At 65.1% G+C, this 56,651-nt stretch carries 52 protein-coding genes (1 of these 52 only partly in view); 26 read left to right on the top strand and 26 right to left on the bottom strand.

Going from position 1 to position 56,651, the window contains the following annotated elements; translation table 11 throughout:
• A protein-coding gene (locus AAG591_RS07265) for a hypothetical protein (RefSeq protein ID WP_342530438.1) crosses the window boundary here: on the top strand, positions 1-884 show its 3' portion. Its footprint begins 322 nt before the window's first position; 884 of the gene's 1,206 nt are visible here — the last part of the coding sequence; its start codon lies off the left edge, out of view; the stop codon is at positions 882-884.
• Here AAG591_RS07265 and AAG591_RS07260 read toward each other — a convergent pair.
• Positions 881-3,109, bottom strand: a complete 2,229-nt coding sequence (locus tag AAG591_RS07260) for a DUF305 domain-containing protein (protein WP_342530436.1) — start codon at positions 3,107-3,109, stop codon at positions 881-883. The genes AAG591_RS07265 and AAG591_RS07260 overlap by 4 nt on opposite strands.
• Before the next feature lie 127 nt (positions 3,110-3,236).
• Between AAG591_RS07260 and AAG591_RS07255 the strand changes: the two genes are divergently transcribed.
• Together AAG591_RS07255 and AAG591_RS07250 are read left to right on the top strand one after the other, a co-directional pair.
• Positions 3,237-3,644 carry a baeRF12 domain-containing protein gene (locus AAG591_RS07255; RefSeq protein WP_342530435.1) on the top strand — a complete coding sequence of 136 codons (408 nt, stop codon included), beginning with the start codon at positions 3,237-3,239 and terminating at the stop codon, positions 3,642-3,644.
• Between the two features lie 146 nt (positions 3,645-3,790).
• Positions 3,791-4,831, top strand: a complete 1,041-nt coding sequence (locus AAG591_RS07250) for a serine hydrolase (protein ID WP_342530434.1) — start codon at positions 3,791-3,793, stop codon at positions 4,829-4,831.
• 80 nt (positions 4,832-4,911) lie between these two features.
• Here AAG591_RS07250 and AAG591_RS07245 read toward each other — a convergent pair whose 3' ends face one another.
• Positions 4,912-5,184, bottom strand: a complete 273-nt coding sequence (locus AAG591_RS07245) for a hypothetical protein (RefSeq protein ID WP_342530432.1) — start codon at positions 5,182-5,184, stop codon at positions 4,912-4,914.
• A 212-nt stretch (positions 5,185-5,396) separates the two neighbouring features.
• On the opposite strand from AAG591_RS07245, the gene polA reads away from it, so the two are divergent.
• The 3 genes from polA to AAG591_RS07230 are packed head-to-tail and all read left to right on the top strand — an operon-like array spanning position 5,397 to position 10,751.
• Positions 5,397-8,249: a DNA polymerase I gene (polA, locus tag AAG591_RS07240; RefSeq protein ID WP_342530430.1), complete on the top strand. Its 2,853-nt coding sequence runs from the start codon at positions 5,397-5,399 to the stop codon at positions 8,247-8,249.
• Positions 8,246-9,604 carry a sensor histidine kinase gene (locus tag AAG591_RS07235; RefSeq protein WP_342530428.1) on the top strand — a complete coding sequence of 453 codons (1,359 nt, stop codon included), beginning with the start codon at positions 8,246-8,248 and terminating at the stop codon, positions 9,602-9,604. The genes polA and AAG591_RS07235 overlap by 4 nt, the downstream gene beginning before the upstream one ends.
• 34 nt (positions 9,605-9,638) lie before the next feature.
• Positions 9,639-10,751, top strand: a complete 1,113-nt coding sequence (locus tag AAG591_RS07230; RefSeq protein WP_342530427.1) for a mechanosensitive ion channel family protein — start codon at positions 9,639-9,641, stop codon at positions 10,749-10,751.
• 40 nt (positions 10,752-10,791) lie between these two features.
• Here the strand turns inward: AAG591_RS07230 and AAG591_RS07225 are convergent, their stop codons facing one another.
• Complete coding sequence (locus AAG591_RS07225) at positions 10,792-13,101, bottom strand: CDC48 family AAA ATPase (protein ID WP_342530426.1); 2,310 nt, start codon at positions 13,099-13,101, stop codon at positions 10,792-10,794.
• A 419-nt stretch (positions 13,102-13,520) separates the two neighbouring features.
• On the opposite strand from AAG591_RS07225, the gene AAG591_RS07220 reads away from it, so the two are divergent.
• The 6 genes from AAG591_RS07220 to AAG591_RS07195 are packed head-to-tail and all read left to right on the top strand — an operon-like array spanning position 13,521 to position 18,968.
• Positions 13,521-14,234 carry a CoA transferase subunit A gene (locus AAG591_RS07220; RefSeq protein WP_342530424.1) on the top strand — a complete coding sequence of 238 codons (714 nt, stop codon included), beginning with the start codon at positions 13,521-13,523 and terminating at the stop codon, positions 14,232-14,234.
• 2 nt (positions 14,235-14,236) lie between these two features.
• Positions 14,237-15,151, top strand: coding sequence for a 5'-nucleotidase, lipoprotein e(P4) family (locus tag AAG591_RS07215; RefSeq protein WP_342530423.1), 915 nt, complete (start codon positions 14,237-14,239; stop codon positions 15,149-15,151).
• Between the two features lie 58 nt (positions 15,152-15,209).
• Positions 15,210-16,232 (top strand): hypothetical protein, encoded by a 1,023-nt coding sequence (locus tag AAG591_RS07210; RefSeq protein WP_342530421.1) that lies wholly within the window; start codon positions 15,210-15,212, stop codon positions 16,230-16,232.
• 3 nt (positions 16,233-16,235) lie between these two features.
• Positions 16,236-16,901, top strand: coding sequence for a 3-oxoacid CoA-transferase subunit B (locus AAG591_RS07205; protein WP_342530420.1), 666 nt, complete (start codon positions 16,236-16,238; stop codon positions 16,899-16,901).
• Positions 16,898-17,779: an alpha/beta hydrolase gene (locus tag AAG591_RS07200; RefSeq protein ID WP_342530419.1), complete on the top strand. Its 882-nt coding sequence runs from the start codon at positions 16,898-16,900 to the stop codon at positions 17,777-17,779. Before AAG591_RS07205 ends, AAG591_RS07200 begins: the two co-directional genes overlap by 4 nt.
• Positions 17,780-17,825: 46 nt before the next feature.
• Positions 17,826-18,968, top strand: coding sequence for a CaiB/BaiF CoA transferase family protein (locus AAG591_RS07195; protein WP_342530418.1), 1,143 nt, complete (start codon positions 17,826-17,828; stop codon positions 18,966-18,968).
• On the opposite strand, the gene AAG591_RS07190 is transcribed toward AAG591_RS07195, so the two are convergent.
• The 7 genes from AAG591_RS07190 to hisS all read right to left on the bottom strand — a co-directional run bounded on the left by AAG591_RS07190 (position 18,965) and on the right by hisS (position 27,583).
• Positions 18,965-20,176 carry a DUF418 domain-containing protein gene (locus tag AAG591_RS07190; protein WP_342530417.1) on the bottom strand — a complete coding sequence of 404 codons (1,212 nt, stop codon included), beginning with the start codon at positions 20,174-20,176 and terminating at the stop codon, positions 18,965-18,967. The genes AAG591_RS07195 and AAG591_RS07190 overlap by 4 nt on opposite strands.
• A gap of 53 nt (positions 20,177-20,229) precedes the next feature.
• The gene (gene metK / locus AAG591_RS07185) at positions 20,230-21,450 is read right to left on the bottom strand and encodes a methionine adenosyltransferase (protein WP_342530416.1); all 1,221 of its coding nucleotides are present in this window, start codon (positions 21,448-21,450) and stop codon (positions 20,230-20,232) included.
• Between the two features lie 49 nt (positions 21,451-21,499).
• Positions 21,500-23,092, bottom strand: a complete 1,593-nt coding sequence (lnt, locus tag AAG591_RS07180) for an apolipoprotein N-acyltransferase (RefSeq protein ID WP_425341642.1) — start codon at positions 23,090-23,092, stop codon at positions 21,500-21,502.
• 78 nt (positions 23,093-23,170) lie between these two features.
• Positions 23,171-23,866, bottom strand: a complete 696-nt coding sequence (locus AAG591_RS07175) for a DUF4167 domain-containing protein (RefSeq protein ID WP_342530413.1) — start codon at positions 23,864-23,866, stop codon at positions 23,171-23,173.
• A 229-nt stretch (positions 23,867-24,095) separates the two neighbouring features.
• Complete coding sequence (prmC, locus tag AAG591_RS07170) at positions 24,096-24,950, bottom strand: peptide chain release factor N(5)-glutamine methyltransferase (protein WP_342530411.1); 855 nt, start codon at positions 24,948-24,950, stop codon at positions 24,096-24,098.
• The gene (gene prfA / locus AAG591_RS07165) at positions 24,943-26,010 is read right to left on the bottom strand and encodes a peptide chain release factor 1 (RefSeq protein ID WP_342530410.1); all 1,068 of its coding nucleotides are present in this window, start codon (positions 26,008-26,010) and stop codon (positions 24,943-24,945) included. The genes prmC and prfA overlap by 8 nt, the downstream gene beginning before the upstream one ends.
• Before the next feature lie 334 nt (positions 26,011-26,344).
• Entirely contained in the window at positions 26,345-27,583 is a 1,239-nt protein-coding gene (gene hisS, locus AAG591_RS07160) for a histidine--tRNA ligase (protein ID WP_342530409.1), read from the bottom strand.
• An 89-nt stretch (positions 27,584-27,672) separates the two neighbouring features.
• On the opposite strand from hisS, the gene AAG591_RS07155 reads away from it, so the two are divergent.
• The 3 genes from AAG591_RS07155 to ppa are packed head-to-tail and all read left to right on the top strand — an operon-like array spanning position 27,673 to position 30,947.
• Positions 27,673-29,625 (top strand): M61 family metallopeptidase, encoded by a 1,953-nt coding sequence (locus tag AAG591_RS07155; RefSeq protein ID WP_342530407.1) that lies wholly within the window; start codon positions 27,673-27,675, stop codon positions 29,623-29,625.
• Positions 29,626-29,651: 26 nt separating this feature from the next.
• The gene (locus AAG591_RS07150; protein ID WP_342530406.1) at positions 29,652-30,371 is read left to right on the top strand and encodes a DUF1345 domain-containing protein; all 720 of its coding nucleotides are present in this window, start codon (positions 29,652-29,654) and stop codon (positions 30,369-30,371) included.
• Between the two features lie 45 nt (positions 30,372-30,416).
• Positions 30,417-30,947: an inorganic diphosphatase gene (gene ppa, locus AAG591_RS07145; protein WP_342530405.1), complete on the top strand. Its 531-nt coding sequence runs from the start codon at positions 30,417-30,419 to the stop codon at positions 30,945-30,947.
• A gap of 165 nt (positions 30,948-31,112) precedes the next feature.
• On the opposite strand, the gene AAG591_RS07140 is transcribed toward ppa, so the two are convergent.
• A complete protein-coding gene (locus AAG591_RS07140) occupies positions 31,113-32,504 on the bottom strand; it encodes a mechanosensitive ion channel domain-containing protein (protein ID WP_342531227.1) in 1,392 nt (463 codons plus the stop codon).
• Between the two features lie 78 nt (positions 32,505-32,582).
• On the bottom strand, positions 32,583-32,945 hold the full coding sequence (locus AAG591_RS07135) for a hypothetical protein (RefSeq protein ID WP_342530404.1): 363 nt from the start codon (positions 32,943-32,945) through the stop codon (positions 32,583-32,585).
• A gap of 145 nt (positions 32,946-33,090) precedes the next feature.
• Between AAG591_RS07135 and lptB the strand changes: the two genes are divergently transcribed.
• Both lptB and rpoN read left to right on the top strand, forming a co-directional pair.
• A complete protein-coding gene (gene lptB / locus AAG591_RS07130) occupies positions 33,091-33,888 on the top strand; it encodes an LPS export ABC transporter ATP-binding protein (protein ID WP_342530403.1) in 798 nt (265 codons plus the stop codon).
• A 240-nt stretch (positions 33,889-34,128) separates the two neighbouring features.
• Entirely contained in the window at positions 34,129-35,613 is a 1,485-nt protein-coding gene (rpoN, locus tag AAG591_RS07125; RefSeq protein WP_342530402.1) for an RNA polymerase factor sigma-54, read from the top strand.
• 3 nt (positions 35,614-35,616) lie between these two features.
• Here the strand turns inward: rpoN and AAG591_RS07120 are convergent, their stop codons facing one another.
• From AAG591_RS07120 to AAG591_RS07110, 3 genes are all read right to left on the bottom strand, one after another.
• The gene (locus AAG591_RS07120) at positions 35,617-36,153 is read right to left on the bottom strand and encodes a prephenate dehydratase domain-containing protein (RefSeq protein WP_342530401.1); all 537 of its coding nucleotides are present in this window, start codon (positions 36,151-36,153) and stop codon (positions 35,617-35,619) included.
• A gap of 26 nt (positions 36,154-36,179) precedes the next feature.
• The gene (locus AAG591_RS07115) at positions 36,180-36,902 is read right to left on the bottom strand and encodes a chorismate mutase (protein WP_342530399.1); all 723 of its coding nucleotides are present in this window, start codon (positions 36,900-36,902) and stop codon (positions 36,180-36,182) included.
• A 126-nt stretch (positions 36,903-37,028) separates the two neighbouring features.
• Positions 37,029-37,250, bottom strand: coding sequence for a hypothetical protein (locus AAG591_RS07110; RefSeq protein ID WP_342530398.1), 222 nt, complete (start codon positions 37,248-37,250; stop codon positions 37,029-37,031).
• A 213-nt stretch (positions 37,251-37,463) separates the two neighbouring features.
• On the opposite strand from AAG591_RS07110, the gene ctrA reads away from it, so the two are divergent.
• Both ctrA and AAG591_RS07100 read left to right on the top strand, forming a co-directional pair.
• Positions 37,464-38,159, top strand: coding sequence for a response regulator transcription factor CtrA (gene ctrA / locus AAG591_RS07105; protein WP_342530396.1), 696 nt, complete (start codon positions 37,464-37,466; stop codon positions 38,157-38,159).
• 139 nt (positions 38,160-38,298) lie between these two features.
• Positions 38,299-40,095: an SLC13 family permease gene (locus AAG591_RS07100; protein ID WP_342530395.1), complete on the top strand. Its 1,797-nt coding sequence runs from the start codon at positions 38,299-38,301 to the stop codon at positions 40,093-40,095.
• Between the two features lie 33 nt (positions 40,096-40,128).
• Here the strand turns inward: AAG591_RS07100 and AAG591_RS07095 are convergent, their stop codons facing one another.
• Positions 40,129-40,632: a hypothetical protein gene (locus tag AAG591_RS07095; protein ID WP_342530394.1), complete on the bottom strand. Its 504-nt coding sequence runs from the start codon at positions 40,630-40,632 to the stop codon at positions 40,129-40,131.
• 137 nt (positions 40,633-40,769) lie between these two features.
• On the opposite strand from AAG591_RS07095, the gene trmB reads away from it, so the two are divergent.
• The 3 genes from trmB to AAG591_RS07080 all read left to right on the top strand — a co-directional run bounded on the left by trmB (position 40,770) and on the right by AAG591_RS07080 (position 43,611).
• Positions 40,770-41,483 (top strand): tRNA (guanine(46)-N(7))-methyltransferase TrmB, encoded by a 714-nt coding sequence (gene trmB, locus AAG591_RS07090; RefSeq protein WP_342530393.1) that lies wholly within the window; start codon positions 40,770-40,772, stop codon positions 41,481-41,483.
• 64 nt (positions 41,484-41,547) lie between these two features.
• Entirely contained in the window at positions 41,548-42,915 is a 1,368-nt protein-coding gene (locus AAG591_RS07085) for an NAD-dependent succinate-semialdehyde dehydrogenase (protein WP_342530392.1), read from the top strand.
• A gap of 12 nt (positions 42,916-42,927) precedes the next feature.
• Positions 42,928-43,611 carry an SDR family NAD(P)-dependent oxidoreductase gene (locus AAG591_RS07080; RefSeq protein ID WP_342530391.1) on the top strand — a complete coding sequence of 228 codons (684 nt, stop codon included), beginning with the start codon at positions 42,928-42,930 and terminating at the stop codon, positions 43,609-43,611.
• Positions 43,612-43,633: 22 nt separating this feature from the next.
• Here AAG591_RS07080 and AAG591_RS07075 read toward each other — a convergent pair whose 3' ends face one another.
• Positions 43,634-45,895 (bottom strand): NADP-dependent malic enzyme, encoded by a 2,262-nt coding sequence (locus tag AAG591_RS07075; RefSeq protein ID WP_342530389.1) that lies wholly within the window; start codon positions 45,893-45,895, stop codon positions 43,634-43,636.
• A 184-nt stretch (positions 45,896-46,079) separates the two neighbouring features.
• On the opposite strand from AAG591_RS07075, the gene mutS reads away from it, so the two are divergent.
• The gene (gene mutS / locus AAG591_RS07070) at positions 46,080-48,734 is read left to right on the top strand and encodes a DNA mismatch repair protein MutS (protein ID WP_342531226.1); all 2,655 of its coding nucleotides are present in this window, start codon (positions 46,080-46,082) and stop codon (positions 48,732-48,734) included.
• 48 nt (positions 48,735-48,782) lie between these two features.
• Positions 48,783-49,181: a YidH family protein gene (locus AAG591_RS07065; RefSeq protein ID WP_342530388.1), complete on the top strand. Its 399-nt coding sequence runs from the start codon at positions 48,783-48,785 to the stop codon at positions 49,179-49,181.
• A 15-nt stretch (positions 49,182-49,196) separates the two neighbouring features.
• Here the strand turns inward: AAG591_RS07065 and AAG591_RS07060 are convergent, their stop codons facing one another.
• The 5 genes from AAG591_RS07060 to gluQRS form a co-directional block, all read right to left on the bottom strand.
• Positions 49,197-49,553 carry a hypothetical protein gene (locus tag AAG591_RS07060; RefSeq protein WP_342530387.1) on the bottom strand — a complete coding sequence of 119 codons (357 nt, stop codon included), beginning with the start codon at positions 49,551-49,553 and terminating at the stop codon, positions 49,197-49,199.
• 154 nt (positions 49,554-49,707) lie between these two features.
• Positions 49,708-50,577 carry a 3-hydroxyacyl-CoA dehydrogenase NAD-binding domain-containing protein gene (locus AAG591_RS07055; RefSeq protein WP_342530386.1) on the bottom strand — a complete coding sequence of 290 codons (870 nt, stop codon included), beginning with the start codon at positions 50,575-50,577 and terminating at the stop codon, positions 49,708-49,710.
• Positions 50,578-50,640: 63 nt separating this feature from the next.
• Entirely contained in the window at positions 50,641-51,216 is a 576-nt protein-coding gene (locus tag AAG591_RS07050; protein ID WP_342530385.1) for a cob(I)yrinic acid a,c-diamide adenosyltransferase, read from the bottom strand.
• Positions 51,217-51,236: 20 nt separating this feature from the next.
• Positions 51,237-51,467 (bottom strand): hypothetical protein, encoded by a 231-nt coding sequence (locus AAG591_RS07045; RefSeq protein ID WP_342530384.1) that lies wholly within the window; start codon positions 51,465-51,467, stop codon positions 51,237-51,239.
• A gap of 3 nt (positions 51,468-51,470) precedes the next feature.
• Positions 51,471-52,307, bottom strand: a complete 837-nt coding sequence (gene gluQRS / locus AAG591_RS07040; protein ID WP_342530383.1) for a tRNA glutamyl-Q(34) synthetase GluQRS — start codon at positions 52,305-52,307, stop codon at positions 51,471-51,473.
• Between the two features lie 127 nt (positions 52,308-52,434).
• On the opposite strand from gluQRS, the gene AAG591_RS07035 reads away from it, so the two are divergent.
• Together AAG591_RS07035 and AAG591_RS07030 are read left to right on the top strand one after the other, a co-directional pair.
• Positions 52,435-53,043: an HNH endonuclease gene (locus AAG591_RS07035; RefSeq protein ID WP_342530381.1), complete on the top strand. Its 609-nt coding sequence runs from the start codon at positions 52,435-52,437 to the stop codon at positions 53,041-53,043.
• Between the two features lie 50 nt (positions 53,044-53,093).
• On the top strand, positions 53,094-53,384 hold the full coding sequence (locus AAG591_RS07030) for a hypothetical protein (protein WP_342530380.1): 291 nt from the start codon (positions 53,094-53,096) through the stop codon (positions 53,382-53,384).
• On the opposite strand, the gene kynU is transcribed toward AAG591_RS07030, so the two are convergent.
• From kynU to AAG591_RS07010, 4 genes are read right to left on the bottom strand one after another with little or no spacing between them, the layout of a single operon-like run.
• A complete protein-coding gene (gene kynU / locus AAG591_RS07025; protein ID WP_342530379.1) occupies positions 53,381-54,745 on the bottom strand; it encodes a kynureninase in 1,365 nt (454 codons plus the stop codon). The two genes, AAG591_RS07030 and kynU, sit on opposite strands and share 4 nt — an antisense overlap.
• A complete protein-coding gene (gene kynB, locus AAG591_RS07020; protein WP_342530378.1) occupies positions 54,738-55,379 on the bottom strand; it encodes an arylformamidase in 642 nt (213 codons plus the stop codon). Before kynB ends, kynU begins: the two co-directional genes overlap by 8 nt.
• The gene (locus AAG591_RS07015) at positions 55,376-56,182 is read right to left on the bottom strand and encodes a tryptophan 2,3-dioxygenase (protein WP_342530377.1); all 807 of its coding nucleotides are present in this window, start codon (positions 56,180-56,182) and stop codon (positions 55,376-55,378) included. Before AAG591_RS07015 ends, kynB begins: the two co-directional genes overlap by 4 nt.
• A gap of 41 nt (positions 56,183-56,223) precedes the next feature.
• Positions 56,224-56,640, bottom strand: a complete 417-nt coding sequence (locus AAG591_RS07010; protein ID WP_342530376.1) for a DUF4112 domain-containing protein — start codon at positions 56,638-56,640, stop codon at positions 56,224-56,226.
• Positions 56,641-56,651: the final 11 nt, after the last annotated feature.

The raw sequence follows: 56,651 nt of genomic DNA, 5'->3' as shown, positions 1-56,651 counted from the left end.
CCTGGGCAAGGGCTGCTGCCCTTCCGGCTCAATCGCTGCTCCGGATGCAAACGCCCGTCGACGCATTTCTGGAGTTTCGCGCAGGCCCCCCGCCCGATGGGTTCGTGTTTCACATGTCGCGCTGCGGATCGACGCTCGTCGCGCAGATGCTTGCCGAACTGGACGAGGTGACAGTCGTCTCCGAGGCACCGGTGTCCGATACCGTCCTTCGGCTTCACCGTTCCGGCCGGCTGACAGCGGAGCATTTGCGCGGTGCGGCCGCGGCGCTGACGCGCTTTCGCCATCCCGATGCGCGCCGGGCGGTCTTCAAGCTCGATGCCTGGCATACGCCATGCTGGCGGACGCTCGCTTCCGTTTTTCCCGAAACCCCGGCAATTTTCCTCCATCGCGATCCGATCGAGGTGCTGGTTTCGCAGGAGCGCCGTCCCGGAATGCACGTCACGCCGGGGCAATTGCCGCTATCCTTGTACGGCTTCACCGGCGGGGATGGAATTGCGGGCGCGGATCATGCCGCCTGGGCGATAGCGCAAATCGTCAATGCCGGGCTCGAGGCGGTTGTCCGCGGGTTTGCGGAGCCGGTCGACTTTGCCGAACTGCCCGACGCCATCTTGGAGAAAATCCTGCCGCATTTCGGGATTGCGACCGATGATGCCGCTCGCGAACGGCTGGTCGAGGCAGGCCTGCGATATTCGAAAGATCCGTCGCGCACTTATCTGCCCGATGCGCAAGCGAAGCGCGCCTCTGCCTCGCCCGAGCTGCGCGCCCGGGTCGAAGCCTTCGGGCTCGACCGGATGCACGCCCGCCTTGTCGAAACGCGGAACCGCCCGCACGGGTCTCTGGCGCAGCAGAAGACATCCGTGCGTGTCGGCTTCCGGTTCGATTAGCCTCCCTTGCGGCTGGCTTCGGCGGCAGCAACCAGGTCGGCCGGCCAAGTCACCTGCGTCTGGGTCTGCGGGTTCAGCACGTCGCCGGGATACTGCGCCGCCTCGGCCGCTGCGATTTCCTCTGCGGTGAGAAACTCACTCGGCTCGAGCGCGAAGACGTCGAGCCCGCGGGTGATCTCGGTCGCGTAGATGCGGCCGTCGTACCAGTAGGCCGACCAGTAGCCGCCGGTGACGAGCTGGTCCTCATCGACCGGCCCTCGATCAAAATAGGCAATTTCGAACGGATTTGCGGGGTCGGTGAAGTCGATCACGCTGATCCCGCCCTGATACCATGCCTGCACGAAGATATCGCGCCCCGGCACGGGGATGATCGAGCCGTTATGCGCGACGCAGTTTTCCTTGTCGCTCTGCGGCGCGGGCAGCTTGTACAGGCTTTCGAAGTTCAGCTGGCCGTCCTTGAGCGAATAGAACGCGTCGGCGCCCCAGTTGCGCGGATCGCCCGCCTGGCAGCGCGGCCGCCCGCCACCGCCCCATTCGTCGGTGAACACGACCTGGGTGCCGTCGTTGTTGAACGTTGCCGAATGCCAGTAGGCGAAGCCCTTATCGGTCACATCGTCGATCCGGACCGGTTTGAACGGGTCGGAAATGTCGAGAATGATGCCGTTGCCCGAACACGCCCCCGCCGCGATGTTTTTCGACGGGAACACGGTGATGTCGTGGCACTGGTTGGTGACGTTCGTCTCCTGCGTGCCGTCGCCATGGTTGCCGCCGCGCCAGAGCCCGGCGATCTGGCCGTCCTTGGCGAAGATGCGCGGCGAATCGACGATCCGTGCCCTTGCGGGTTCAGCCACGGGGATCTCGATCACGTCGATGCTGAACAGCGCCGTCTCGTCGCCCGCCGTGTCGAAGCAGCCCGCCAGCTCGGCGTCGTCACGCACGTAGCTGGTGCCCGAATTGTAGACGACGATGCGGGAATCGTCGGCCGAGACGACCGAGTGGGTGTGGCTGCCCCTACAGGTCTGGACCTGTCCGACCTGACGCGGCCTGGTAATGTCGGAAATGTCGAAAATGCGAAGACCGCGGAAGCGATCCTCGCTCACCCGGCCCTGTACGCCCTGCAGCCCGCAATCCTTGCGTGCGCGGCTGTCCTGCACGCTCATCAGCAACAGATCGCCGACGATCGAGACGTCGCCCTGCCCGCCCGGGCAGACGACCGAGCTGATCAGGCTCGGCACGCCGTCCGCACCCAGCCGATAGGCGTTGAAGCCATGGTAGTTACCCGTCACCAGCATATCGCCGGAGAACGCCATGTCGGTATTCGCGAAGCTAAGCAGCGAGCCGCGCTGGCCGAACCGGTCCTTGCTTTCCTCGTCATCCTCGTCGCGCGGATCGGGCTTGGTTGCCGCGACCAGTTCGGCTTCCTCGCCCTCTTCCTTTTCATCGACGATGCGTGGCTGCAGCTGCGCCGGGTTTGCCGGATCGAAGAAGCCGGTCGGCTTGGGCATCGCCGTAACGAGGCGCAGGTTGGAAATAGCCTCGCCCGCGTCGCGGAAGCCCGCCGCCAGGCCCGCTCGCGGATCGTCGGAGATGCGAGCCGCGACCGCATTCATGCGATCGATTTCGCCCTGCTGTTCGTTTTTCACGTCGTTGACGAATTCGAACATGACCGGGTCGTAGGCGGTGCCCGGCTGCTGGAGCAGTTCGTCGACCATGTCGACCGCGCCCTTGTGATGGCGGGTCATCAGCTCGAGGAAGAATGCATCGAACTCGTTACCCTTGAGCGTGGCGAGTCGCTTCATCTGCGCAGGCGTGGCCATCCCCATCGCAGCCATATGTTCGGCATGGCTCATCCCGGGCATGTGCGGCATGTCTTGGGACTGTCCGCGCGACGAAAGCCATTCGCGCATGAACTTCATCTCGTCTGCCTGCGAGGCCGCGATGCGCCCGGCGATCTTGAGCATGTCCGAATTGCTGGTGCGCCCTTCGACCAGCTCGGTCAGCTCCAGTGCCTGCGCATGGTGCGGGATCATCATCTGCATGAACATCACGTCGGCGGGCGAGAAGGCCGTGTCTGCCAGCTTCGTCGCATCCTCCGCCTTGAGCGTGCGACTCTCGGCACCCGGCGCGCCGGGCTGCACGATGGGTGCCTGCTGCGCGAGGGCAGGGGTGGCGATCGCCGTAGCCAGACTGAGCAGGCTGGCAGCGGTCAGAGTGCGGATGATCATTGAGTAGTCTCCCCTAGGTTGGGGCGGAGCCTAGCGCTTTTTCCCGAGAGCGAAAGCCCGCTTTTTGGTGCAGTGCGTGCAACAATTCGCGGTCTCGCGGGTTGGTGTGGCAAAGGAGAGAAAGCCTATGAAACTACCGCACAATGCCCACGTCGCCGTCGTCGATGGCAACCGCTTCATGCTGCTGCAGAACACCGGCCAGCCGTTCGAGCCGAGCCTGAAGATGGTCGAGGAACCATCGCTGGACCCGAGCAACTTCAGCGCGGGCGTGCGCCATCAGGACGATGCCGGTCAGCGGACCGGGGCAACCGATCTCAACGAACTCGCGCACGCTGCGGCGGCGACCGAATGGCTCAACGCGAAGACGGTCGCTGGCGATCTCGAAAGCGTGATGGTGGTGGCCGATCCCAAGACTCTGGGCGAGATGCGGCGCCATTATCATGGCACGCTGGAAAGCGCGCTGGTCGGCGAGATCGACAAGGCGATGACCGGCGAACCTCTCGAAAAGATTGCCAAAGTCATCGCACAAAGCTGATCGAACTCGCGGCGGGTCCCTCAACCCGCCGCAGGTTTTGCAAGGTCGGTCGTGCCAATCTCACGCACACCCCGATTTGGTCTTGAGCCTTTGTTAAGCGCAGGCATTAATGCTGCGAACACGAGAGACGGGCTATGGACGGGGTCATGCTTAAGAAACTTGGGTCACGATTCGCAATTGCACTGGCAGCCACCGCATTGCCGCTCGCTCCTGCGTTCGCACAGGATCTCCAGGGCGGCTCGCTCGAGGCACAGTTCGACACCATGCTCGGCACCGAGGTGCGGGCCCCGCAGACTTTCGAAGCGGTTTACGACACGCCGTTCGAACGTCAGCTCGCGTCGCTTGCAGATGGTTCGAACGGCCGCATCGGCGTTTACGCGATCGATCTGAACACCGGGGAGGAAATCGGTGTCCTCGAAGATCAACGCTTTCCGATGGCGAGCACGAGCAAGGTGGCGATCGCGGCGACCTTCCTCGCCGGTGTCGATCAGGGCCGCTGGAGCTTGTCGAGCGAGTTCGAACTGCCCGGTCGTGGCACCTACATTTCCGCTGGCGAACATCTCAACCTGATGATTACGCGCAGCTGCAACGATTGCACCGATGCACTGCTCAATGCCGTCGGCGGACCGCAGGCGGTGAACAAATGGATGCGCCAGACGGCGGGCATCTACGATTTCGAACTGACCCGCAATATCGCCTCGCTGGTGCGCAACGACGGGCGAATCGATCCCGCTTCGCAGATCGCCTTCGAAGACAGCGCAACGCCGCGTGCGATGGGCAAACTGCTCGCCGGGATTTACCAGGGCCAGTGGCTGACACCCTATTCGCGGCGAGTCCTGCTCGAGGCCATGGGTGGCACCGTGACCGGCAAACGGCGGATGTCCTCGGCTCTCCCGATGAGCGCGAACCTCGCGCATAAGACCGGCACGCTCAGCCGCACCGCCAGCGATATCGGCATTTTCCAGACCCCCGACGGGCACATGGTCGCCGCAGCGATTTACGTGACCGGGCAGAGCGTTTCGATGGAAGTCGAAAACGGCAGCCGGGCTGAAAAGCTGGAAGCCCGCCGCCTGCGGGACGAGCGGATCGCGTCGATCACCAGCGCGCTTTACAGCGGATTTGGCCGGCGCCCCGTGGTCGACGGACGGGTATGGGCATCGGCCGAGTACAACGTCGGCGGTCAGTAAGCCTTAAACTCTTTCGCTGGATGCAAAAAAGGGCGGCGCCGCGAGGCACCGCCCTTCTTGTTTCCCGAGGGAAGCGCGCCTTAGTCGGCTGCGGCTTCGGCCTTGGTTTCGTCCTGCATTTCAGCTTCAGCAGCGTTGGTCGCGTCTTCAGCGTCAGCAGCGGTGTCTTCGACGGCTTCGCCGGTGGCGTCAGCAGCGTTTTCCATGCTGTCGCCCATCGCGTCGACATTGGCTTCGGTATCGGCTGCGGCGCTGTCAGCGGTTTCAGCTGCGGCGTCTTCAGTCTTTTCCGAGCAAGCGGCGAGGCCGAGAGCCGAAACGGCGATGGCCGAAGCCAGAACGATCTTGCGCATAATGTTATTCCCTTTCAAATGTGGCCCAGCCGCGATTGAGGCGCGGCGGGGACGAAACCCCCGTCCCACGGCGGCTTCTGTTTCGTAGATAGTGGCAGGAATGTGGCAACGCAAGCCCCAATTGTGTCACGCGACACTTTTTTGCCTTTTTTGCGCCCCGATCTTCCGACGAAGCAGGCTGACGCGCCGATTGCCCGCTGCTAGCAGGGGCCATGTCCGATAAGCAGCACCTCTATCTGGTCGATGGGTCCGCCTACATCTTCCGCGCCTATCACCGTCTCCCGCCGCTCACCAATCCGGAAGGCACGCCTGTGGGCGCGGTCTATGGATACACCACGATGCTGTGGAAGCTGGCCGAGGATCTGGACAAGGCCGACGGCCCGACGCACCTCGCGGTCGTGCTAGACAAATCGAGCCAGAGTTTTCGCAACGAGATTTACGACCAGTACAAGGCGAATCGCCCCGATCCGCCCGAGGATCTGGTGCCGCAATTCCCGCTGATCCGCGATGCGACGCGCGCGTTCAGCCTGCCGCTGATCGAAGAACCCGATGTCGAGGCAGACGACATGATCGCCTCCTATGCGCGCGCGGCCGCTTCGCAAGGATGGGATGTCACCATCGTATCTTCCGACAAAGACCTGATGCAGTTGATCGGCACCAGCGAGCAGGGCGGCACGATCGACATGCTCGACACGATGAAGAGCGCACGAATCGGCCCCGCGGAGGTCGAGGAGAAATTCGGCGTCGGTCCCGAACTGGTGGGCGATGTGCTCGCGCTGATGGGCGATTCGGTCGACAACATCCCCGGCATTTTCGGTGTCGGGCCCAAGACCGCGACCAAGCTGATCCAGGATCACGGATCGCTCACCGCCGCGCTCGACGCAGCGCCGGAGATGAAGAAGAGCAAGCTCAAGGAACGCCTGCTCGAACATCGCGCCGATGCCGAACTCAGCCGCATCCTGGTGACCCTGAAGGAAGATTGCGAACTGCCGATCGCGATCGAAGACATGAAGCTCGGCAAGATTCCGCCCGAGCCGCTCGTCGCCTTTCTCACCGGACATGGCTTCACCAGCCTGCTCCGCCGCATCGACAACGGCGGGAGCGCGCCCGGCCCAACCACACAGCTGCATCCCGCCAAACCGCAAAACAAGGGCGAGGCGCACGCGCCCAAGGGCAATCGCCAGCCGCCGCCAGAAATGCCCGAAGTGGACCGCAAGGCCTATGAGTGCGTCCAGACCGTCGATCGCCTCGAGGCATGGATCGATCGGGCGTTCGCCGCTCGGCTGGTGGCGGTCGATACCGAGACCAGCGATCTCGACTGCATGCTCTGCGATCTCGTCGGGGTCAGCCTGGCGACCGGGCCGAACGAGGCCTGCTATATCCCGCTCGGCCATGGCAGCGACGATATGTTTGCCGAGAAGCCCACGCAGATCCCGCTCGACGTGGCGCTGGCGAAGCTCAAGCCGCTGCTCGAAAGCGACGCGGTCCTCAAGGTCGGGCAGAACATCAAGTACGACCTCAACGTGCTCGCCCGGCACGATATTCACGTCGCGCCGATCGACGACACGATGATTGTCAGCTTCGCGCTCGATGCCGGCCGTTCGCAGGACGGTATCGGCGGCGGGCACGGGATGGACGAGCTGGCGCAGCGCCACCTCGGCCACACCTGCCTGACCTTCAAGGAGGTGTGCGGCACGGGAAAGAAGGCGATCTCCTTCGGCGAAGTCCCGCTCGACCGCGCGACCGAATATGCCGCCGAGGATGCCGACGTCACCTGGCGGCTGCACGCACACCTGAAACCGCGCCTGGCCATCGAAGGCGGTACGCGGGTTTACGAGCGGGTCGACCGTCCGCTGATCCCTGTAGTCGCCGATATGGAGCGGCACGGCATCCACGTCGACCGCGCGAGGCTCGCCGGCCTGTCGGAAAGATTCGCCAGCGAAATCACCCGGCTCGAAGGTGAGATTCACGAGATAGCCGGCCAGGAATTCGCCGTCGGCAGCCCCAAACAGCTGGGCGAAATCCTGTTCGACAAGATGGGCTACAAAGGGGGCAAGAAGGGCAAGAGCGGACAATACTCGACCGACCAGTCGGTGCTGGAGAAGCTCGACGCCAGCGGCGCGCCGATCGCCACCAAGGTGCTCGAATGGCGCCAGCTCGCCAAGCTCAAGTCGACCTATACCGACGCGCTGCAACAGGCGATCAACCCGCGCACCAACCGGGTGCATACCAGCTACAGCCTGGTCGGCGCGCAGACCGGGCGGCTCTCGAGCACCGATCCCAACTTGCAGAACATCCCGATCCGCACAGAGATCGGCCGCGAGATCCGGCAGGCCTTCGTCGCCGAGCCGGGCAACGTCCTGCTGGCCGCCGACTATTCGCAGATCGAGCTGCGGCTCGCCGCACACATGGCCGATGTCGATCCCTTGCGCGACGCCTTCGCGGCAGGCGAAGATATCCACGCGCGCACCGCGATGGAGATGTTCGGCGAAGTCGATCGCGACACGCGCGGCCGCGCCAAGACGATCAACTTCGCGATCCTCTACGGCATATCGCGCTGGGGGCTCGCGGGGCGCCTTGGGATCGAGGCAGACGAGGCGCAGGCGCTGATCGACACCTATTTCGCCCGCTTCCCCGGCATCCAGCGCTACATCGTAAGCACGCTCGAAAGCGTGCGAGAGCGCGGCTATTCCGAAACCCTGTTTGGTCGCAAAACCTGGTTTCCGCGGATCAATTCCAAGAACCAGGCCGAACGGCAGGGGAGCGAGCGGGCGGCAATCAACGCGCCGATCCAGGGCACCAGTGCGGACATCATCAAGCGCGCGATGGCGCGGATGGCACCGGCGCTGGAGCAGGCGGACCTCAAGCCCGGCCAGCCAGACGGCGTGCGCATGCTGCTGCAGGTACACGATGAACTGGTGTTCGAACTGCCCGAAGACCTGGCGGAACGCGCCAAGCCGGTGATCGAACGGACCATGGCGGAAGCTGCGCAACCCGCTGTCTCGCTATCGGTGCCGCTGGGTATCGATATCGGCACGGGGAGAAGCTGGGACGACGCGCATTGACGCCTTCGCCAGACCCCATCCCGCGCCCCGCCCCGTTTCGCGTATTCATCCGCCGGTGGTTCAACTGGCTGGTGCTCGGCGCGATGGCGGGCGCGATCCTCGGCTCGATCGCGCTGCTGCTGTCGACCGGTGCCGCCGAACGCGCCGAACGTGCGCAGGTCCAGCGTGCCGACGACGTGCTGCTGTTTCTCGACCAGATCGAGCGTTCGGCATTGTCTGCGGAAAGCGCCCAGCGCGGTTATTTCATCACGCTCGACCCGCGTTACATCGAACCGTACCAACAATCCCGCACACAGGTTTCCGACGCGCTGGCCAACCTCGACCGCGCGCTGGGCGATGATGCGAGCAAGGCGCAGCGTCGGCATTACGATTCGGTGATGGCTGCACTCGATGACAAGTTCAGCGAGCTCGACGAGACGATCGGGATGGTCGACCAGGGCAGGATACTCGACGCCCGGCGGCGCATTCTGGAAGGTGCCGGCTATAATGCGATGCAGCGGCTGACGGCGGCAATCAACCGGCTGAGCGACATCGAGAACCAGTTGCAGGCCGAACAGAGCGTGCGCGCGCGCGCCGCAGAAGGCCGCATTCTACCGGTGCTCGGCCTGCTGCTGTTGCTGCTCATCGGCGCGATCGTGCTGGGTGCGATCCTGGTGGCACGTGCCGCCCAGGCGGAGACCGAGGCGGCGCAGGCACGCGAACTGGAGATCGCGCGCGATCGTGCGAGCCTGCTCGCGCAGGAGCTCAACCACCGGGTCAAGAACCTGTTCGCGATGGTCCTGGCGATCGTCCAGATGAGCGCGCGCGAGGCAAGCGAGGTCGCCGAGTACAAGGAGCGGATCGTCTCGCGCATCCACGCGCTGCTCACCGCGCACGAAGTGACACAGGGCACGGGCACCGCAGCGGACCGTCTCTCGCGCAAGGGCGGCGCATCGGTGCGCGCGCTGGTGGAAGGGACGGTCGAGCCGCATGTCTCCAATAGCAAGCGACTGCTGATCGACGGCGAGGACCAGATCATCGACCGCATGCAGGTAACGCCGCTGGGGCTGGTCCTGCACGAGTTGACCACCAACGCAGTGAAGTACGGCTGCTGGCGGGATGCCGGTCTGCTGACGGTGCGCTGGCGCAGCAACGGCGACCTGCTGCGGCTCGAATGGGAGGAGGAAGCCGATACGACGGGCGCGACCGTCGCCGAAGACGATACACCTCGCTCGGGCTCGCAGGGCGGCTTCGGCAGCACGCTGATGATCGGTGCCGGCAGGCAGCTTGGGGGCGAGGTCGAACGCACCTTCGGGCCGCGCGGCGTAACGGTGAGCATTGCTTTCCCCCCTCGGCCCAAGGGCAGCGCAGGTTGAACCTGCGCGGCGCGCGCCGTACCTGCTCGATACGATGACCCTCCTGTCTCTCAACGATTTACCGGCTCCACGCGATTGGCCGTCGACCATTGGTCTGGACGTGCCGCTCGACGACTTGCTTATCACTGCCGCGATCCTGGGTATCGCGGTGGCGGTGGCAGTATTGCTGCACCGGCTCGCCTTCGGCCTTCTCAGGCGCGCGAACGCGCACGGCCATTTGGGTTATGGCGAACCGGTGTTCGATGCGGTGCGCGGCCCCTCGCGCTGGCTGGCGGTGGCGATCGCCATTTCGGCGGTGGCCGAGCGATGGCCGCTGATTCAGCCGGGGTGGGAGGCGATTTCGGATTTCCTCGCCCCGCTCATTCTCGGCTGGCTCGCGCTTGGCTTCGTGCGCGGACTTTCCTCTGCGCACGAGCGGCGCATGGAGATGCTGCTCGAACCGATGCAGATGCGCAGCCGCAAGACGCGGATCGAGATTTTCCGGCGCACGGCATCCAGCCTGATCATCGTCATCACGATTGCGCTCGTCCTGCTGGGCATTCCCGGCGTCCGGCAGGTTGGCGTAACGCTGATGGCGTCGGCGGGGCTCGCCGCGCTGGCCATCGGCGCTGCCGCCCAGCCCGCTCTCAAATCGCTGATTGCCGGAATCCAGATGGCATTGACCGAGCCGATCCGCATCGGCGACATGGTCAAGATAGACGGGACCGTGGGACGGATCGAACAGATCCGCATGACTTTCGTGATGATCCGCGTGTGGGACGAGCGGGTGCTGGTCGTGCCGACGGGCAAGTTCTTCGAAGAAAGCTTCGAAAACTGGTCGCGCGCGGGTGACCGGCTGACCGGCGTGGTGATGCTCAATCTCGATCCGATCGCCGATGTCGAGGCGATCCGGCACGCATTTCTCGAATACGTGCAGGCGCACGAGCTGTGGGACGAACGCGATGCGAAGGCACTGGTGGTCGATGCCTACCCGGAAAGCATCGCGCTGCGCCTGTCGATGACGGCCGGAGATATCGGCGAAGCGTGGGACCTGCGCTGCGCGGTGCGCGAATACATGCTGCAATGGCTGCGCGAGAACCAGCCGGAGGCGCTGATCCGGCACCGGCTTGAAGTCGAAGCCGCGAACGAACGCGGCACCGAAGCTTAGGCCCGACCGTTCGAGAGCGTTCGGCCGGGCCTGGTGACTGCTAGTCCCCGTGCTTCGATTCGCGGGTCGATTCGACCATGCCTTCGCTGATGAAGCCGATCGGCATCGGTTCCGCCGCGCGTTTCTTCAGCTCGCCGCGCATCTTCTTGTACTCGGCCTCCATCTTCGGGGTGACCGAGGCGCGGCTGTCCTTCAGCGCCTCGGTAAAGTCGGCCATGGTGACCTCCTTCACGTCGGCACCGGCACGGCGCAGCGCGACGAGGCCTGCCCGGCGGACGACGTCTTCCAGATCGGCGCCGGTGAAGCGCTCGGTCTTTTCGGCAATACCCGCCAGGCTGACATCGTCCGCGAGCGGCATATTCGCGACATGAATGCCAAGGATCTGCTCGCGCCCCTTGGCATCGGGCGTGCCGACATAGACCAGCTCGTCGAAACGGCCGGGCCGTAGCAGCGCGGGATCGACCAGCGTGGGGCGATTGGTTGCGCCGATCACCACCACCGACTGGAGTTCTTCCAGCCCGTCCATTTCGGCGAGGATGGTATTGACCACGCGCCCGCTCACCTGCGGCTCCCCGAGCGCATTGCCGCGCGCGGGCACCAGCGAGTCGATCTCGTCGATGAACAGCACACACGGTGAAACGGCACGCGCCCGGCGGAACATCTTGGCGATCTGCTGTTCGCTTTCGCCGTACCATTTGGAAAGAAGGTCAGAGCTCTTCATCGAAATGAAGTTGGCATCCGCTTCCTTGGCAACCGCCTTGGCGAGCAGCGTCTTGCCCGTGCCTGGAGGACCATAGAGCAGGAAGCCCTTGGCCGCACGGATGCCCAGCCGATGGAACGCCTCTCTATTCTTGATCGGCAGCTCGATCCCTTCCTTCAGCTTGTCGATCGCGTCGTCGATGCCGCCGAGATCGCTCCAGCCGACATCGGGCACCTGCACCATGACCTCGCGCATCGCGGAAGGCTGAACGCGCTTGAGCGCGGACAGGAAGTCGTCGCGTCCGACGTGTAGGTTTTCCAGCACTTCGGGCGGGATCGTCTGCGCGTCGAGATCGATCTGCGGCATGATCCGGCGCACCGCGTCGATCGCCGCCTCGCGCGCGAGCGCGGCAATATCCGCGCCGACGAAGCCGTGCGTGACCTTGGCCAGCTCCTTCAGGTCGACCCCTTCGCCAAGCGGCATGCCGCGGGTGTGGATGGCCAGGATCTCTCGCCGGCCGTTTTCGTCGGGCACGCCGATCACGATTTCGCGGTCGAATCGGCCCGGCCGGCGCAGCGCCTCGTCGATCGCGTCGGGGCGATTGGTGGCGGCGATGACCACGATGTTGGTCCGCGATTCGAGCCCGTCCATCAGCGTCAACAGCTGGGCGACAAGCCGCTTCTCTGCCTCGCCCGGTACGCTGTCGCGCTTCGGCGCAATCGAATCGATCTCGTCGATGAAGATGATCGCGGGCGCGGCCTGGCTGGCGCTTTCGAACACCTCGCGCAGGCGCTTTTCCGATTCGCCGTAACCCGAACCCATGATCTCGGGCCCGTTGATAGCGAAGAATTCGGCGTCGCTCTCATTGGCCACCGCCTGCGCCAGCCGCGTCTTGCCGGTTCCGGGCGGGCCGTGCAGCAACACGCCCTTGGGCGGATCGACGCCCAGCCGCGTAAACAGTTCGGGATAGCGCAGCGGCAGCTCCACCATTTCGCGCAGCTGCTGGATGGTCTCCGAAATCCCGCCGACATCGTCGTAGTTGACGACCGAGCGCCCCGCTTTGGGCTCTTCGAAATCCGGCCGCAGCTCGATCTCGGTGTTCTCGTCGATATGGACGATGCCCTTGGGGCTGGTGCTGATGACGCGCAGGCGGATCTGCGTGAGCGCATAGGCGGGCGCGTTGAACATGCGCTGCACTTCGGGCGGCATGTTCTGTACCGGCTGCTGGCCGGTGGTCGCCACCAGATCGCCCGCGGTGATCGGCTTTCTGAAGAAATTTCGCTTGAGCGCCTGTGTCGGCCCCTGAAGGCGCATTTCGCGGCTGGCCGGGGCGAAGACGACCCGCGTAGCCGGGCGTGACTGCGCCACTTCGATGGTCACATGCTCGCCCGATCCGACTTCGGCATTGGCGCGCTGGAGGCCGTCGAGCCGGACGACCGACAGCGCCTGATCTTCGTCGTAGGCCGCCATCGCGATGGCGGCGGTCGCCCGTTTGCCGGAGAGCTGGACGACATCGCCCTCGGTCACGCCGAGCGCCTGCATCGCGCTGCGTGGCAGGCGGGCGAGTCCGCGTCCGCTTTCTTCCTGTCGGGCGGCGGCCACCTGCAGGCGGACGGTCTTTTCCTCGGTCGCGGCTTCGCTGTCGGCCATGTGCTAAATTCTCTCCGGGACATTCGCGTAAAAGAGTTGGCGGCCTAAATAGGTCGCGTCTCGGATTATGGAATGGTCGAGCGCCACCAAGGGTCCGGAAGAGGACCGGGGCGACGATTCTTGCAGGCAAGAAAAAACCCGGCTGGCGAACCAGCCGGGTGTGAAGTTTGGGAGAGGATGCCTAAAAGGCCTCATTGTTGTGCCGCAACATCGATTCGTTCGCAAGTGCGAAAAGAACATTGTGGGTTGCGATTTTTGCAACTCGCAGATTTGTTCCGATTTTGGCCAATGATATCGCTATCATATCCAAGCCCTTTGTGCTGCAGCGCACAATGGATTGGCGGTAGCAGGCGGATGACAATCGCCCCGTAAATCCCTAAACCGGCGCCGATATTCCCTTTTCGACCCGCCGGAGGCCCATGCAGAAACTCTTTCCCGATGCCGCAGCCGCGCTCGAGGGCGTGCTCAGGAACGACATGCTGATCGCGAGCGGGGGGTTCGGCCTGTGCGGCATCCCAGAAAGGCTGCTCGATGCGATTCGCGACAGTGGCGTCACCGGACTCACCTTTGCCAGCAACAACGCCGGGATCGACAACGAAGGGATCGGCAAGCTTCTGCGCACCCGGCAGGTGAAGAAGATGATCAGCAGCTATGTCGGCGAAAACAAGGAATTCGAACGGCAATTCCTCGCCGGCGAGCTCGAAGTCGAATTCTGCCCCCAGGGCACGCTCGCCGAGCGGATGCGCGCCGGCGGTGCGGGCATCCCTGGCTTCTACACCAAGACCGGCGTCGGCACGCAGGTCGCCGAAGGCAAGGAGGTCAAGCAGTTCGACGCGGGCGAAGGCCCGCAGGACTACATCCTCGAACAAGGCATCTTCGCCGACCTCTCGATCGTGAAGGCGTGGAAGGCGGACGAGACGGGCAATGTCGTGTTCCGCAAGACCGCGCGCAATTTCAACGTGCCCGCCGCGACCTGCGGCAAGGTGTGCGTGGTCGAGGTGGAAGAGATCGTGCCTGCAGGTTCGCTCGACCCCGATTGCATCCACCTGCCCGGCGTGTTCGTCCAGCGGATGATCGTGGGCGCCCCCTACGACAAGAAGATCGAGTTCCGCACCGTGCGCGAGGCTGCGTAGACATGCGGATTGCGGGCCCTCTCGCGGTTGGCACTGCAGCGCTTGCCCTCGCAGGGTGCGCCACGCCGGGTGCGCAGATCGAACAGCGGGTGGAGGTGGCAACGCCCGCCGATCCGCTCGACCAGCCAGCACCCGATTCGATGCGCTGGCTTTACGGGTCGGGCGAAGCAGCGGCGGCCTCTATCCAGGCGTACCGCATGCTCGTCGATTATGCGCTGGAGGCCGCCTCCGCGTGGCCCGAAGAATCGGCACCGATGGGGCTACCCGGTGCCGTTGGCGGCGTGGGGACCGCAAGCTGCCGCGATAGCGACGGATCGGCCAAGCCGCCCGCAGTGGTGTTTGATGCCGACGAGACGCTGATCCTGAACCTCGGGTACGAATACTGGGACGCCAGCACTCCCGGCGGATACGATCCGAAGGTATGGAGCGCGTGGGAGCGCGACGGTGCGGCCCATGTCGCCCCGGTGCCCGGGGCAGTGACCGCGCTCAAGCGGCTGCGCGAGGCCGGGATTACGCCGGTGTTCAACACCAATCGCCTCGCGGAAAATGCCCAGGGCACCGTCGCTGCGCTCTCCGCCGCCGGTCTCGGCGATGCGGTCCACGGCGAGACGCTGTTCCTCAAGGGCGACGACGCGACGGGATCGCGCAAGGATGCCCGCCGCGAAACCATCGCCGCGCGCTATTGCGTGCTTGCGCTGGCAGGCGACAATCTCGGCGACTTCGCCGATGTCTTCAACGACGGCGACCGATCCCCGCAGGCACGGCGCGATCTGGCGGGGCGCGGCACCTTCGCGCAGATGTGGGGCAACGGGTGGTTCGTCCTGCCCAACCCCGTCTACGGCGCCTCGATAAAGGGCAATGTGGGCGAAGTCTTCCTGCCGAACGCGCGGTGGAACCCGCCGGAAGAGGCCGAATAGATACTCGACGTCGAAGGAATGCACGGTACGCTGTGAGCGGAAACGGGGAGGTGCGGAGATGAAACGAGCTTTGGCCCTGCTGGCATTGACCGCGCTCGCCCCCGGAATGGGCGGATGCGTTGCCGCAATCCCGATCGCTTCCGCCGCGCTGATGGGCGAGAGTGCATTGTCGGGCAATCGAGCGAAAGACGAGGCTCCGGTTCCCGCGCTTGCTGCGCCGCCGGCCGACATCGCGAATGCAACTCCCACTGTCGCGCCCGAACCAGTCCCATCCAAGCCGGTCGAAGCCAAGCCGGTCGAAGCCAGGTCGAGCGACGCCAGGCCAGCCCAGCTGGTCGAGACGCCGAAGATCGAACCGGCAGCCGGACAAGGTGCGGCGGAACTGCCCGCAACCGTCCCGTCTGCAGCAACTCAGCCGGCGATGGTTTCCACCGATGCCTCCCCGACAGGGCCGACACCAAGCCTTGCATCGGAGACGGCCGCGCAGATCGGTCCGACCGCCGCCGAAACCGTGCCCGACCCGGTTTACGATGGGCTGTTCGCCACGGTCACTCGGATTGCCCAACGCCTGCCAAGCTCGCGAGAGAAGCGCTATTCGGCCATTCTGGGCGATGCAGGCAGCCTCAGGCCCGATCGAACGGAGTGCCGCACCGGCAAGACGGCGGTGCTCGTCGATCTCGATCCGGCGAACGGACTTGCGCCGCTGGTGCAGGACGCCACCGCCAGCGCCAGGCTCAACCGCATCCTCGACGGCTTGCGCGCGCAGGACGTGGCGATCCTGTGGCTGAGCGGGCGTCGGGCGGAAGATGCGGTAGAATTGCGCCAGGCCCTGACACACAGCGGGCTGGACCCGACGCGCGTCGATCCGCTTTATCTCGTGCGTTTCATCAACGAGTCCAAGTCGACCCGTCGTGCCGATGCAGCGCAAGATTTCTGCGTAGTTGCCGTAATGGGCGACGCATGGCAGGATTTCGATCCACTTTTCACGGATGCCGAGGAACCTACCGCCACTGCCGCATTCAGTGCGCTGATCGGAGACGCCTGGTTCCTCGCCCCTCCCCCCCTCGATCCCAAAGGTTGAACAATGGCAGACAACACCAAAGGCTGGACGCGCGACGAAATGGCTGCGCGCGCCGCACGTGAGCTGGAAGACGGCTACTACGTCAATCTCGGCATCGGCATTCCAACGCTGGTCGCCAACCACATCCCCGAAGGGATGCACGTGACATTGCAAAGCGAGAACGGGATGCTCGGCATCGGGCCGTTCCCACTCGAAGGCGAGGAAGACGCAGACCTGATCAACGCGGGCAAGCAGACCATCAGCGAACTCGAACACAGCGCCTATTTCGACAGCGCCACCAGCTTCGGCATGATCCGCGGCGGGCATATCGACCTGACCGTGCTCGGCGCGATGGAAGTTGCGGAAAACGGCGACATCGCCAACTGGATGATCCCCGGCAAGATGATCAAGGGCATGGGCGGCGCGATGGATCTGGTCGCGGGCGTGAAGAAGATCATCGTGGTGATGGACCACACCAGCAAGCACGGCGACCCGAAGTTCATTCCCGAATGCTCGCTGCCGCTGACCGGGACCAACGTGGTCGACATGATCATTACCAATCTCGGGGTGTTCCAGCGGCCCGATCATGACAGTGCCTTCCGCCTGATCGAACTCGCGCCGGGCGTTACCGAGGAGACAATCGCCAACAGCACCAGCGCGAATTACGAGGTCGCGCTCGCGACCGCATGAAGAAGCGGGTGGCTGCCTCTATCGCGATCGCGCTCCTGCTGGTGTTCGCCGGCTTTATCGCCTTCACATCGCCGCCCAAGCTTCTGTCGGTCGTCGATGGCCTTGCCGGAGGCGGTTCGGGCACACAGCGTGCGGGGACCGGCGTCGCGTTCGGCAAGCATGGTCAGACGCTCGACGTATGGAGACCTGCCGAGCATTCGGACAGGCCGCGCCCGGTAATCGTGTTCTTTCACGGGGGAGGCTGGGTGAAGGGCGATCGCGACGCATACGCATTTGTCGGCCGCGCCTTTGCCAGCCGCGGCTACACCGTCGTGATACCGGACTATCGCAAGGTGCCCGACGTCCGCTTCCCCGCTTTCATCGAGGATGGAGCCGAGGCTGTCCGCTGGACGCGCGAGAACATCGCGCAATTCGGCGGCGATCCCGATCGGATCGCTCTTGCAGGCCATTCCGCCGGAGCGCACACCGCCGTCACCCTGGCGCTCGATCCTCGCTGGCTGACCGCAGCGGGTGTGGAACCCGGCGCGGTCAAGGCGGTCATAGGGCTGTCCGGCCCGTACGACTTCTATCCCTTCGACAAGAAGCGTTCGATCGACGCGATGTCGCAATGGCCCGAGCCGCGCGACACGCAGCCGATCGCCCTCGCGCACGCAGACGCACCGCCGATGCTGCTGGTCACTTCGAGCAAGGATACCGTGGTTCGCCCGTATAATACGGAGAATCTGACGGCAAAGCTGCGCGAACTGGGCGCACCCGTCGAGTCAGAGAACTACGAAGGTCTCAGGCACGAGGAAGTGGTTATGGCGCTCTCCAAAGCGTTTCGGGGCAAGGCACCGGTGCTCGATCGCAGCGTGACCTTCCTGAAGCGGGCGATGTGATCCTCCCCGCTTGACCTGCGGGCAGAGGTGCCGCAGCGACGCTGCCATGTGGTTCGATAAACCTCGCAATCCGGCTGCGCCCCTCGCGGGGCTCAAGGTGCTCGAACTTGCCCGCATCCTCGCAGGGCCGTGGGCCGGGCAGACACTCGCCGATCTGGGCGCGGATGTCATCAAGGTCGAGGCGCCCGAGGGCGACGGCACCCGACTGTGGGGGCCGCCCTTCGTGGAACGTGACGATGGCGCGCGCGAGGCGGCCTATTACCACGGCTGCAACCGCGGGAAGCGGAGCATCACTGCCGATTTCAGGAACGCAGACGATCTGGCGAAGGTGCGCAATCTATCGGCGCAGGCCGACGTGGTCATCGAAAATTTCCTGCCCGGTAAGCTCACGAAGTTCGGGCTCGATTATGCCAGCCTGTCGCAGGACAATCCCGGCCTCGTCTATTGCTCGATCAGCGGCTTCGGGCAGGACGGGCCCCGGCGCGACGAGCCAGGCTACGACTTTGTGGTGCAGGCGATGAGCGGATTCATGGCGCTGACCGGCGAACCCAATGGCGAGCCGATGAAGCACGCAATGTCGATATCCGACCTGTTCTGCGGGCTTTATTCGACCATCGCGATCCAGGCCGCACTGGCGATGCGTGCACGGACCGGAACCGGGCAGCATGTCGACATGGCACTGTACGATTGCTCGGTCGCGCTGCTCGCGCATCAGGCGCAGAGCTTTTTCACCACGGGCCAGAACCCGCCGCGCATGGGCAACATGCACGCGCAGGTGAGCGCCTATGGCGTGTTTCCGACGAAGGACGGGCCGGTCGTGCTCGCGCCTGCAAACGACCGCTTGTTCCGCAAGTTGCTCGAGGTGTTCGAACGCCATGACCTGCTGGGTGACGAACGCTTCGCCACGAACGAGGCGCGGATTGCCAATCGAAGCGAGATCGACGGGATCATTGCCGCCGAGACCGCGCAGTGGGATCGCGAAGCGCTGCTTGCGGCGTGCCGAGAGGCCGGCGTGCCAGCGGGGCCGATCTACGAGGTATCCGAAGTCTTCGAGGAACCTCAGGTGCAGGCGCGCGGAATGACTTTCCCGATGGCGGACGGACTCACGGGTCTGCGTAGCCCGTTCAAGTTCTCCGACGCCGAACTGGCGCTAGGCGAACCCTCGCCCAAGCTCGGGCAGGATGACTAGCGCAGGATCGGCCCGAACCGCCCGCGCGCCAAGCCGCGCCACAGCCACTCGAACGGTCCCTGCCGGAAGCGCGCGAGCCACGGCTGCGACCAGGCCATCATCAGGGCGATCGGTATCAGTGCCGTCGCGAGCGCTCCGCTGCGTGACAAGGTGCCGAACAGCACCAGCCCCCAGGAGTAGAACAGAAGCGCGAAGACCACGCTGCTCAGCAGGTAGTTGGTGAGCGACAACCGCCCCGCTGCCGCAAGAACACGGCGCAGGGCGCTATCGCGCTCCGCGAAGAATGCCATCGCCAGCGCCGCATAGCCCACCCCCAGCATCAGATCGAACGGTAGCGACCAGAACAGCGCAACCGGGCCAACCATCGCTCCGGTAAAACCCGCCCCCCAATCCAGCGCCATCAGAGCGACGAGCGGCGGCAGCGCGATCAGCGCCATTTTCCACGCCAGCGCAATGCATCTGGCGCGCGGCCATTCGCCCTTAAGCAACCCGTTGCGCCACAGTGCCGCGCCTACAAGCATGGTGCCCAGCGCAGACGGGATGCCGGGTATCTGCGTTTCCAGCGCGGCACCGAAGCCGTAGATCCGTCGGGGTAGCCGCTCACCAAAGCTCTCCATCCCGATAGCCCGCGCATAATCGAGCGCCGCCGGATCGCTGCCGAATATCTGCGCAGGCATCAGCGCCAGCGTGCTGCCCGGTTCGGCCGTCAGCCACTGGTATGCGATGACGGAGCCCGCCAGCGCGTGGATCGCCATCAAAATACCTCCCGCGATCAGCAGCTTGCGCGCATCCAGCCGCAGGAACAGCGGCACGAACAGCCCCGCCATTGCGTAGAGCCGCAGGACGTCATTGTTCGCGAGCAAGACCGCGTGGGCGGCGCCGATGGCAAAGAGCACGAGCATCCGGAACACGTGACTGCGTATCGGGTGCGCGTCCCCGCCGTCACTCGCCCGCTCGATCAGGATGGCGACTCCTGCGCCGAACAGCATCGCGAAAAGGCTGCGGAACTTGTCCTCGACAAGCACGAAGCTCAGCCCCCAGACGATCCAGTCGAGCGGCCCTTCGCCGCCTGCCGCCGCAGGATTGAAATAGGCGGCGGGCGGCAGCGCGTAGATGTAGACGTTCATCAGCGCGATGCCCGCGACGGCAATCCCGCGCAGCGCATCGAGCGCGGCGACCCGCTCGCGCGAAGCGAAGGGGCCCCGCACCTCCGATGTTGTCAGCGGAGTGCCGGGCCTGTTCATTCCTGCGCGTGGGCGGCTTACTTGCCGACCGCTGCCTTCAGGTCTTCGACCAGATCGGTCCGCTCCCACGGGAAGAAGTCACCCTCTGCCGGGCGGCCGAAGTGCCCGTAGGCGGCCGAGCGACGATAGATCGGCTTGTTGAGGCCCAGATGCGTGCGGATGCCGCGCGGAGTCAGTCCGCCGAGCTTGTTCATGCCCCGGATCGCGTCTTCGAGTGCTTCTTCGGATACCGTGCCGGTGCCATGCAGGTCGACATAGACCGACAGCGGCTCGCTGACGCCGATCGCGTAGGACAGCTGAATGGTGCAGCGCGTGGCGAGACCTGCCGCGACCACGTTCTTTGCGAGGTAGCGGGTGATGTAGGCAGCCGAGCGGTCGACCTTGGTGGGGTCCTTGCCGCTGAATGCACCGCCGCCATGCGGGGCCGCACCGCCATAGGTGTCGACGATGATCTTGCGTCCGGTCAGTCCGGCGTCACCATCGGGCCCACCGATCTCGAAAGCGCCGGTCGGGTTGATGTGCCACACGGTATCGCCATCGATCAGGCCATTGGGCAGCACGTCGGCCACCGCCTTTTTCACATAGGCCTTCAGCTGGGCTTCCTTGTCGCCTTCGTGATATCCCTTGGCGTGCTGGGTCGAAACGACGATCGCCACAGCCTTCACCGGCTTGCCGTTCTCGTAACGCAGCGTGACCTGGCTCTTCGCATCGGGTTCGAGGAACGGCGCCGCACCGGACTTGCGGTCGTCGGCCAATCGCTGGAGGATCTTGTGGCTGTAATCGAGCGTCGCAGGCATCAGGTCGGGCGTCTCGTCGCAGGCATAGCCGAACATGATGCCCTGGTCGCCCGCGCCCTCGTCCTTGTTCGAACCACCGGTGCCCGCGTCGACGCCTTGCGCGATTTCGCTCGACTGGCCGTGCAGATGGTTTTCGAAGGTCAGCGTTTCCCAGTGGAAGCCGCTCTGTTCGTAACCGATTTCCTTGACCGTCTCGCGCACGACGCGCTCGATTTCTTCGGCGGCGCCGGGCTTCCATTCGCCATTGTCGTACATCGGCGCGCAACGGATTTCGCCCGCCAGGATGACGCGCTGGGTGGTGGTCAGCGTTTCACAGGCAACGCGCGATTCGGGGTCCTTGCTCAGCATCAGGTCGACGATGGCATCCGAAATCTGGTCGGAAACCTTGTCCGGATGACCCTCGGAAACGCTTTCAGAGGTGAAAATATAGCTGCTGCGCATGGATCGATCTTACCTGATATAAAGAATTCTTTATGTCTGCATGAGCGCCCTAATGGGCGCGTCGGCGCTTGACAACCAACGACCCGCCCAAGAGCAAGATTGCCCAGACGAGTGCCAGCCAGTTGCCCAGAATCGCGAAGGGCGTAGGCGATCTGGCGGGTGGAACCTTACCATCGAGACGCCCCTGTTTGCTCATCCCAAGCTGCTGCCGGACGACGCCGCGCGCGTCGATGACGCCGCTGATGCCGGTCGTGGTGGCGCGTAAAACGGGAAGCCCTTCCTCGATCGCACGCATGCGCGCCTGCGCGAAATGCTGTGGCGGGCCGGTCGGGCCGAACCAGCCATCGATCGATGGATTGACGATGTAGTCGGGCCGGTCGGAGCGATCGACCACCTGCCCGGAAAAGATGATTTCGTAGCAGATCTGCATGCCCGCACGGCCATGCGTTCCCAGGTCTATGGTCTTAGGCCCCGATCCGGGCCAGAAATCGATCGAGCCCGCTACGAGCCGCGACAGGCCAAGCGGCTCGAGCCAGCTGCGCAGCGGGAGGTATTCGCCATAGGGCACCAGATGCGCCTTGCGATACCCGCCGACGATGGCGCCCTCGTCGTCGACCACGGTGACAACGTTGTAAGCCGCCACTGCACGATCGCCTTCGACCTCCAGATCGATCGTGCCGGTGAGGAGCAGGCTGTCCTCACCGATGACGCGGGCGATCCGCTTGCGCGCGAAGACGGGATCGCGCCCTGCAGTGGTCGCCGCATAGTATCGCTGCGGATAGCCTTCGCGCAGATAGTCGGGGAGCACACCCTCGGGCCACAGCACCAGTCGTGGTTCGGTCTGGGTGTCGGATCGGGTGCTCAGCGCGGACAGCGTCAGGAAGCCGGGTTCGTACTGGCGCGGATCGTTGAGCGTTTCCTGGTCCAGATCGGGCTGGACGAGCGTGTAATCGAGCGTACCCTCCCGCCCCGCACCCACGGGCCAGTACATGCCGGCGATCAGCAGGATGCTCACCAGCGCCACGCGCAACCACTCGCGCCGCAGCGCGAGATCGGCCACCGCAACCGCCAGCAGGACGGCGAGGCCCGATAGCGCGTAGGTCCCTGTGAAAGGCAGAAGGGCGGCGAAACCCGGCCTATCGAACGGGCCGAGCAGCGTCAGACTGAACGGACCCCAGGCATAGCCGGTGAACAGCGTCGCGCGCAGGTACTCCGCGACGATCCAGCATCCCCCCAGCGCCAGCGCGTAGACCAGAGTGCTGCGTCCGCGCGCGAGGCGGTAGGCGAGCATGAAAGCGAGCGCGGGATACAGCGCGAGGTACACCGACAACAGAGGGACAGCGGCCCATCCGATCGCGGCGGGCATCTGGTTCTGATGGGTGAACGCGGTCGCGATCCACAGGTTGGTGACGATGAAATGCGCCAGTCCGAACAGCCAGCCGCGGAACAGCGCGCTGCGCATCGATCCGGCGAACCGAAGCAGGATTGCCGCGCCGCCCAGCGCAAGGATCGCGAGCGGCCACAGGTGAAATGGCGGAAAGCCGAGCGCGGACAGCGCGCCCAGCACCAGGAGGGTCACTCGTGGATGGGCCTGGGCCGTACTAAGTGCGCGATTCAGCAAGGGCGCACTCTCCTCGGCCATGCAGCCTCGATCGGGCTATGGAGCGTTTGCCGGATATCAGCCACGCGAGATCGAGCCCGAGCGTTTGCCTGAGCGCGATCAGCCGACCGCGCTCAGTGCCTCGTCACCGTCGTCTTCGGCGGGCTTGCGAGTCCGCCGGCGCGGCTTCGCGGGCTTGCTCTTCGCATCGTCACCTGCCGTCGCCGCAGCGATCGCGGGGGGCAGCACGGCCGCATCGATCTCGCCCTCCTCGTTATCGCCGTCGTCTTCGCTGCGATTACGGGCATTGCCCCGGCGCGAACCGCCACTGCGCTTGCGCAAGAACGGGTTTTCGTCGGTATCGGAGCCATCGCTGTCGTTGCTGTCGTCGTCGTCCGACGAATCATCGCCATCCGAGGATTCGCGCTCCGATCCGCGCTGCCGCTCGCCACGGTTGGACCGCTTGGCCTTGGGCTTGGACTTGTTGCGGCGATCTTCCTCGCCGTCCTCGTCGTCCGAATCGTCGTTTGCGCGGTCGCGATCATTGTCGCGCTTGGAGCGTTGCTCGTCCTGGCGCGCCTTGTTGTCGGCGATGACGCGGAAATAGTGGTCGGCGAACTGCAGGTAGTATTCCGCCTGCACGCGGTCGCCATTGTGCTGCGCGTCCTGCGCCAGCTTCTTGTACTTGTCGAGCAGCTGGGGGGCATTGCCCCGTGCGCGGCTGTCGATCCGGTTGGAGTTGTTGCCGCCCCCGCCCTGATTGCGATTGCCGCGGCCGCGCCGACGGTTGTTGTTACGATTGCTGTTGTTGTTCAAGGAATTCTCTTCCCTCGTGGTCGGGTCTAACGTCGCGGTATTGCGGCAAAGCAATGTGCCCGCGTGGCCCACCTGTCCTTAAGCATGATCTTCGATCTCTTTCCGATCGCAGTCCCTGTCCGGGCCCGGTCTACTCGCAGATTTCGGATCGCGACCCCGCTGGAAACCTCTGTTTCTTGCTGGGACTTGACGAGACTTACCGGTTGGCCGGCACTTTGCCAACCCCTTGTCAAAAGCTTTGCGAAACAATCGCCGCGCGTGGCCTGTTTGCAAGATCATTGCAGAAACGCGCGCTAAAGCTTTGATTTCGGGCGATTGCGCCGACCGCATCTTGCTGCGTCGCGCCGATTTCGAAGATGGCGATGCCGCCGTCTGTTAACAAGTGCCCGATCTGGGGCACCAGTATCCGATAGTCGTCGAGCCCCTCGGGCCCTGCGAACAGCGCCGAGGCGGGCTCGTGCTCGCGCACCTGCGGCTCCAGCGGCGCGTCGTCTTCGACATAGGGCGGGTTGCAGAGGATCAGGTCGAAAGTGCCCAGATCGCGCCCCCACCCATCCCTGCGCCAGCTGCGCCGCACGAAACGGCACCGGTCGGCCAGGCCCAGCTTCGTCGCGTTGCACTGCGCGACCCGCAGCGCGGGCATCGAGGCATCCAGCCCGATCCCCTCCGCCTCAGGCCACAGCGACAGCGCGGCAAGCAGCAACGCACCCGATCCGGTGCCCAGGTCGAGGATTCGCGCGGGAGCTGCGCCTTTCCCGAAATGCTCGCGCGCCGCCTCGATCAGCGTCTCGCTATCCCCCCGCGGGATCAGCACGGCGGGCGAGACCTGCAGGTCGAGCCCGTAGAACTCCGCGCTGCCGGTGATGTACGCGACCGGCTCGTGTGACAGCCGCCGGGCGACCAGCGCTTCGAAATTCTCGGGCGCGGGATCGCGCATCGCCCGCAGCAGCATGTCCGAGCGCGAGAGGCCCAGCGCATGCGCCATCAGCAGTTCGGCATCGAGCCGCGCGGTGTCGCTGGCGGGGGCGAGGGTTTCGGCTGCCTCGCGAATAGCCTCGCCAACACTGGAGGGCGCTTCACTCATTCATCGCGGCGAGGCGCTTGGCTTCGTCCTCGGCGATCAGCGCGTCAACCAGTTCGCCAAGCCCCGGCCCGGCGATGATCTCGGGCAGCTTGTGCAGCGTCAGCCCGATCCGGTGGTCGGTGACGCGGCCCTGCGGGAAGTTATAGGTGCGGATGCGTTCTGAGCGGTCGCCGCTGCCGACCATCGCCTTGCGTGCCTCGGCCTCCGCCCCCTGCGCGGCGTCGCGCTGCTGTTCGTAGAGGCGCGCGCGCAGCACCTGCATCGCCTGCTCGCGGTTCTTGTGCTGGCTGCGCCCGTCCTGGCAGGTGACCACCAGCCCGGTGGGCAGGTGCGTGATGCGGATCGCCGAATCGGTCGTGTTGACGTGCTGCCCGCCTGCGCCCGACGCGCGGTAGGTATCGATCTTGAGGTCGCCTGCGTCGATCTGCACATCGACCTCGTCCGGTTCGGGCAGCACCGCGACGGTCGCCGCCGAGGTGTGGATGCGCCCGCCGCTCTCTGTCTCGGGCACGCGCTGCACGCGGTGCACGCCGCTTTCGAACTTCAATTTTGCGAACACGCCCTGCCCGCGCACGTTGGCGACGATTTCCTTGAAACCGCCGACGTCGCTCGCGCTCATGCTGACCGGCTCCACCTTCCAGCCCTGCTCGCCCGCGAAGCGTTCGTACATGCGGTAGAGATCGCCCGCGAACAGCGCCGCCTCGTCGCCGCCGGTGCCCGCGCGAATTTCGAGCATCGCAGGCTTGGCATCGGCGCTGTCGCGCGGGAGCATCGCGATGGCGAGCTGCTGTTCGAGCTCGGGAATGCGCTGGTTGAGCGCCTCCAGCTCCTCTTCGGCCATGCCGCGCATCTCGGGGTCGGCAAGCATCTCTTGCAGCCCGGCGACTTCCTCGCGCGCGGCCTTCAGCTCCAGCGCGAGCTTCGCGACCGGCTCGAGCTCGGCATAATCGCGGCTCGCCTGGACGAACTCCTCGCCCTCGAGCTGGCCGCTGGCCATCCGCGCCTCGATTTCTGCGAAGCGGTTGGCGATCTGGTCGAGGCGTTCGGGAGGGATGGTCATTGCGGTCGTTCCGAGGGGCATTTGGGTGACACAGGGCGACACGGTGTCACCCAGGTGTCACCTTGGACAAAGTGCTGTTTGCATTGGCGTTTTTGGCGAATTGGCACGTAGAGCGACACTTTTGTGGTGTGGCGGGGATGGATGATTGCTTGCAGGGCGCAATAGCGCGGAAGATGCGGCGTAGGAAAGGTGGCGCGGTTTCCCACTTCACCCTCCCGTCACTTCACCCCCCCAACGTCATCCCGGACTTGATCCGGGATCAGGCTTCTCGCGCCAAACGGTGCGTTCGAAGGAAGAAGCACCACCCCGGATCAAGTCCGGGGTGACGAGATGCCTAAAAACCCAAGATCCGCTCAAGGTCGGGATGCGCCGCATCATTCCCACTGATCCCATGCCCATCCTCGCGGAAGCTTACGATCGCTTTAGGCGAGCGTTTGACCGCCTTGTCGTAACGCTTGCGGGGCGACCCGCTCGCAATCATCTCAGCGCTCAACCCGGCGGTGCGTAAGGACGCGAGCGCCCTGCTAGCCCGATCCAGCGCGACGTCGCTGGTGTCTTCCACCACGATGATGGCCTCAGCAGGCTCCTCACCCTTCTCCCCCACCAGCATAGCCAACCGCTCGATCCCCGCAGCCCAGCCGACCGCAGGCGTCGCGGGCCCGCCAAGGCTCTCGATCAGCCCGTCGTAGCGCCCGCCGCCGAGGATCGTGCTCTGCGAACCCAGCGCGTCTGCCGCCGCCGAGCCTTCGTCGGGGATGAACTCGAACGCGGTGTGGCGGTAGTAGTCGAGTCCGCGCACGAGGCTTTCGGCGCGCTTCCACTTCACGCCTGCGGCATCGAGCCCGCTGGTTACGGCATCAAAGAATGCCCGTGCATCGTCTGAAAGATACGCATCGATCTTGGGCGCATCCGCCACGAAGCGCTGATCGCGGCGGTCCTTGCTGTCCAGAATCCGCAGCGGGTTCTTCTCCAGCCGCTCCTGCGATTCCTCGCTCAGCTCGTCCTTCACGCTGCGGAAGTGTTCGACCAGCGCAGCGCGCCATGCCTCGCGAGAATCGCCGTCGCCCAACGTGTTGAGGTGGAGCGTCACGCCCTCTATCCTCAGCTCGCGGATCACCTGGTCGGCCATCGCGAGCAGCTCGACATCGGCCTGAGGCTCTGCCGCACCGATAATCTCGGCGTCGATCTGGTGGAACTGGCGGTAGCGGCCCTTCTGCGGGCGCTCGTAACGGAACAGCGGGCCGTGGGTTGCCAGCTTCACCGGCGCGTGCTGCTGCCAGCCGTTCGTCAGGTACGCACGCGCGATTCCCGCCGTGAATTCGGGCCGCAGGGTGAGCGATTCCCCGCCGCGATCCTCGAAGGAGTACATTTCCTTGGAAACGATATCGGTCGTCTCGCCGATCGAGCGGGCGAACACCTCGGTCTTTTCGAACACGGGCATTTCCGCGCGGCGGAAGCGGTAGAGCCTGCGCACCCGTTCGAAGGTTTCGACCACGAAGGCGAACGCCTCTGCCTCGGCCCCGAAAATGTCCTGCGTGCCGCGGATTGCCTGCGGCGTCTTTGTCTTTGCCATGATGGGCGAGCGCTTAGCGTGCGGGCCGCATAAACGAAAGCGGGATACATTATTGCACCCGCGCGCCATTCATCGCATGACGTGCCCCCATGAAGACACTCCTCCTCGGCGCCGCCCTCCTCCCCCTCGTCATTGCCACGCCCGCGATCGCGCAAAGCGACATACGCCCTGCCGGCAACACTGCCCCGGTGCAGGAACAGCTGGCCGACACGACGCCGCTGCCCGCCGACACGCCGTGGCCGGGCGGCACGATTGCGCTGGATATCGACGCGACCGATACCGCACGCGGCGTCTACAGCGTGACGCAGACCATCCCCGTCACCGCCGACATGCGCGAGCTGCACCTGCTGTTTCCCGAATGGCTGCCCGGCAACCATGCCGCGCGCGGGCCGATCAACCTCATCAGCGGCATCCGCTTCACCGCAGGCGGCAAGGTGCTGGAATGGAAGCGCAACCCGCTCGACGTGTACGAGCTGATCGTCGATGTGCCTGCAGGCACCAAGGCGGTGAAGGCCGAATTCGTCCACACCTCGCCTGTCACCGGCAGCGAGGGGCGGATCACCATGACGCAGGAAATGCTCAACCTGCAGTGGGAAAAGATGAGCTTCTACCCCGCCGGGCATTACGTGCGCCGGATCGCGGTGAAGCCGACGGTGAAGGTTCCCGCGGGCTGGCGCGTGTTCACCGCGCTCGACGGGCAGGCCCGGAAAAACGACACGGTGACCTGGCAGACGGTCGACTACGAAACGCTGGTCGATTCGCCGATCTTCGCGGGCAAGTATGCGCAGCAGTGGCAGCTGGACGACGACGTGCGGCTCGATGCGGTGGCGGACAAGGCCAAGTACCTGGAGCTCGCCCCTGAAAATCTCGCCCGCTTCGAACGGCTGATCGACGAGGCCGATGCGCTGTTCGGCGCACGGCATTTCGATCACTACGACATCCTGCTCGCGCTGACCGACCGGATGGGCGGCATCGGGCTGGAGCATCAGCGTTCGGCGGAAAACCAGTACGAACCCACCGCGCTGATCGACTGGGACGCAATGGACTGGGATCACAACGTCGTCAGCCACGAACTGGTGCATAGCTGGAACGGCAAGTATCGCCGCCCGGCGGACCTGTGGACCCCCGACTATCGCACGCCGATGCAGGATTCGCTGCTGTGGCTCTACGAAGGGCAAACGCAGCTGTGGGGCTGGGTGCTCGCCGCGCGCAGCGGCCTGCAGAAGAAGCAGACCTTCCTCGATGCCTTTGCGGGCTATGCAGCCAATTACGCGGAAGGGCAGCCGGGCCGCGCATACCGCTCGGTCGCGGACACCACCAACGACCCGATTATCAACGCGCGCCGGCCGGTGCCCTATTCCTCGCTGTCGCGCAGCGAGGACTATTACGTCGAAGGTGCGCTGACCTGGCTCGAAGCCGACCAGATCATCCGCAAGGGCACCGACGGGGCGAAGGGGCTGGACGATTTCGCCAAGGCCTTCTTCGGGATGAACGATGGCGACTGGGGCCAGCTGACCTACGATTTCGACGAAGTCGTCGACACGCTGAACGGCGTCTATCCTTACGACTGGGCCGATTTCCTGACCACTCGCCTGCTCGAACCCGATCAGCCCGCGCCGCTGCGCGGGATCGAGATGGCCGGTTACAAGCTGGTCTGGAAGGACGAAGCGAACAGCTACGACAAGGGCCGGATGGGCAACTACAAGTACCTCAACCTGTTCTACTCGCTTGGCGTGAACCTCGGCAGCGATGGCAAGGTGAGCGGCACCTTGTGGGACGGCCCTGCCTTCAACGCAGGCATCGTCAACGGCAACACCATCGTCGCGGTCAACGGCATCGAATATTCGAGCGATGCGATCAAGGACGCGATCACCGCTGCCAAGGACGGCAAGGAACCGATCGAACTGCTGGTCAAGCGGGGAGACACCTACCGCACGGTCGCGATCGATTACCACGGCGGCCTGCGCTACCCGTGGCTGGAGCCGGTCGGCGAGGGTGAACAGCCGCTCGACAGGTTCCTGGAACCGCGCGCCGGGGAGTGACGCCATGGCTGGCGGCCGGGCGCCGCATGACTGACGAAATCGCTTCGGAAAGGCTGCCGGTGGGTATCGGAAATCGGCTGGCACCCGCGCGTTTCCTCGTCTTTCTTGCGGTGCTGGCCGGGGCCTATGCGATTGCCCGCGCGACCATGCCGGTGCAGGACTGGCGCGATGGGGTCGCCATCGCCTTCGATGCGGGCGCGCTCGTCTTCCTCGCCTCGCTCGCGCCGATGCTGCGCAGTCACTCGGCGGAATCGATGCGCCACCATGCCGCTGCCAACGATGCCAACCGCCTGCTGGTGCTCGCGCTGAGCAGCCTGCTGACGCTGGTGGTGATGGCGGCGATCACCGGCGAGCTGGCGGGGGCCAGCAAGGGCGAGTGGCCTGCGATCATCAAGCTGGTCGGCACGCTGCTGCTGATCTGGCTGTTCGCGAACAGCGTCTACACGCTGCACTACGCGCACGCATTCTACACTTCGGCGAGCGAAGTTCATGGTGCACGCGGGGCCGATGGCGCAGACCGTAACGCGCCGGGCGACCGGGGCGGTCTGGACTTCCCCGGTACGCCCGCGCCCGATTACCGCGATTTCGCCTACTTCGCCTTCACGCTGGGCATGACCTTCCAGACCAGCGACGTCGGCATCACCAGCAGCCGCATCCGCGTTGTCAGCCTGATGCACTGCTTCGCCGCGTTCGTGTTCAACATCGGCGTGATCGCGTTCACGATAAATACTCTGGGCGGATCGTAACGCGGTAGTTGCAGTGCAGCATCGCTGTCGTTAAGGGCGCGCGTCATGCGCATCGACAAGATCCCCACGGGCGACAACCCGCCCGAAAGCCTCAACGTCATCATCGAGGTTCCGACCGGCGGCGAGCCCGTGAAATACGAGTTCGACAAGGAATCGGGCGCGCTGTTCGTCGACCGTATCCTCCATACGCCGATGCGCTACCCCGCGAACTACGGCTTCGTGCCGCACACGCTCTCGCCCGATGGCGACCCGCTCGACGCGCTGGTGATCGCGCGCAGCCCCTTCATCGCGGGCTGCGTGGTGCGTGCGCGCCCGATCGGCGTGCTCAACCTTGAAGACGAGCATGGCGGCGATGAAAAGCTGATCTGCGTGCCGATCGACACGACCTTCCCCTATTACTCGGACGTTGCCGAGACGAAGGACCTGCCGAGCATCATCTTCCAGCAGATCGAGCACTTCTTCACCCATTACAAGGATCTGGAAGCCGAAAAGTGGGTCCGCGTCGGCGAATGGGGCGACGCGGCCGAAGCCAAGCGGATCGTGCTCGAAGCGATCGAGCGGTACGAGAAGGGCTGAGCCAAAAATCCTCCCCGCTTTTCCCGCAGGGACAAGAGGGGAGGGGGACCGCGCGCAGCGTGGTGGAGGGGTTTTGCCTTCCAAGCCCCTCCGTCAGCCGCCTGACGGCGACTGCCACCTCCCCCCGTGCGCCTGCGGCGAAAACGGGGAGGATTTCAGTTCATATCATTCCACCGGCCGTCGATGGTCGAGCAGGTCGCCTTTCTTCGGCGTCTTCTCCCGCTCTTCTTCGACCATGTCGTCGATCTCGTTGCGCGGAGTGACGTCGGCGGTGGGTGCCTCGGCATCGGGTTTCGGCTTCTTTGCCCGCCATTCCACGCCGTCGCGGTCGGCGATGTTCTCGAACGGCAGGCTGGCCGAGCGCGGGTCGAACCGCAGGCGGTAGATCGGTTCGGGCAGGCCGAAGCCGGCTGTTTCCAGCGCGGTCTTCACCGTCGGGATCGCCACGCTCTGCGCCTTGTACCAGTCGGCTTCGCGCTGATCGACCCAGCCGAGGAAGCGCACCACGACCGAGGAATCGCCGACCTCCACGATCCGCGCCTCGGGTGCCGGGTCGGCGAGCACGAAGGGCAGCTGCGCCAGCGTCTCGCGCCCCAGCTCGGCGGCGGCGGTGGCATCGTCGTCCGGATCGACGCCGAGCGTGAAATCGAAGCGGCGCTGCGGATTGCGGGTGAAGTTGACGATCACCGCCTTGAACACCGTGCTGTTGGGAATGCGCAGGTGGTTGCCTTCCAGCGTCATCAGCACGGTCGCGCGGCTGGTCAGGCGGACCACGCGCCCCTCCTGATCGTCGATCTTCACGAGGTCGTTCGCGCGAAACGGCTGGCGCAGCGACAGCATCAGCGAGGCGACGTAGTTTTCCACCATATCGCGCATCGCAAAGCCCAGCGCGATGCCGATCACGCCCGCGCCGCCCAGTACCGCGCCGAGCAAGGCGGTCGCGCCGATGATGTCGAGCGCGATGACCAGCGCAAAGATGATCGAGGCGAAACGGATCGCGCTCGCCACCAGATCCGCTAGGAAGCTGTTGGGTGTGAAGATGCGCCAGACGAACTTCAGCGAGGCGATCAGATAGCCGACCAGCAGGATCGCAAGACCGATCAGCGCGGCGACCCCGATCACCGGGAGCATCTTGCCCGCTTCGCGCAACCGGTCGAACAGCGCGGTCACGATATTGGCCGTGTTGCTGAGCGAGGTATCGCGTGCGACGTCGTTCTGCACCGTCACCACATCGAAGCGCGATGCGATCGCGCCCGCCCGGTCGATCGCGTCCTGCGTCGGCGCGGAGCCTGTCAGCCGGACCACGCCTTCGGAGACGGAGACATCAATATCGGAAAATTCGTCAACCTGGCCGTAAATGCCGCTGAGCCGCTCGGCAATGCGCTGGTCGCTTGCCGGATCGCGCCGATCGTCGAGCGCGCCCGAGGGTTCGCCCGGAGCAGCGGTAGAGTCGGATGCCGGCTCGCCCCCGAGGCCGGGCAAGGCAGCGTGGAGGGGCGCGGTCGCGCCCGCAAGGCCCAGGCACGCAAGCGCAAGCGCAGCCAGAATTCGCAGCATCACATCGAAGCCCCCCTCTTTGCGCCCCAAATTGAGCCCTGCCAAATTGAGCCCTGTCGAAGAGCTTCGGTGTCTCCCTCAGTCGGGGAAGGCCAGCGCGAAAACCAGTGCGAGCAGCAATGGAACACCCGCGGTCAGCAGCCAGAGAGCCGCCTGATCGAGCCTGAAGGCACCGCGCAGCGACGGATCGTGCGCCCTGGTATCGTCCAGCCGGGTCCAGCGATGCTCGAAAAACCGCAGCACAGGAATGAACCCGCCAACCATCACAACCAGCAGCAGATAGGCGGTGATCCCTTCGAACGCGTGCTTCATCTTGGGCATGGTGATGAAGATCAGCAGCGCAGTCGTGACCAGCAGGGCCCACGCGATATTGTCGCTGATCGAGGCCTTCCAGTCGACCTCGTGCGCGGTCTCGTCGGTGTTGGTGTCGAAGGTGTTCATCCCGGCTCCTCTTGCAGCCCCCTGCCGGGCCCTCGATACGCCGGGCACCCCGCAGGCTCAAGACCGCAAGGCATCATCGCCCGATTCCTTTACGTCGCAGCCATTGTCACTTTCGCCACGCTCCCCATCTGCTAGGCACACAACCATGGCCGAGATCGACCCCACAGACATTGCGCAAAGCCACGCCGAGACGGAGGCGAACGCAGCGCCGCCCCTCCCGCAGGGCGGGCTGGAAGTCGTTTCGATCGCGAAAAGCTACGACAAGCGCGCCGTTCTGACCGACATTTCGCTGTCGGTGGGCAAGGGCGAAGTCCTGGGCCTGCTGGGGCCCAACGGCGCAGGCAAGACGACCTGTTTCTATTCGATCATGGGGCTGGTGAAGCCCGATAGCGGCCGCATCCTGATGGATGGCGAGGATGTGACCGGCCTGCCGATGTATCGCCGCGCGGTCCTGGGTCTCGGCTATCTGCCGCAGGAAACCAGCATTTTCCGCGGGCTGACCGTGGAACAGAACATCGCCACCGTGCTCGAACTGGCAGAGCCCGACCGTGATGCCCGGCGCGAGGGGCTGGAGCGGCTGCTCGACGAATTCGGCCTCACCCGCCTGCGCAGCGCGCCCGCGATGGCGCTTTCGGGCGGCGAGCGGCGCCGCTGCGAAATCGCCCGCGCGCTGGCCGCCAACCCTTCGATCATGCTGCTCGACGAACCTTTTGCAGGGATCGACCCGCTCTCGATCAGCGACATCCGCGATCTGGTATGCGACCTCAAGGATCGGGGGATCGGCGTTCTGATAACCGATCATAACGTTCGGGAAACGCTCGATATCGTAGACCGAGCCTGTATCATCTACGGGGGACAGGTCCTCTTCGCGGGCACCCCGCAGGATCTGGTGGCAGACGAGAACGTGCGCAGGCTCTACCTTGGCGAGAACTTTACTCTTTGATTTGCTGGCCCCTTGCGATCGTATCGCGAGAGGAAATGCCGGCAGCCAGGTTCGGCACCGCCCCACACCCTCGCCCGGCCACCCACGAATGTATCCTGAATGGGTGGCCGGGCGGGGGTGTGGGCCGGTGCCGGGCGCAGGGATCGGCGCAAGCCGAGCCCGAATAGACGCCACGAAGACGCGGGCCGGTACCGGGCGCAGGGATCGGCGCAAGCCGAGCCCGAACGGACGCCATACCTAATGTCACTCGCCCCGCGCCTCGACCTGCGCCAGTCGCAATCGCTGGTGATGACGCCGCAGCTGCAGCAGGCGATCAAGCTGCTGACGCTGTCCAATCTCGAAATCGAAACCTTCATCGGCGATGCGCTGGAGGCCAACCCGCTGCTCGAAATGGGCGAAATTCCGCGTGCCGAACGCAGCGGATCGGACGACGGCGATGCGCCCGAAACCCCACGCGAAGAGCGCGAGTCCGATACGCTGATCGCAGAGGGTGCCGCCGAAAGCGACGCCCCGACCGACCTTTCTGCCGCCGAGATGGAGATCGACCGCGATACCGGCGACGGCAGCTGGGGCGCTGCGGATGGCTTCGGCGGTGAAGACGAAGGCCTGGGGATCGACCAGCATGGCGGGGCTGCGCTGTCGCTGTCGGAATACCTGCACGCACAGGTCGGCGCGGCGGGGCGCGACGATCGCGAGATTTTCATTGCCCGCGCGATCATCGAACGGCTCGACGAGGCGGGCTACCTGGGCGAGCCGCTGCGCGAAATTGCCGATACGCTCGGCATTCCGCTTGCCGAAGCCGAGCGTGCGCTGGAGCTCGTCCAGACGCTCGACCCCGCGGGGGTCGGCGCGCGCAACCTCGCCGAATGCCTCGCGATCCAGGCGCGCGAGGCGGACCGCTACGACCCGTGCATGGCGCGGCTGATCGACAATCTGGAACTGGTCGCGCGCGGCGAAGTCGCCCGTCTCCAGAAATTATGCAACGTCGATGCCGAGGACTTCGCCGAGATGCTCGCCGAATTGCGCGGCTACGATCCGCGCCCCGGCCTGACCTTCGGTGAACAGGGGGGCAGCGCGGTCGTGCCCGACATCCTGATCTCGCCCGCCACCGACGGGGGCTGGCGGATCGCGCTCAACGAAGCGACGCTGCCGCGCCTCGTGGTCAATCGCCCCTACCTGGTCGAACTGCGCGATGGTTGCCGCGACCGCACCAGCCGCGCCTGGCTGAAGGAAAAGCTGGAGGATGCGCGCTGGCTGATCCGTGCGCTCGACCAGCGGCAGAAGACCATCCTTGCGGTGGCGAGCGAGATCGTCACCCAGCAGCAGGGCTTCTTCCTCCACGGGGTCAGCCATTTGCGGCCGCTGACGCTGAAGCAGGTGGCCGAAAAGATCGAGATGCACGAAAGCACGGTCAGCCGCGTGACCAGCAACAAGTTCCTGCACTGCCCGCGCGGCACCTTCGACCTCAAATACTTCTTCACCAGCGGGGTCGGCGGTGGAGAGGACGGCGAAGGCGCGAGTGCCGAAGCGGTCAAGGCGCGGATCAAGGCGCTGACCGACGCCGAAGACCCCAAGGCAATCCTCTCCGACGACAAGCTGGTCGATCTGCTCAAGGCAGAAGGGTTCGACATCGCCCGGCGCACGGTCGCCAAATATCGCGAGGCGATGGGCATCGGATCGAGCGTGCAGCGCCGCCGCGCGAAGAAACTCGCCGCGATCGGGTAAGCTTTACGCGCGCTCGAGAACCGCAAAATACGTGACGTTGTCGGCGCTGTCCTGAACGTCCGCTGCCAGCACTTCGAGTCTGTAAAGCTCGGCGGCCCTGGTCGAGGCGAGGGCCGCACGGGTGAGCGACCCGGCTGCGGCGACCTCGCTCGCCGCCCCGGCTGTGTCGCCCGCCTCTTCCTCCCTCACCCCGAGGCGGGAAAGAAAATGCCGGCATTCCGCCAGCGCCATCGGATGGCTCGCCACGACCTCGATTTGATCGAGCCGCGCGCCGGGTATGGCGAGGCAGTGGAACACCACCGGCTGCGGATGCACATCAATCCGCGTGACCGGCAGAGAGGCGATCAGTGCCTCCACTCCCGGTACCGCGCCCGCAATCGAATTCTCGAACGGGATGACCGCCCGGTCGCAATCGCCGCCGACCAGCGCGTCGCACGCCATTCGGAAAGTATCGAAGCCGATCGGCTCGTCATCTGGGAAGCGGCCAAGGCACGCGAGTTCACCGAAGGCACCGGGGTGCCCGCCATACGCAATGCGCATCGTCTGTTATCCGGATCGTGTGCGGGTCAGGCGGCGGCGCGCGACAGCGGGGCAACCCGCTCGATCACGCACAGGTTCAGACTACCCGATACGGCAATCGGGCAGACCGCTTCGCCCCGGCCAAGCCGCGCGGCAAGCTCTGCCTGTTCGAGCACCGCGAAGCTGCGATCCTCGCCCAGCCGGTCGGGCGAGAGGCGGCCGACCGCCAAGGCGGAACCGCGTCCGCCTTCGCCGAGCAGTCCGTCGATGATTGCCAGTTCCGGATCGTCGCGAAGCCCGGACCACCAATCGCCTTCGCCGATTTCGATCAGGGCGATGGCCTTGCCCGTACGCGCCTTGTCCAGCGCCGCCTCGGGTGACGCCATTTCGCGGATCGGGATGATCGTGCCGAAGCGTGCGCGTGCCATCAGGTGCATCCTGGCAGGGTGGCGCGAGGCGTTGAGCGCGATTTCGATCGGGCGCTGCGCCTGCAGGTTGATCGCCATCAGTTCGCGCCAGATCGCCGCGATGCTCGCGTCCGGAATTCGGCGGGTCAGCGTGCCGAGCCGGTCGATCACGCTCGCCTCGCGCGCGGGGCGCAGGAGCAGTTCGTTCGCGTCTTCGGTCTTGCTGTCGTCGGACTTGGCGGCGGCGATGGCGGCGGCGAGGTCGAGCCGCTTTTCCATCAGCGCCAGCAGTTCCTGGTCGAGCGTGTCGATCTCTTCTCGCAGGGCGTCGATGGCGCGAGCATTGGTGTTGGCAGTGGTCATGTCGGATATTCGCTTTCGGTTCGTGGCCTGCGCACAGCTCGTCTGGCGGCGCGGCTCTGGTCTCGTCGATGTGGGAGGATGGTGGCCGCTTGTCGCGTGCGGCCTACGCGGGTTCCGATACGCCGCTCAGGCGTACCGGCCGTTAAACGAACCGAAATAATAGTAATAATAATAGGAAGCGTATGCGCCGGTGGGCGCGATGATCGAAACTGGGGCCGAAGCGGGGATTGCAATATCCCGATGCTTGGTCATGATGATTCGCTCCTGAGGCATGGTGAGTAATGAAAGCGCAGCCTCGCGCGCTTGCAGCGTAACGAAATAACGCCCTAAGCGCGATTGCGCAACCACCCGATTTCGCCGGATGGTCTGCTGTGGCAATCGGGTGACAGCACACAGCAGCCACAGTTCGACTCATATTCGCCCCGCTTCGTCGCGCCCGGGCGCCGTTTGAATCGCTTTACGCGATGTTAACCTTTTCCGTTCAGACCTTGTGTGGTTAATGAAACGCAACCCGTAACCAACGGGGAATGCAGCACATCCACTGGGCAAAGGGGGCGACCCATGCGCGTATTGCTGATCGAGGACGAGCCGACCACGGCCAAGGCCATCGAGCTTATGCTTACCACCGAAGGATTCAACGTCTACTCGACCGATCTCGGCGAGGAAGGCCTCGATCTGGGCAAGCTGTACGATTACGATATCATCCTGCTCGACCTGAACCTGCCGGATATGCACGGCTACGACGTGCTCAAGAAGCTGCGCGTCGCCAAGGTGCAGACGCCCGTGCTGATCCTTTCGGGCATTGCCGAGATGGACTCCAAGATCCGCAGCTTCGGCTTCGGTGCCGACGATTACGTGACCAAGCCGTTCCACCGCGAAGAGCTGGTCGCGCGCATCCACGCGGTTGTGCGCCGTTCCAAGGGCCACAGCCAGTCGGTCATCCGCACCGGCAAGCTGGCGGTGAACCTCGACGCGAAGACCGTCGAGGTGGATGGTGCCCGCGTCCACCTGACCGGCAAGGAATACGCGATGCTCGAACTGCTTAGCTTGCGCAAGGGCACCACGCTGACCAAGGAAATGTTCCTCAACCACCTGTATGGCGGGATGGACGAGCCCGAGCTCAAGATCATCGACGTGTTCATCTGCAAGCTGCGCAAGAAGCTCAGCCATGCCTGCGATGGCGAGAATTACATCGAAACGGTGTGGGGCCGCGGCTACGTACTCCGCGATCCTTCGGAGGAAAGCGCCGCCGCCTGACACGGTTTTCAGCGACTAACCAAAAGGCCCGGGGCAGTGCTCCGGGCCTTTCGCATTTGGGGCATTGACCGAATTCGCTTGGAAACAGCCCGGCCTTCTGCGAATTCGCGGAAGATTTCGGGATTAGCAGCCAGACCAAATGTCCATTCTATCGGAATACTCGGCCCAGATCGGGCTCGTGCTGCTGATTGGCGCATTCCTCGCCTTCGTCCTCGAGCAGCGGCCGCCCGTGGTCATCGCCGTGGTCGCCGGCGCGATCATGCTCGCGCTGGGCTATCTCTCGCCGCAGGAAATGCTTGCGACCTTCTCCAACTCCGCACCGATCACCATCGCCGCCATGTTCATCCTTACGGGTGCGCTGCTGAGGACCGGCGCGCTGGAGGAGATATCGGGCTGGGTCGTTCGCCGGACCACGCGCCGTCCGCGCCTTGCCACGGGCGAAATCGCGCTCGGCACGATCCTGGCCTCGGCCTTCATGAACAACACGCCGGTGGTGATCGTGATGATCCCGGTGTTCCGCAAGCTGGCCCAGGTGCTCGGCGTGGCGGTAACCCGGCTGCTGATCCCGCTGTCCTACTTCGCGATCCTTGGCGGCACGCTGACGCTGATCGGTACCTCGACCAACCTGCTGGTAGACGGGGTTGCGCAGCAGCGCGGGCAGCCGGCCTTCGGCATCTTCGAGATTACCGCAGTCGGTGCGGTCGGCGTGCTCGCGGGCATGGCAGTGCTGCTGATCCTCGGCCCGTTCCTGCTGCCCAAGCGTGGACCGCGCATCGAAGACGCGGCACGTGAAAGCGATATCTACCTGACCCATCTGACGCTGATGGAAGACAGCAGCCTGATCGGGCGCAAGCTGGCCGACACCAATATCGCGCGCCGCCCCGGGGTGAAGATCGTCGCGATCCAGCGCGGTAGCGAGATTCATCGCAAGGACCTGGGCGAATTCGTACTCGCCCCCAACGACCAGCTGATTGCCAGCGCGAGCCCCGAGGAGATCACCTCGCTCGCCGAAGCGGCCGATTTTCGCACCGGGCTGGTGGGCCTTGGCGGGGGTGTGCCCACAGCGCGCGCCGCGCGGCCGGCCGATCTGCGCTATGTCGAGGCGGTGGTGTCCGGCGCGCACCCGGTGGTCGGCCAGCGGCTCGCCGAAATCCCGCTCCTTTCGCGTCTCAACGTCCGCGTGCTCGGCCTGTCGCGCCCGCGTCATGTCGCCGGGCCCAACCTTGCCGACGTGCGCGTGCGCGCGGGCGACCGGCTGCTGATTGCCGCTGGTGCGGGAGCCGCGCAGGCGCTGCAGGGCAATGTCCAGCTGACCAATGTGGGCGTGACCACCGCGCAGTCCTTCCGTCGTCACAAGGCCCCGATCGCCGTCGCGACGCTGGCGGCGGTGGTCATCGGCGCGGCGCTGTTCGACCTGCCGATCGAGGCGATGGCGGTTGGCGGGGTCGCCCTGGTGCTCGCCACGCGCTGTATCGAGCCGAGCGATGCATGGGCCAGCCTCGACGGAAACACGCTGGTGCTCATTTTCGGGATGCTCGCGTTCGGCAAGGGGCTCGACAATGCAGGCTCGATCGAACTGATCGTCGGAACGCTCCAGCCGCATCTGGCGTCGAGCTCGCTGCTGGTGCTGATCCTGCTGGTGTACGGCGTCACCAGCCTGCTGACCGAGGTGATCACCAATAACGCGATCGCGGTGATCATGGCGCCGCTGGCAATCGGGCTGGCGCAATCCACTGGCGTCGATCCGCGGCCGCTGATCGTGGCGGTGATGTTCGGTGCGAGCGCCAGCTTCGCGACCCCGATCGGATATCAGACGAACACGCTGGTGTATGGTGCGGCCAACTATCGCTTCGCCGACTTCGTGAAGATCGGGGTGCCGATGAATATCTGCGTCGGCATCGCCGTCAGCTTCGCGATCTACGCCTTCTTCGGTTGAGCAGCGCAAGCGGGTGGCTGGCGCTCACCGCCCCTACCAATCGTCCCACTCCTCATCGCAGCTCCACAGCGCGTCGATGGCAGGCTTCGTCTCGCCAAGATTATACTGGACGAAAAGCCCCCCGTCAGCGGGGCGGATGATGATCCAGTCGGTCTGCCCCAGGCGTGTGAGGTCGCTCGCGTCCAGCATGACGTCGAGGTGGGTCTTGCCGCCTTCGCTATGCAGAAGTCCCCTACGCGTGACGTCGGCACTGCGTTTCCAGTCGCGGGTGAACCAGATTTCCATGGTCGTGGACTGTTGCGGCATCGTCCATCTCGGATCGTAGACCGAGAGCAGCTTGTCACCATCGTAGTCCATCGTCAGTTCGAAGGTGATGTCCGCACCCGGGTCGACGAACTTGGCGCGCATGTAGCAAATGTCCAAACCGTCGTCGTAGCCGACGCTCCATTTGCCGTATTGGGCCGCGTGCGCTGGCACCGGCGCGGTCGTTGCAGACACAGCGAGCGCGCCCGCCGCCAGCGAATATCCGATACGCATTGCCCCTCACTCCTCCGTCGAACGCCAGAAATTAAACCGTGGTCAGCGCCTTGGCAATCGATTGTCGTAACGCTGCTTGCGCCTTGCTGCTCGCACCGGCTGGACAGGCCCAGTCCCCAGCGGCTAGCGGCGCGGGCATGACCGCACACAAGGAAGGCGACCCCACCACGCTCAGCCGGCTCTATGGCCGCAGCATCGGCAAGCCGCTGCGCGCGCGCCAGCAGGCGCTGGTCGACGAGCTGCTGCCCAGGATCGCCGTGCCCGAAGAAGGCCCGATCACCGCCGAGAGGCTGTTTGGCGAGGATTGCCCGCTGCATTTCGAGATCGGCTTCGGCGGGGGCGAACACCTCGCCTATCACGCCGACCTGCTGCCCAACCACGGCTTCATCGGGGCAGAGCCGTTCCTCAACGGCGTCGCGCAGGCGCTGGTCCATGTCGAGGAACAGCGGCTCGCCAATGTCCGCTTGCACGATGGCGACGCGCTGGGCGTGCTCTCGCGCATTCCCGACGGGGCGCTGACGATGGCCTATCTGCTCCATCCCGACCCCTGGCCCAAGGCGCGCCATGCCAAGCGGCGGATGATGAACGACGGGCCGGTGCGGATGATCGCGGACAAACTGAAACCCGGCGGCGAGTTCCGCTTCGGCACCGACCATCCCGTCTATGTGCGTCACGCGCTGATGGTGATGCGGCGCTTCACCGATCCCAAAACTGGGCCGTTCCAATGGGTGGTCGATGGCCCCGCCAGCTTCCAGCAGCGCCCCTCCGGCTGGTGCGAGACCCGCTACGAGAAGAAGGCGCGCGAGCAGATGGGTCACGAAGTCTGGTATTTCCGCTTCCGGCGACGCTAGCCCCGGAACGGTGCGGCGGGGCGTCGATTGAAGAGGGTATAGGCAACCCCGAAAGACACCCCCCGTGATCACCACCACCAACCCCGCGACCGGCGAGACTATCGCCGAATACGAAACACTCGACCAGAACGGCATCGACCGGAAACTCGAGACCGCCACACGTACTTACCGCGACTGGCGGACGACCTCGCTCGACCAGCGGACCAAGGTGCTCGCCAAGCTCGGCGACCTGTACGAAGCGAACCAGGAAGAGCTTGCGCGGCTGGCCGTTACCGAGATGGGCAAGCCTATCACGCAGGCGCGCGCAGAGGTCGGTAAGTGCGCCAACCTGCTGCACCACTTCGCCGAAAACGGCCCGCCGATGCTCGAATCGCGGTTCTGGGAGCTGTCCGATGGCGGCAAGGCGGAAGGGCGCTGGCTGCCGCTCGGCCCGGTGCTCGCGGTGATGCCGTGGAACTTCCCCTACTGGCAGGTGATCCGCTTCCTCGCCCCGACGATCCTCGCAGGCAATGTCGGCCTGCTGAAGCATGCCAGCATCGTGCAGGGCGTCGCCAAGCGGATGGAGGAACTGGTGCTCGATGCCGGCGGGCCAGAGGGGCTGTTCCAGAACCTGTGCGTCTCGTCCGACCCGATCAACGACGTGATCGCGGACCCGCGCGTCGTCGCTGCGACGCTGACCGGTAGCGAGGGTGCGGGTAGCGCGGTTGCCGCGCAGGCGGGCAAGTACCTGAAGAAGGTCGTGCTCGAACTGGGCGGCAGCGACCCGTTCATCGTCATGCCCTCGGCAGACATGGACCAGGCGGTGAAGGACGCGGTGACCGCGCGCATCCAGAACAACGGCCAGTCGTGCATCTGCGGCAAGCGCACCATCGTCCACGCGGATATCTACGACGACTTCGCCGATCGCTTCGTGGCCGCGCTGAAGGACGTAAAGCTGGGCGATCCGATGGACGACGATACCGAGCTTGGCCCGCTTTCGAGCGAAGGCCAGCGCGATACCGTGCTCGACCAGGTCGCCAAGGCGAAGGACGAAGGCTGCACGCTGGTGTTCGGCGGCGAAAAGATCGACCGACCCGGCGCGTGGATGACCGCCGGTCTGCTGACCGATGTTCCGCTTGCCAGCGAAACCGGCACGGACGAGATTTTCGGCCCCGTCGGGCAGCTCTACAGGGCGAAGGATATCGACGAGGCGACCACGATCGCCAACGCCATACCCTACGGCCTCGGCTCCGCCGTGTGGACGACGGACGAAACCGAGCAGGAACACTTCGCCAACAAGATCGAGGCGGGGATGACCACTTTCAACGCGGTCAACGGATCGAAGATCGAAGCGCCCTTCGGTGGCATCAAACGCTCCGGCCACGGGCGCGAGCTTTCCGAGTTCGGCCTGCACGAATTCATGAACCTCAAGACGCTGGTCCACCCGGCCTAAGGAGATACGACCATGAGCAAGCAGATCCTCATCATCGGCGCATCGCGCGGCATCGGCCTCGGCCTTACAAGGGAATTCGCCGGCCGCGGCTGGCACGTCATCGCAACCGAGCGCTCGCCGAGCGAGGGCTTGCGCGATGCTGCGCGAGACCATGACAACGCCATCGAGATCGTCACCGTCGATGTGACCAAGCCCGACACCTATCGGGGCCTGTCGAGCAAGTTCGGCGAAGGCGCGCTCGACGCGATCATCGTCAACGCCGGGATCACCGGCGCATCGCATCAGTCCGCCGAACAGGCGACCGACGACGAAATCGCGCATGTGATGCAGACCAATGCCTATGGCCCGGCACGCGTGGGCAAGGCCCTGCTGCCGCTACTGAAGGACGGCGGTACGCTGGCCTTCATGTCCTCGCTGATGGGCTCCATCGCGGACAGTTCGGGCGGCTACGAATTCTACCGCGTCAGCAAGGTATCGCTGAACATTCTGGCCAAGGGCATTTCCGAGAACCAGGCGAAGGAGCGCAACGTCGAAGTCCTCTCGCTCCACCCCGGCTGGGTACAGACCGACATGGGCGGGCCGAACGCGAGCATCACCGTCGGGGAAAGCTGCACCGGGCTTGCCGACGTGGTCGAAAAGGCCGGCGGCGGCGGCTATCGCTTCGTGAACTACAAGGGAGAGGCGATCCCCTTCTAGGAGACCGCTCCACTACTCTCCGCTATTCGACCACTCCGGCTGCGGCCAGCACCGCCAGCGTCAGCACGTCGGGCACATTGGCGGTCACCGGCACGATCTGGACGGGCTTTTCCATGCCCACCAGCATCGGGCCGATAGTCGCATCGCCGCCCAGTTCGCGCAGCAGCTTGGCCGAAAGGTTGGCCGATTGCAGGCCGGGCATGATCAGCACGTTCGCGGGGCCCGACAGGCGGCTGAAGGGATAAAGCGCCATCACCTTTTCGTTGAGCGCGGCGTCGGGCGCCATCTCGCCTTCGTATTCGAAGCCGGGCTGCTTTTCGTCGAGGATGTGCACCGCGTCGCGGATATTCTCGAGCCACTTGCCCGGCGGGTTGCCGAAGGTGGAGTAGGAAAGGAACGCGACGCGTGGCTCGTGCCCCATGCGCCGCGCCACTTCCGCCGTCTCGCACGCGATGTGGGCAAGGTCCTGCGAAGTCGGGCGCTCGTTGATCGTGGTGTCGGCGAGGAAGGTCGTGTGGTTCTTGCCCACCAGCATGTGAATGCCGAAAGAAATGCCGCCCGGCTTGGGGTCGAGCACGCGGCCGATCTCGCGCGCGGTCTGCGCATAGGTGCGCGTCAGGCCGGAAATCAGCGCATCGCCATGACCCAGCGCGACCAGCAGCGAAGCGAAGACGTTGCGGTCCTGGTTGACCATCCGGCGCACGTCGCGCTCGGTATAGCCGCGGCGCTGGAGCCGCTTGTACAGGAAGTCGACCATTTCGGGCACGTGCTCGCTGTCGGCCGAGTTCTGGATCTCGAAGCTGCCGGTGTCCGCCACGCCGAGCATGTGCATCTTGTCGGCCACGGCCTTGGTCCGCCCGACAAGGATCGGCGTGCCGTAACCGAAATCGCGGAACTGGATCGCCGCGCGCAGCGCGACATCCTCTTCCGCCTCGGCGAAGACCACCCGCTTGGGATTGGCCTTGGCTTCCTCGTACACGCGGGTGAGCACCGATGTGGTGGGGTTGAGACGCGATTTCAGCGCCAGCCGGTATGCATCCATATCCTCGATATGGAACTGCGCCACGCCCGACTTCATCGCCGCTTCCGCGACGGCTGAGGATACCACTTCCATCAGGCGCGGATCGAACGGCGCGGGAATGATGTAATCGGTGCCGAACTTCTGGCTTTTGCCATAGGCCGCGGCGACCTCTTCGGGCACGCGTTCCCGCGCCAGCCCGGCAATCGCCTCGGCGGCGGCGATCTTCATCTCTTCGTTGATCGCGGTCGCGCGCACATCCAGCGCGCCGCGGAAGATGAAGGGGAAGCCGAGCACGTTGTTGACCTGGTTGGGATAGTCGCTGCGCCCGGTCGCGATGATCGCGTCGGGGCGCACCGCCTTGGCTTCCTCCGGCATGATTTCGGGCACCGGATTGGCCATCGCGAAGATGATCGGCGACTTCGCCATCTTCTCCACCCATTCGGGCTTGAGCGCACCGGCAGCCGACAGGCCGAGGAAAATATCCGCGCCTTCGAGCGCTTCCTCCAGGCTGCGCGCATCGGTTTCGACCGCGTGCGCGCTCTTCCATTGGTCGACATCAGCACGACCCGGGTAGATCGGGCCGGAACGGTCGCACACGATCACGTTTTCGTGCGGCACGCCGACCGACTTGATCAGCGCAGTACAGGCGAGCGCACTCGCCCCCGCGCCGTTGACCACCATCCGCACGTTCTTGAGATCGCGACCGGTCAGGTGACAGGCGTTGATCAGCCCGGCCGTGGCGATGATCGCGGTGCCGTGCTGGTCGTCGTGCATCACGGGGATGTTCATCCGCTCGCGCAGCGCCTGTTCGATGATGAAGCATTCGGGCGCGGCGATGTCTTCCAGATTGATCCCGCCGAAGCTCGGCTCCATCAGCGCGACCGCTTCGATGAACTTGTCCGGGTCTTCGGTATCGAGCTCGAGATCGATCGAATCGACGTCGGCGAAGCGCTTGAACAGAACCGCCTTGCCTTCCATCACCGGCTTGCTGGCGAGCGCGCCGAGATTGCCCATGCCGAGGATGGCGGTGCCGTTCGAGATGACGGCGACGAGGTTCGAACGCGCGGTGTATTTCGCGGCATTGGCAGGATCGTCGGCGATCGCCTGCACCGGCGATGCGACGCCGGGCGAATAGGCAAGGCTGAGGTCGCGCTGGGTCGCCATCGGCTTGGATGCGATGATCTCGATTTTCCCGGGGCGGCCAGCCTCGTGATAAAGCAGTGCCTCGCGTGCCTCGAAGTCAGCATTCTTGTCGTCAGCCATGTGCGCCCTTTTCGTGTCCGCGTTCGTCCCGATGTCGCGGGTGCCGTAGAGGCAACGCCCGCAAACCGCCAGTGGTGCCAAGCAGCTTTCGGCGAATGCGACAGGGGACAGGCGAAACCCGCTTGCTTCCCGAATCGGGGTCCGGATCGCTAGGCCGGTCAGCGTGACGGCAAAGCTCACCCCGATGATGGAACAGTACCATGCGTTGAAGGCGCAGGCCGGCGAGTGCCTGCTGTTCTATCGCATGGGCGACTTTTTCGAGCTGTTCTTCGACGATGCGAAGGTCGCCGCGGGCGTGCTCGATATCGCGTTGACCAGCCGGGGCGAGAGCGGCGGAGAATCGGTGCCGATGTGCGGCGTGCCGGTGCATGCGGCGGACGGCTACCTCGCGCGGCTGATCCGTGCGGGCCACCGGGTCGCGATTGCCGAACAGGTCGAAACGCCTGACGAAGCAAAGGCGCGCGCCAAGGCCGAGGGCAAGCCGTCGTCCAAGGTGCTGGTCGCGCGCGAGATCATCCGCTTCGTCACCGCAGGCACGCTGACAGAGGACGCATTGCTCGAACCGCGCCGGGCGAACCGGCTGGCGGCGGTGTGCGAGGTGCGCGGCAGTGTCGGCATTGCGGCCTGCGACATCTCGACCGGGCGGCTGGAGCTGGAGGAATGCGGCCCCGATGGCCTTGCCACCGCGCTCTCCCGCCTCGGCGCGCGCGAGATCGTTGCGCCAGAGGATTGGGAGCCTGCGCCTGCCGATGCGACCCTGCGCCCGCCCTCCGACTTCGCAAGCGAGCGCGGGCGGCAGCGGCTGCAGGAGCTGCACCAGGTCGCCACGCTCGACGCCTTCGGGGATTTCGGCCGCGCAATGCTCGCGGCGGCAGGCGGCCTGCTCGCCTATCTCGAACATGCCGGGCGCGGGACGATGCCGTTCCTCCTGCCGCCGACCATCAACGCGACCGACGCGACGATGGCCATCGACGAGGCGAGCCGGACGAGTCTGGAAATTACCGCCACCCAGAGCGGAGAGCGCGCGGGCAGCCTGCTCGGTACGGTCGACCGCTGCGTGACGAGCGCGGGCGCGAGGCTGCTTGCCGAAGACCTCTCCGCGCCGCTTGCGCGCAAAACCGAGATCGAGGCGCGGCTCGCGCTGGTGCGCTTCTTCCACGAGGACCCGATCCTGCGCGGCGATGTGCGGCTGGCCTTGCGCGCGATTCCCGATGTCGCGCGCGCGCTCGCGCGGCTGGTGGCGGATCGCGGGAGCCCGCGCGATCTGGGGCAGGTGCGCGACGGGCTGGCGCAGGCGCGCGATCTGCACGGTTCGCTCTCACGACTGCCGGATCGCCCCGCGCTGCTCGACACGCTGCTACCCGACCTGACCGGCCACGGCGCGCTGGTCGACGAGCTGTCACGCGCGCTGGTCCCTTCCCCACCGACCGAGCGGCAGAGCGGCGGCTATATCGCCAGCGGCTACGACCACGCGCTCGACGCCCTGCGCGAGACCAGTGGGAATGCGCGCCGCGCGATTGCCGCGATGGAGGCTCGCTATCGGCAGGAGACCGGGATCTCTGCGCTCAAGATCAAGCATAATGGCGTGCTCGGCTATTTCATTGAGGTGCCTGCGCGCCACGGCGATGCGCTGATGAAGCCCGACAGCGGCTTTACCCATCGGCAGACGATGGCGAACGCAGTGCGCTTCAACTCGGTCCACCTGCATGAAGAGGCGAGCCGCATTGCCGAGGCTGGCGGACACGCTCTGGCAGCCGAGGAGGCGCACTTCGAAGCGCTGGTCGAGGCGGTGGTGACCGCACGCGAGGCGATCGCCCGCACCGCCGACGCGCTGGCGCGGATCGATGTCGCCGCCGCGCTGGCGGAGCGCGCTGCCGAGGGCGACTGGTGTGCGCCCGTCATCGAGGACGCGCCGTGTCTGGAGATCGTCGGCGGACGGCACCCGGTGGTCGAGGCTGCGCTGACCAAGGCGGGCGAGCGTTTCGTGCCCAATGATTGCGTTCTGAATCTGCCTGACGGCGGGCTGCACCGGGCGCAGGCCTTGCCCGAGCAAGGCCGAACCGGCGCCACCTCACGCCTTTGGCTGATCGGCGGGCCGAACATGGGCGGTAAATCGACATTCCTGCGCGCCAATGCGCTGATCGTGCTGCTGGCGCAGGCGGGCAGCTATGTGCCCGCAACATCCGCGCGCATCGGGCTGGTCGACAGGCTGTTCAGCCGCGTCGGCGCGAGCGACAATCTCGCGCGCGGACGCTCCACCTTCATGGTCGAGATGGTCGAGACCGCGACCATCCTGGCGCAGGCGACGACCCGCAGCTTCGTGATTCTCGACGAGGTCGGGCGCGGCACATCGACCTATGACGGGCTGGCGCTGGCCTGGGCGGTGGCCGAGGCGATCCACGAGAAAAACCGCAGCCGCTGCCTGTTCGCAACGCATTATCACGAGTTGGCTCGGCTTGCCGAGAGCTGCGATGCGCTCTCGCTCCACCACGTCCGCGCGCGCGAATGGCGGGGCGATCTGGTGCTGCTGCACGAGGTTGCCGAGGGGCCCGCAGACCGATCCTACGGGCTCGCGGTCGCCAAGCTTGCCGGGGTGCCGGGCGCGGTGATCGACCGGGCATCGACCATTCTGGCGAAGCTTGAGAAGGGCCGAGAGGAAACCGGCGGGCTTGCCTCGGGTCTCGGCGACCTGCCCCTGTTCTCTGCCGCCGCGCAGGCGCAGCAGGAGGAATGCGACACGCTGCGCGATCGGCTCTCGGGTCTGGATATCGACGCGCTCAGCCCGCGCGAGGCGCTCGACCTGTTATACGATCTGAAGCGCGAAGCCGGCGAAAGCTAACCTTCGCTGGATTTGCCATCTTGCGATGCGCCGCTAGGTTCTCTCACCATGGCGCAGGACGATCCTCCCGAAAACCCGGACAAGAGCACGCAGTGGGCGGAGTTCCGCACCGACCTTGCCGAAGATCGTAACATCATGGCGATGGAGCGGACCTTTGCCGGCTGGATGCGCACCGCTTTCGCCGCGATCGGTATCGGCCTGGGTTTCCGGGCGCTGTTCGGTTCGTGGGACCCTGCGTGGATGCCAAAGGTCATCGCGAGCCTGTTCATCCTTGGCGGAGGGTGGCTCGCCATCACCGCGCAGCAACGCGCATGCAAGACGCTGGCCCGGCTCAACACGCACGAATTCGCGCCTATCCCGACGCCCAATTTCCGTGTGATGGCCTATGGGGTCTCGATCGGCGCAGTGGTGGTGACGATCGGCCTGTGGGTGCTGGTCGAGGGCTGAGCCCCCGACCGCAAATCAGGTGCCGTCGCCGCGCAGCCCGTCGGGCTTGGCAGGCTTGCCGTATTTGTCGACATTGTCGTCGTGGTTGGGCTCGCCGCGATAGGCCGACATGTCGATCGTGTTGCCGCGATCCATCTGGTTCATGTGATCGACCAGATCCTGCGCATCGGGCGCGGTCAGCCCGCTCTTCACGTGCGAGCTGTCGGTGTTGAGGATCGTTGTCGTATGGTCCTGCGCCTGGTCGGCAACAGTCTGCGCCTGATCATAGGCACCGACCTGCTCCGAATTTTCGTTTTCGGGCGCAAGTTCGTCGGTCTGACGGCGCTCGCCATCGTAATTCGTGCCGTCGGATTTGCTGTTCGTGTTGCTCATCGGGAAATCTCCTTTCCCCATGAACGGGTGGAGCGATTGAGCGGTTCCGGAGGGTTTTCCGGTTCGGTACCGGCCCGCACCCCACCCGGCCAACCCACAGGATACTACCGATGGGTTGGCCGGGTGGGGGTGCGGGCTGGCGCCGCTCAAAACCTCAGCGCGTCGGCACCGGGGCATCGCCCGAATAGTCGTAGAACCCGCGACCGGACTTGCGCCCGAGCCACCCGGCTTCGACGTATTTTACCAGCAGCGGCGCTGGGCGATACTTGCTGTCGCGCGTGGTGCGATAGATCACCCGCAGGATGTCGAGGCAGGTATCCAGCCCCACAAAATCGGCCAGTTGCAGCGGACCCATCGGGTGGTTGAGGCCGAGGCGACAGCCCAGATCGATATCCTCGATGCTCGCGGTCGACTGGCCGAGCACGAAGACCGCTTCGTTGATCATAGGCAGCAGGATGCGGTTGACCACGAACCCGGGTTCGTCCTGGCTCAGCACCACTTCCTTGCCCAGCTGATGCGCGAAGGCCATCGTGCGGTCGGTGACATCCTGGTTGGTGGCAAGGCCCGGGATAACCTCGATGAGGCCCATCACGGGGACCGGGTTGAAAAAGTGCAGGCCGATGAACCGGCCCGGATCGGGCGACCAGTTCGCCATGCGCGTGATCGGGATCGAGCTGGTGTTGCTGGCGAGGATCGCTTCGTCCGCCAGCACCTTTCCGGCATCCTCGAAAATCGCCTGCTTGATCTCTTCCTTCTCGGTCGCGGCTTCGATGATCATCGCGGCTTCCGCCATGGGTTCGACATTGGCAACCGCGGTAATGCGCCCCATGGTCGCTTCGGCTTCGGCGGGCGCGATTTTGTCGCGCGAAACCAGTTTGCCAAGCGCGCGCTCGATCCCGGCGCGCGATTCTTCGGCAATAGCCAGCTCACGATCGGTCAGCAGAACCTTCAGCCCGTGCTGGGCGATGGTCTGTGCAATGCCCGAACCCATCTGGCCCGCGCCGATAACGCCGATTGTCTGCATTAAACTTCCAGTCCTTCGCATCTGCAATACGGATGGTGCACTAGCGAAGGGGCCCGTGGCTGGCTAGCGGTTTGCCCCCGGAACCCATGTCACATCGCCCTTCCCACCGTCGTTTGCGGCGCGGGCAAGCACGAACAGGAGATCGGAAAGCCGGTTGATGTAATGCAGCGCGGCGGGGTTGACCGGCTCGGCCTGCGCCAGCGCGGTCATCGCGCGTTCCGCCCGGCGGACGCTCGCGCGGGCGACATGCAAACGCGCCGCCGCCTCGCTCCCACCCGGCAGGATGAAGCTGGTCAGCGGCTCGATCGACTCGTTCGCGGTGTCGATCGCCTGTTCGAGCCATTCGACCTGCGCGGGCACGATCCGCAGCACCATCTCGCCCGGCTCGAACCCCTCGCCGTCGAGCGCGCCCTTCGGAGTGGCGAGATCGGCGCCGAGATCGAACAGGTCGTTCTGGATCCGCCGCAGGTCGTCGGCATTGTCGATCGCGCAGATCGCGAAGCCGAGCGCGCTGTTCGCCTCGTCCACCGCGCCGATCGCCTCGATCCGTGCGGCGTGTTTCGGGCTGCGGCTGCCGTCGACCAGCCCGGTCGTGCCGTCATCGCCGGTGCGGGTGTAGATCTTGTTGAGCTTGACCATGGGCCGGCCTGCTCGCCGATCTAGCGCGCCACCGCAAGCAGGATCGCGATCACCAGCACCGCGAGACCCTGGTACTTGATGCGGTCGAACATCGCCTTGTTCTGCATCAGCTGCATCTCGGTCACGGTTTCGCCGGTGTTGTTCTCAAGGTCGATCTTGGTGGTCTTCAGGAACGCGATGATTCCGCGCACCAGCGACACCACGACCATGATGGCAAGGAAGACGAGGGCTATGATGAGGAGCGTTTTCATACGTCAGATGTGGGCCTTACCAAGCGAAATGCCACATGGCCATTGTGCGGTACGCAATTTGTCCGCCCAGCCGAGCCCGTCCTCGCCCGCCATTCGATAGTCGGCGATGGCAGGCGATCCGCGCCGCTTGGCGAGCTTGCGCCCCTCCTCGTCGAGCAGCAGCGCGTGGTGGTGCCATTGCGGCACTGGCAGGCCGAGCAGCGCCTGCAAGGTGCGGTGCACCGGGCTGGCGTGGAACAGGTCGAGCCCGCGCGTCACCAGCGTCACCCCGTCGGCCGCATCGTCCAGCGTCACGGCGAGGTGATAGCTGGCGGGCAGGTCCTTGCGCCGCAGCACCGGATCGCCGAGCCGCGACAGGTCGACCGCCTGTTCGCCCGCAATCGCGTCTGTCCATGTCAGCGGACCGGTCGGCGCGAGCGCCCTTTCGACGTCGAGCCGCAGGGCAGCGGGCGCATCGGCACTCACTCCGCGATGCTTGCAGGTGCCGGGATATACCGGACCCTCGGGCCCTGTCTCGCTCGCCGCCGCGGCAATCTCTGCGCGGGTGCAGGTGCACGCATAGAGCACCCCCATCGCGTCGAGCCGCTCCAGCGCCGCTTCGTAACTCGCCAGCCGGGTACCCTGCGCAGGCACCTCCTCCCATTCGAGCCCGAGCCATTCAAGGTCGCGGCGAAACTCGTCGGCCAGTTCGGGGCGGCTGCGCGGACCGTCGATATCCTCGATCCGCAGCAGGAATTTCCCGCCCGCCTCGCGCGCCAGATCGTGCGCGATAATCGCCGAGTAGGCGTGGCCCCAGTGCAGCGGGCCATTGGGGCTGGGGGCGAAGCGGGTGACGATCATGGCTTGATGTTCCTAGCCTCCAAAACACGCGACTCGCCAAAAAGGACTGTGGAAAGGCGATTTGTAACAGGCTTGACGCTTTTGCAGGCAAATGGTCCTTTCATCGCATCAGGGGAGGACACAAGACGTGTTCAAAGCCGATCTGATCGACCGCGCGGCCCAGTTCCGCAGCGTAGATGAAGACCCGACGAGGAACTTGTCGGCGTGCCCGACACTCGTCCTCAACGCGGACTATACGCCGCTTTCCTATTATCCACTCTCTATCTGGCCGTGGCAGACGGCGATCAAGGCAATCTTCCTCGAACGGGTCGATGTGGTCGCTAGCTACGAACGGCAGGTGCATTCGCCCTCGCTCGACATGAAGCTGCCCAGCGTGATCGCGCTCAGGCAATACGTGAAGCCTAGCGAATTCCCGGCCTTTACCCGTTTCAACCTGTTCCTGCGCGACCGCTTCGTCTGCCAGTATTGCGGCAGCCCCAGCCACCTGACCTTCGACCACGTCGTCCCGCGCCGGCTGGGCGGAAAGACCACGTGGGAGAACATCTCCACCGCCTGCGCCCCGTGCAACATGAAGAAGGGCGGGCGCACGCCGAAACAGGCGGGCATGAGGCTGATGGTCGAGCCCATCAGGCCGACCAACTGGCAGCTGCAACAGCACGGTAAAAGCTTCCCGCCCAACTACCTCCACGAAACCTGGCGCGACTGGCTGTATTGGGACATCGAGCTGGAGGAGTGAGGCGGCTCTTCAGGCCTGCGATAGGTCACAATCTCGCACTAGCGGTTGGGTTGATCGTGCTGACGGGGCTGGTCGTTGGCGTCTACTGGCTGAAATTGGATCGCGAGTTGAGCGACGACTTTGTGCCGGTCGACGCTTGGATCATCGGGTTCAGTACGACCGATAACGATGGAGGCCTGCCGCCATTTATTGCCGTGAGTGCGCGATCAGCCACCGGAGCCGTAGGGCAACGCAAGGTCTCGCCAGACCGCTTGCGCGGGTGCCAGATCGGCGACAAAATCGCAGCTTCGCAGCGGGGGACGGACCTGAAGCTTTCGCCCAGCCCCTGCCGCGAGAATTAAGTCACCGCCGCCCGCTCCTGAAACCGGGCCTCCTGCCATTCGCCCGACTCCAGCACCTCGGCGAGGTGGCGCGCCGCCTCGGCGATATCCTCGAACCGCAGGTAGGCGGGCGCGAAGCCGAGGCGCAGGATGTCCGGATCGCGGAAGTCGCCGATCACGCCGCGCGCGATCAGCGCTTGGCTCAGCGCGTAGGCGTTTTCGTGACGGAAACTGAGCTGGCTGCCCCGCTGCGTGGGGTCGCGGGGGCTGACGAGGGTCAAAGCGCTCGCAAAAGCCCTCTCCCCTTGCGGGAGAGGGTTGGGTGAGGGGTCCGTCGCGCCAGCGACGGCCAGCGCCACCGCCCCCTCACCCTCCGCCCCTGACGGGGCTCCTCCCTCTCCCGCGAGGGGAGAGGGAAGCTGGAGCACGTCGTGGTGTCCACAGCACTCCAGAAAGAATTCGGATAGCGCGCGCGATTTGGCGACGAGCGTGTCCATCCCGATCTCGGCGATCAGTTCGACGCCCGACTCCAGCACCGCCATCGCCAGCACCGGCGGCGTACCCGCGAGCAGGCGGGTGACGCCGGGTGCGGGCTCGTATTCGTCGGAGAACGCGAAGGGCTTGGCGTGGCCCATCCACCCGGTCAGCGGTTGCGAAAATTCGCCGTGGTGCCGCTCGGCGACGAAGGCGTAAGCGGGCGCGCCGGGGCCGCCGTTGAGATACTTGTAGCCGCAACCCACCGCGAGGTCGGCACCCGCACCGTTCAGGTCCACCGGCACCGCGCCGCCCGAATGCGACAGGTCCCACAGTACGATCGCGCCGACATCGTGCGCGGCCTTCGTCAGCCGCGCCATGTCGAACATTTCGCCGGTCTTGTAGTGGACGTGCGTCAGCAGCAGCAGTGCTACGCTTCCGTCCAAAGCGTCGAACATCGCATCGCGCTCGGCCAACCGCTGCTCGACCCTTCCGTCGCCCTGGATCATGTAGAGGTCGGTCGGGAAATTGCCCGGCTCGCTCAGCACGACATTGCGCCCCGGGTTCAGCGACAGCGCCGCGCCGATCAGCTTGGCGAGGTTCACCGACACCGAATCGCACGCGATCACCTCATGAGGTTGCGCGCCCACAAGCGGCGCAATCTTTGCGCCCACGCGCTGCGGCATCGCGATCCAGTCGCCCCCGCCGCCGGGCAGTTCGTTCCAGCTGCGGATCAGACCTTCGCCCCACTCGGCGTCGATCACCCGATGCAGTCGCTCGCGGCTCGCCTTGGGCAGGGGTCCGAGCGAATTGCCATCGAGGTAGATCACCCCCTCGGGCAGGTCGAACCGGTCTCGGAAATGCGCAATGGAATCCGCCGCATCGAGTTCACGCGCACGCTCAAGCACCGGGCAACTCCCGCAGCACCGCGCGGCACAGCCCGGCATCGCCGCCGCCGACCTTCAGCGGGAGCGCGATCAATTCGTAGAGGCCTTCCGCCACGTCATCGAGCACCAGCCCTTCGAGGATGCGCATGTCGTGCTTCAGCACCGCGAGATGCGCGGCCATGGTCTTCGATTCCTGCGGATCGACCGAGGGTGCGTCGGTGCCGACCAGCACCACGCCCTGCGCGGCGAGCCATTCGATCGTCTCGGGCGCGATCGGCAGCCAGTCGCTGCGCCATTCCTCGTGCGGAAAGGCATCCCATGTGCGGAACAGCACGCGGTTGGCATATTCGAGATCGGGCAGGTCGCCTATGTCGATTTCGTTCTGCACCCCGCGCGCGTCGACGACCAAGCAGGTACCAAGATATGGCTCGATGCTCATGCTTGCGGCGTCCGCACCATCGGCGGCGTAGTGCAGCGGCGCGTCGGCGTGGGTGCCCGAATGCGTGCTCATCGTCATCCGGCCGACATTGACCGGCGACCCATCCTCCATCTTCCACGTCCGCTCGAACGCGAAGTCGGTATCGCCCGGCCACACGGGCAGGCCCCCTCGCTGATTGGAGGGACGGAGCACCTGCGAGATGTCCCAGATCTTCACAGAGCAGTCCTCACGGAAAGGAGCTCGGGGAAGAACACCTCCTTCAGCACGCCTTCGAGATAGCCGACGCCCGAGGTGCCGCCGGTGCCTTTCTTGAACCCGATGATCCGCTCGACCGTCTTGAGGTGCCCGAACCGCCAGCGCTGGAAATGGTATTCGAGATCGACCAGCTTTTCGGCCAGCTCGTACAGGTCCCAGTGGTCGTGCGGGTTCTGGTAGATCGTCACCCACGCAGCCTCGACCGCTGCGGATTTCTCCCACCGCTCTTCCCGGTCGCGGTTCAGCACATCTGCGGGAATGTCGAACCCGCGCTTGGCGAGCAGGCGCACTGTCTCTTCGTAGAGGCTGGGCTTCGCCAGCTCGGCGCGTAGCTTGGCGGCCACTGCGGGCACAGCCTCGTGCATCGTCACCATGTTGGGCTTTCGCCCTCCGAGAATGAATTCCATCAACCGGTACTGCGCCGACTGGAAACCGCTGGAGGTGCCCAGATGCGGGCGCACCAGCGAATAATCGTGCGGGGTCATCGTGCTGAGCACGTTCCAGCTCTGGATCAGCTGCTCCTGCGCGCGTGCCACGCGGGCGAGCATCTTGAACGCGGGCCGCAGCCGGTCATCGCGGATCGCCTCGCGCGCGGCTTCCAGCTCGTGCAGGCACAGCTTGAGCCACAGCTCGCTCGCCTGGTGGACGATGATGAACAGCAGCTCGTCCTGCGCGTCCGAACGCGGATGCTGCGCGGCGAGAATGCGGTCGAGATCGAGGTAGGAGGCGTAGGTGACGCCGTCCGTGGGTTCATCAGCAGACATGGCGCCGCCCTAGCGCGTTGCGCGGCGCGCGCAAAACCCGCTCAGCAATCAATCGTCGCCACATCGGGATGGTGCTTGCACATGTACTTCTTCACGATCTTGAGATTGCGCGAGTTGGAGCGGAAAGCGAAGTCGGCCACGTCGCCGACGAAGGGCACGAACCCGATCACCCCGTCGATGGCGACGTTCCCGACCATGCGCGCCATGTGCCAGGTCGGCATGTTGAGGTTGCGCGCTTCCCACACGATGTAGGTGCCCATCGCGACCCCGAAGATGTCGCCCAGCACCGGGATCAGGCCGATCACAGCGTCCATCCCGATGGGGTAGCCGATGCCTGGAATCGTCATGCTGCGCTCGGTCAGCTGCTCCATCATCTGGATGCGGCGGTAGACCGACGCCGGATCGTTGCCCGCAGGCACTTCCATGCCCATCAGGCGCATTGTGCGCGCTTCGCCCATTGCTACATTCC

Origin of the sequence: Citromicrobium bathyomarinum (assembly GCF_038594485.1) — a bacterium.
GTDB classification, from domain to species: domain Bacteria; phylum Pseudomonadota; class Alphaproteobacteria; order Sphingomonadales; family Sphingomonadaceae; genus Alteriqipengyuania; species Alteriqipengyuania bathyomarina_A.
This window is presented reverse-complemented; position numbering and strand designations above follow the sequence as displayed.

Excerpts from the sequence above, each read along its gene's own strand:
- AAG591_RS07260 (WP_342530436.1), bottom strand. The coding sequence starts at position 3,109 with ATGATCATCCGCACTCTGACCGCTGCCAGCCTGCTCAGTCTGGCTACG.
- AAG591_RS07255 (WP_342530435.1), top strand. The coding sequence starts at position 3,237 with ATGAAACTACCGCACAATGCCCACGTCGCCGTCGTCGATGGCAACCGC.
- AAG591_RS07250 (WP_342530434.1), top strand. The coding sequence starts at position 3,791 with ATGCTTAAGAAACTTGGGTCACGATTCGCAATTGCACTGGCAGCCACC.
- AAG591_RS07245 (WP_342530432.1), bottom strand. The coding sequence starts at position 5,184 with ATGCGCAAGATCGTTCTGGCTTCGGCCATCGCCGTTTCGGCTCTCGGC.
- polA (WP_342530430.1), top strand. The coding sequence starts at position 5,397 with ATGTCCGATAAGCAGCACCTCTATCTGGTCGATGGGTCCGCCTACATC.
- AAG591_RS07230 (WP_342530427.1), top strand. The coding sequence starts at position 9,639 with ATGACCCTCCTGTCTCTCAACGATTTACCGGCTCCACGCGATTGGCCG.
- AAG591_RS07225 (WP_342530426.1), bottom strand. The coding sequence starts at position 13,101 with ATGGCCGACAGCGAAGCCGCGACCGAGGAAAAGACCGTCCGCCTGCAG.
- AAG591_RS07220 (WP_342530424.1), top strand. The coding sequence starts at position 13,521 with ATGCAGAAACTCTTTCCCGATGCCGCAGCCGCGCTCGAGGGCGTGCTC.
- AAG591_RS07215 (WP_342530423.1), top strand. The coding sequence starts at position 14,237 with ATGCGGATTGCGGGCCCTCTCGCGGTTGGCACTGCAGCGCTTGCCCTC.
- AAG591_RS07210 (WP_342530421.1), top strand. The coding sequence starts at position 15,210 with ATGAAACGAGCTTTGGCCCTGCTGGCATTGACCGCGCTCGCCCCCGGA.
- AAG591_RS07205 (WP_342530420.1), top strand. The coding sequence starts at position 16,236 with ATGGCAGACAACACCAAAGGCTGGACGCGCGACGAAATGGCTGCGCGC.
- AAG591_RS07200 (WP_342530419.1), top strand. The coding sequence starts at position 16,898 with ATGAAGAAGCGGGTGGCTGCCTCTATCGCGATCGCGCTCCTGCTGGTG.
- AAG591_RS07195 (WP_342530418.1), top strand. The coding sequence starts at position 17,826 with ATGTGGTTCGATAAACCTCGCAATCCGGCTGCGCCCCTCGCGGGGCTC.
- metK (WP_342530416.1), bottom strand. The coding sequence starts at position 21,450 with ATGCGCAGCAGCTATATTTTCACCTCTGAAAGCGTTTCCGAGGGTCAT.
- lnt (WP_425341642.1), bottom strand. The coding sequence starts at position 23,092 with ATGGCCGAGGAGAGTGCGCCCTTGCTGAATCGCGCACTTAGTACGGCC.
- prmC (WP_342530411.1), bottom strand. The coding sequence starts at position 24,950 with ATGAGTGAAGCGCCCTCCAGTGTTGGCGAGGCTATTCGCGAGGCAGCC.
- prfA (WP_342530410.1), bottom strand. The coding sequence starts at position 26,010 with ATGACCATCCCTCCCGAACGCCTCGACCAGATCGCCAACCGCTTCGCA.
- hisS (WP_342530409.1), bottom strand. The coding sequence starts at position 27,583 with ATGGCAAAGACAAAGACGCCGCAGGCAATCCGCGGCACGCAGGACATT.
- AAG591_RS07155 (WP_342530407.1), top strand. The coding sequence starts at position 27,673 with ATGAAGACACTCCTCCTCGGCGCCGCCCTCCTCCCCCTCGTCATTGCC.
- AAG591_RS07150 (WP_342530406.1), top strand. The coding sequence starts at position 29,652 with ATGACTGACGAAATCGCTTCGGAAAGGCTGCCGGTGGGTATCGGAAAT.
- ppa (WP_342530405.1), top strand. The coding sequence starts at position 30,417 with ATGCGCATCGACAAGATCCCCACGGGCGACAACCCGCCCGAAAGCCTC.
- AAG591_RS07140 (WP_342531227.1), bottom strand. The coding sequence starts at position 32,504 with ATGCTGCGAATTCTGGCTGCGCTTGCGCTTGCGTGCCTGGGCCTTGCG.
- AAG591_RS07135 (WP_342530404.1), bottom strand. The coding sequence starts at position 32,945 with ATGAACACCTTCGACACCAACACCGACGAGACCGCGCACGAGGTCGAC.
- lptB (WP_342530403.1), top strand. The coding sequence starts at position 33,091 with ATGGCCGAGATCGACCCCACAGACATTGCGCAAAGCCACGCCGAGACG.
- rpoN (WP_342530402.1), top strand. The coding sequence starts at position 34,129 with ATGTCACTCGCCCCGCGCCTCGACCTGCGCCAGTCGCAATCGCTGGTG.
- AAG591_RS07120 (WP_342530401.1), bottom strand. The coding sequence starts at position 36,153 with ATGCGCATTGCGTATGGCGGGCACCCCGGTGCCTTCGGTGAACTCGCG.
- AAG591_RS07115 (WP_342530399.1), bottom strand. The coding sequence starts at position 36,902 with ATGACCACTGCCAACACCAATGCTCGCGCCATCGACGCCCTGCGAGAA.
- ctrA (WP_342530396.1), top strand. The coding sequence starts at position 37,464 with ATGCGCGTATTGCTGATCGAGGACGAGCCGACCACGGCCAAGGCCATC.
- AAG591_RS07100 (WP_342530395.1), top strand. The coding sequence starts at position 38,299 with ATGTCCATTCTATCGGAATACTCGGCCCAGATCGGGCTCGTGCTGCTG.
- AAG591_RS07095 (WP_342530394.1), bottom strand. The coding sequence starts at position 40,632 with ATGCGTATCGGATATTCGCTGGCGGCGGGCGCGCTCGCTGTGTCTGCA.
- trmB (WP_342530393.1), top strand. The coding sequence starts at position 40,770 with ATGACCGCACACAAGGAAGGCGACCCCACCACGCTCAGCCGGCTCTAT.
- AAG591_RS07080 (WP_342530391.1), top strand. The coding sequence starts at position 42,928 with ATGAGCAAGCAGATCCTCATCATCGGCGCATCGCGCGGCATCGGCCTC.
- AAG591_RS07075 (WP_342530389.1), bottom strand. The coding sequence starts at position 45,895 with ATGGCTGACGACAAGAATGCTGACTTCGAGGCACGCGAGGCACTGCTT.
- mutS (WP_342531226.1), top strand. The coding sequence starts at position 46,080 with ATGATGGAACAGTACCATGCGTTGAAGGCGCAGGCCGGCGAGTGCCTG.
- AAG591_RS07065 (WP_342530388.1), top strand. The coding sequence starts at position 48,783 with ATGGCGCAGGACGATCCTCCCGAAAACCCGGACAAGAGCACGCAGTGG.
- AAG591_RS07060 (WP_342530387.1), bottom strand. The coding sequence starts at position 49,553 with ATGAGCAACACGAACAGCAAATCCGACGGCACGAATTACGATGGCGAG.
- AAG591_RS07055 (WP_342530386.1), bottom strand. The coding sequence starts at position 50,577 with ATGCAGACAATCGGCGTTATCGGCGCGGGCCAGATGGGTTCGGGCATT.
- AAG591_RS07050 (WP_342530385.1), bottom strand. The coding sequence starts at position 51,216 with ATGGTCAAGCTCAACAAGATCTACACCCGCACCGGCGATGACGGCACG.
- AAG591_RS07045 (WP_342530384.1), bottom strand. The coding sequence starts at position 51,467 with ATGAAAACGCTCCTCATCATAGCCCTCGTCTTCCTTGCCATCATGGTC.
- gluQRS (WP_342530383.1), bottom strand. The coding sequence starts at position 52,307 with ATGATCGTCACCCGCTTCGCCCCCAGCCCCAATGGCCCGCTGCACTGG.
- AAG591_RS07015 (WP_342530377.1), bottom strand. The coding sequence starts at position 56,182 with ATGTCTGCTGATGAACCCACGGACGGCGTCACCTACGCCTCCTACCTC.
- AAG591_RS07010 (WP_342530376.1), bottom strand. The coding sequence starts at position 56,640 with ATGGGCGAAGCGCGCACAATGCGCCTGATGGGCATGGAAGTGCCTGCG.